The organism is Rathayibacter sp. AY1H2 (assembly GCF_002931985.1).
GTDB lineage: Bacteria > Actinomycetota > Actinomycetes > Actinomycetales > Microbacteriaceae > Rathayibacter.
Genome location: NZ_PSUV01000006.1, coordinates 55332 through 110445 on the forward strand (window position 1 = coordinate 55332; position 55114 = coordinate 110445).

Consider the following 55114-nt stretch of genomic DNA (forward strand, 5'->3'; position numbering starts at 1 on the left):
ACGTCGTTGGCGATGGTGTACCCGAAGACCACGTCCTCGTAGTCCTCCGCGCGGACGTTGCGGGCCACGGCGCCGATCACGATCGCCAGCTCGCCCTCGAACTCCACCAGCTGGCTGTCCTCGGGGAGGACGATCGCCTCGTCCGGGCCGATGACCGACGTGTTCGGCTTGAGGAACACCAGCGGCTCCGCCGGGGCGTCACCGCCCATCTCAGCCGCGTGGTCGGCGTAGTTCTTCCCGATGCCGACGACCTTGGAGCGCGGGATCACCGGCGCGAGGAGCTTCGCCTCCGCGATCGGGATGCGCTCCCCCGTGGTGTCGAACCCGGCGAACATCGGGTCGCCGGCGAGCACGACCAGGTCGTCCTCGTCCACGATCCCGAAGTGGATCGCTCCCCCGTTGTCCCCGTCGCGCTGCGTGGCGAATCGTGCGATCTTCATGCGTCCAGCCTCGTCATCCATCCGTGCGTGTCCTCGCGGCGTCCGTACTGGATGCCGGTCAGCTCCTCGCGGAGCGACATCGTGAGCTCCCCGGCGGGCGCGCCCTCGCGGCCGACGGAGAAGCCCTCGCCCTTGAGCTCGGCGATCGGGGTGATCACGGCGGCGGTCCCGCAGGCGAACACCTCGACCACGTCGCCGGAGGCCACTCCGTCGCGCCACTCGTCGATGCTCACGCGGCGCCGCTCGACGCGGTGGCCGCGGTCCTCGGCGAGCTGCAGGACGCTGTCGCGCGTGATGCCCTCGAGGATCGAGTCCGATTCCGGGGTGACCAGCGTGCCGTCCTTCTTCACCAGCACCACGTTCATGCCGCCGAGCTCCTCGATCCACTGCGACTCCTGCGAGTCGAGGAAGAGGACCTGCGCGCAGCCGTGGCTGTAGGCCTCCTGCTGCGGAAGGAGGGAGGAGGCGTAGTTGCCGCCCGTCTTCGCCGCTCCCGTGCCGCCCTTGCCCGCCCGGGCGTAGGAGGTGGAGAGCCAGATCGACACGGGGGCGACCCCGCCCGAGAAGTAGGCGCCGGCGGGGCTGGCGATCACGTAGTAGCCGACGTCCTCGGCCGCGCGCACGCCGAGGAACGCCTCCTGCGCGAACATGAACGGGCGCAGGTAGAGGCTGGTCTCCGGCTCCGAGGGGACCCAGTCGCCGTCGACCGCGATCAGCTGCCGCAGCGACTCGACGAAGAGGTCCGTCGGGAGCTCCGGCAGCGCGAGACGGCGGGCCGAGCGCTGCAGGCGGCGCGCGTTCGCCTCCGGGCGGAAGGTCCAGACGGAGCCGTCCTCGTGGCGGTAGGCCTTCATCCCCTCGAAGATCTCCTGCGCGTAGTGCAGGACGGCGGCGGCGGGGTCGAGCGCGAGCGGGCCGTAGGGCTCGACGCGGGCGCTGTGCCAGCCGTCCGCGCGGGTCCAGCGGAGGCCGACCATGTGGTCGGTGAAGTGCATGCCGAAGCCGGGGTTCGCGAGGATCCGGGCGCGCTCCTCGGCGGAGCGGGGCGCGGGGGCGGCGGTCACCTCGAACGCGAGGTCGGCGGGGGCGGAGTCGGTGCTCATCGTTGTGGTGTCCTTCTGCGGGGGATCAGCGGAGGCGGGCGACGACGGAGTCGCCGATCGCGGCCGTGGAGCGCGGGGTGCCGTCGCGCGACTCGATGTCGGCGGTCACGGCCGCGGTGACGCGGGCGGCCTCGTCGCTCCGGCCGAGGTGGTCCAGCAGCATCGCGGCCGAGAGGATCGCGGCGGTCGGGTCGGCGAGCTGCCGTCCTGCGATGTCGGGCGCGGATCCGTGGACCGGCTCGAACATGCTGGGGAACGCGCCGTCGGGGTTGATGTTGCCCGAGGCCGCGAGTCCGATGCCGCCGCTGATCGCGCCGGCCAGATCGGTCAGGATGTCGCCGAAGAGGTTGTCGGTGACGATGACGTCGAACCTAGCAGGGTCGGTCACGAGGAAGATCGTGGCGGCGTCCACGTGGAGGTAGTCGACGGCCACGTCCTCGAAGGCGGCCCCCACCTCGTCGACGATCCGCTTCCAGAGCGAGCCGGAGAAGACGAGGACGTTCGTCTTGTGGACGAGCGTCAGCCGGGAGCGGCGCGTGCGGGCGAGCTCGAACGCGTGTCGGACGACGCGCTCGACCCCGTAGGCGGTGTTGACCGACACCTCGTTGGCGACCTCGTGCGGGGTGCCCTGCCGGATCGAGCCGCCGGTACCGACGTAGGGCCCCTCCGTGCCCTCGCGGACGACCACGAAGTCGACCTCGCCGGGAGCCGCGAGCGGCGAGGGGACGCCCGCGTAGAGACGGGTCGGCCGCAGGTTGACGTAGTGGTCGAGCTCGAAGCGCAGCCGCAGGAGCAGCCCGCGCTCGATGTTCGCGTCCCGGAGGCGCGGGTCCCCCGGTGCTCCGCCGACGGCGCCCAGGAGGATCGCGTCGTGCCCCGCGATCGCCGCGAGGTCCTCGTCGGTGAGGACGTCGCCGGTCTCGAGGTAGCGGGCGGCGCCGAGCGAGAAGGTGGTCGTCTCGAGCACCAGGTCGGAGTCGGCGGTGACGGCGTCGAGGACCTTGACGGCCTCGGCGGTCACCTCGGGCCCGATCCCGTCTCCGGGGATGACGGCGAGCTTCACGGTGCGGGGCATGGCGGTCCTCAGGCGTACGGGGTCGGAGTCCCCCCAGCGTACTCGCGGCCCGCCCGCGCCGCGGTCCGGGGCACGCGCCCCCGTCGGGCTGGCGAGGGCCGCCCGGGAGGCGCTGCGCGTCCCGGGCGGCCTCCCTCGGGAGGAGAGGAGGAGCGTCAGCTCCGGCGGAGGCGCCAGGCGCCGACCGCGGCGGCGGCCAGCACGAGGACGACACCGAGCCAGGCCGACCAGCCGACGCCCGAGTCGAACGCCGCGCTCGCCGACGCGACGAGGCTCGCGGCGGAGTCGGCGGGCAGCTCGCCGGCGACCGAGACGGCGCCGCCGAGGGTCTCCCCGGCCCGCTGCGCCTGCGCGGCGTCGAGGCCCTCGGGCAGCACGACTCCCCCGCGGTACACGGCGGTGAGGACCGTGCCGAGCGTCGCGGTGCCGAGGACGGCACCGAGCTCGTAGGCGGTCTCGGAGACGGCGGAGGCCGCACCGGCCTTGTCGGCGGGCGCGTTGGCCAGGATCAGCTCGTTCGACACCGTCTCGGCCGCACCGATGCCCAGGCCGAGGAACGCGAAGGCGACGGCGACGGTGAGCGCGGACGCTCCTCCGGGCGCCCCGCTGCCGAGGGCCAGCAGGATGTACCCGACGGCCGAGACCAGCAGTCCGGCCGGGACGACGAGGCGCGGAGCGACGCGGCGCGCGATCGGCACAACGCCGAGCCCGGCCAGGATCATCACGGCGAGGCCCGGCACGAGCACGAGGCCCGCCTCCAGGGGCGAGAGCCCGACCACGAGCTGCAGGTGCTGCGAGAGGAAGAAGAGCCCGCCGACCAGCGCGGTGACGCTGAGGAGGTTGACCACGATCGCCGCACTGAACGAGCCGCGGCGGAAGAGCGAGAGATCGAGCATCGGCGAGGCCCGGCGCTGCTGGCGGCGGACGAACAGAACTCCCGAGACGACGCCCACGACGAGCGCCGCGACGCCGACCGCGTCGATCCCGTGCTCGGCGAAGGACTTCACCGCGTAGACGACCGGCGCCATGGTCGCCAGCGACAGCAGGATGCTGACCACGTCGACCGGGCCGGGCTGCGGGTCGCGCGACTCCGGCACCAGGATCGGCACCAGGACGACCAGCGGGAGCAGCACGGGCACCGCGAGCAGGAACACCGACCCCCAGGGGAAGTGCTCGAGCAGCACGCCGCCGACCAGCGGGCCGATGCCCGAGCCCACGGCGAAGCCGGTCGCCCAGATCGCGATCGCGAGGCGGCGCTGGTCGCGGTCGGGGAAGACGCTGCGCAGGAGCGAGAGCGTCGAGGGCATCAGCATCGCGCCGAAGAAGCCCAGTGCCGCGCGGGCGCCGATGAGCGCCGCGGCGGTGGGAGCGAACGCGGCCACGACCGAGACGGCGACGAAGCCGACCGCGCCGACCAGCAGGAGGCGCCGCCGCCCGACGCGGTCGCCGAGGCTGCCCATCGCCACCAGCAGGCCCGCGAGCACCAGCGGGTAGGCGTCGACGATCCACAGCAGCTCGGTGCCGGAGGGGCCCAGATCCTCGGCTATCGAGGGGAGCGCGAAGTTCAGCACCGTGTTGTCGACCGAGACCAGCAGCACCGGGAGCATCAGCACCGCGAGCGCCACCCAGGCGCGTCGCCCGACCCTGTCGGCGGCGCCGGCGGTGTCGTGGGTGGAGACGGGAGCGGTGCGCGCGGACACGGGGACGACCTTTCAGAGGAGAACGGAGCGAGTATACCGTCCAGCCGGTACAGTCGCCACTGATCCGCCGTAGGATGGTCGCCGTGCCTCCTGCCCCCGCCCGCGACCGCGTCCTCGACGCGTTCGAGCAGCTCCTCATCGAGCAGGGCGAGCGCGCCGCGACCCTCGACGCCGTCGCCCGCGAGGCCGGAGTCTCCAAGGGCGGGCTGCTCTACCACTTCCCCTCGAAGGACGCCCTCGTCGACGGGCTCCTGCAGCGCCTCGACGCGCGGCGGGAGGCGGACGTCGCGCAGAGCCTCGCTGCTCCCGAGGGCGTGGTCGCCTACCTGCTGCGCACCTCCTTCGCCGCAGACTCGGCCTTCGACCGCACGATCCTCGCCGTGTCGCGCATCGCGCAGGGGCACGACGAGCGCGCCAGCGGCGGCCTCGCGCGGATCCACGACAGCTGGAACGAGGTGGTCGCCGACGCCGTGGGCGACCCGCTCGTCGCCCGGGCGATCGTCCTGATGAGCGACGGGCTCTACTACAACTCCGCCCTGCTCCCCACGGGCTCGCCGTCGCGCGGCGAGGCCGAGGACGTCCTCGCGGTCGTCCAGCGCCTCCTCGGGAGCTGAGCCGCGCCGCCCCGGCGGACCCGCTACAGCTCGACGACCCCGTCGATCAGGGTCACCGTCGCGCCGCCGATCCAGATCGCGCCGTCCGTGCTCTCGACGCGCACGCGCCCGGCTCGGCCCAGCGCCGCCCCCTGGGCGGCCGTGTAGCGCTCGGGCAGCACGCCGCTGCCGATCAGCCACTGGGCGATCCCCGCGTTGAGGCTCCCCGTCACCGGGTCCTCGGACACACCGGCGTCGGGGATGAACGCCCGCACCTCGACCGCGCACTCGCCTCCCGCCGGATGCTCGCCCACGACGCCGACGGGGAGCCCGGCGAGGCGAGCCTGGTCCGGCCGCAGCGCGAGGACCTGCTCCGCCGACGCGAGCCGCACGGCCAGCCAGCCGGGACCGTTGTCGACCCACTCGTGGTCGAGGATCTCCGCGCGCGGGATCCGCAGAGCCGCGGCCACCCGCTCGAGCGTCGCCTCGTCGACCGGTCCGGTCCGCCGGCGGGGAGGGGCGGCGAAGGCGATGCCCTCCTCCGTCACCCGCAGTCGGACGAGACCCGCGGCGCACTCCTGCACGAGCTCCCCCGCCGCGCGGGCCGTCCCTCCGGCCGCGAGCCAGGCGTGCGCGCTCCCGAGGGTCGGGTGCCCGGCGAAGGGCAGCTCCCCGCCCGGCGTGAAGATCCGCAGCCGGTAGTCGGCCGCGGGGTCGCTCGGGCGGAGGAGGAAGGTCGTCTCGGAGAGGTTCGTCCAGCGCGCGAACTCCGCCATCGCGGCGTCGCCCACGCCGTCGCCGTCGACGACGACCGCCACCGGGTTGCCCCGGAACGGCGCGGCGCCGAAGACGTCGACCTGAGCGAACCGCCGGGTGCTCACTGCTCGGTGATGTCGATCTCCTGCATGAGGTCGGCGTCGATCGCGACGCGGACCTTCTCGAGCAGGCCGTCCGGGGCGGGGGAGTCGATGGTGATCACCGAGAGCGCCTTGCCGCCCGCCTCGGTGCGCGCGATCTGCATGCCCGCGATGTTGACCGCGGCGTCGCCGAACTCGCGGCCGTAGACCGCGACGATCCCGGGGCGGTCGACGTAGCTCATGACGACGAGGTGCTTCGCGAGGGGGACCTCGACGTCGTAGCCGTTGATCGCCACGATCTTCTCGACCTGCTTGGTGCCGGTCAGCGTGCCCGAGACCGAGATCTGCGAGCCGTCCGAGAGCGCGCCGCGCAGCGTGATCACGTTGCGGTACTCGTCCGAGACCGGCTCCGTGATCAGGCGCACCTCGATGCCGCGCTGCTCCGCGAGCACCGGCGCGTTGACGTAGGACACCGTCTCCGAGACCACGTTGGTGAACACGCCCTTGAGAGCCGCCAGCTTGAGGACCTTCACGTCGTAGCCGGCCAGCTCGCCGCGCACCTCGACGTCGATGGAGGTGACCGGCGAGTCCGCGAGGCCCGAGAAGACCTGGCCGAGCTTCTCGACCAGCGGGATGCCGGGGCGCACGTACTCGTCGATCACGCCGCCGGCGACGTTCACGGCGTCCGGCACGAGCTCGCCCGAGAGCGCCAGGCGCACCGAGCGGGCGACCGAGACGCCGGCCTTCTCCTGCGCCTCGTCGGTCGAGGCCCCGAGGTGCGGAGTGACGACCACGTTCTCGAGGGCGAGCAGCGGCGATCCGGTCGGCGGCTCCTTGACGAACACGTCGAGTCCGGCGCCGGCGATGGTCTTCGCGACGAGCGCGCGGTGCAGCGCGTCCTCGTCGATGAGGCCGCCGCGGGCCACGTTCACGATGAACGCCGACGGCTTCATCAGCGCCAGCTGATCGTCCGAGATCATGCCCGTCGTCTCGGGGGTCCTCGGCATGTGGATCGTGATGAAGTCGCTCTCGGCCAGCAGCTCCTCCAGGGAGAGGAGCGTGACGCCGAGCTGCTGCGCGCGGGCGCTGGTCACGTAGGGGTCGTAGGCGACGACGTTCACGCCGAAGGCCTGCAGGCGCGCGGTGATCAGCGCGCCGATGCGGCCGAGGCCGATGATGCCGACGGTCTTCTCGTAGAGCTCGACGCCCGTGTACTTCGAGCGCTTCCAGAGGCCCTGCGCGAGCGCGCTGTGAGCGGCGGGGATGTGGCGGGCGAGGCTCAGGATGTGACCGACGGTGAGCTCGGCGGCCGAGATGATGTTCGAGGTCGGCGCGTTCACGACCATGACGCCCGCGGCGGTCGCGGCGGTGATGTCGACGTTGTCCAGGCCCACACCGGCGCGGGCGATCACCTGGAGCGAGGGGGCCGCGGCGATCGCCTCCGCGTCGACCTGCGTCGCGGAGCGCACCAGGATCGCGTGCGCCGTGGCGAGGGCCTCGAGCAGCGCCGGGCGGTCGGTGCCGTCCACGGAGCGGATCTCGAAGTCGGGACCGAGCGCGTCCACGGTGGCGGGCGAGAGTTCTTCGGCGATCAGGACGACCGGCTTTGTCACGAGAGGCGCTTCCTTCGGAGAGGGGACGGAGCGGGCACCGAGGCGGGGGCGTCGGCAGCCCCCCGTCACTGTAGCGGAGGGGTGCGCGCGCCCCGCGCCGTGTGACGCCGCCGGTCAGCTCAGCGAGACCAGGCTCTCGACGCCGAGGACGAGCTGCACGTCGAGCGAGAGCGCCGCCGAGAGGCAGAGGGCCGCCGCGAGCAGTCCGACGCGCGCCGGGAGCCCCCGGCGGCGGCCGAGCAGGACGGCGGCGACGAAGCAGGCGACCGGCAGCACCAGGCCGAGCAGGAGCACCGCCCAGCCCGTCGGATCCAGGTCGGTGCCGAGGGAGGCCGCGTAGCTGCGCAGGCCGATCAGGTTGCCGACCGCCTCCCAGACGTCCCAGGCGAAGAAGAGCGCGAACACCACGGCGACGAGGACGGAGGCGGCCAGGCGCCGGCCGGGCCGGTCGCGCCGGCCGGTCCCGCCGAGGGTGGCCCGGGTCGAGTCGGTCATCAGGCCCCCTTGAGGAACGGCAGCGGAGCGAGGAGGACGAGTCCGGTGACCAGCCAGAGCACGCGGGTGCGCACCCGGGAGTCGCGGGTGGCGAGGAGCACCACGGCGAACCACACCGGCGGCGCCAGGACCGCCAGCCAGAGCCCGAGCGAGTAGAGGGCGCCGCCGAGCGCATCGCCCGCGAAGCCGGCCGCGGCGACCGGCGACTCCCGCGTCGCCGTGATCGCCCAGGCGATGGCGTACAGGAGGTAGAGGCCGGCCGCGATGCCCGCGGCGATCAGCAGAGCGGACGAGGACGCGGCCTCGTCGTCGGGGTCCTCGTCCTCGGAGTCGTCGTCGTCCGAGCCGTCGTCCGCCTGGCCCGCCCCCGCGACCGCGCGGGGCGTCCGGCGCACGCGCGCCGTCCCCGCGGCGAGCGTCGGGTCCGCGCCCTCGCCAGCCCACTCCAGGGCCTCGTCGTCGGCGTCGTCCTCCGGGCCGGCGTCCGGCCCGCGGTCCACCGGCGGGGTCGCCGCGTCGTCGTCCTCCGGGGAGCGGCCCGGTCCACCATCGATCACCGCAACACCCTAGCCGCGCGCACCTCGCAGGAGGCTCGGAGCCCGCCGCCGCCTCCCCGACACCCGGCGGACACCCCGCGTCCTCCCCCGGGGGCGAGGCTGAGCGGATGGACGACCGCCGCCGCCGCTTCGTCGCCCTCGGCGACTCCTTCACGGAGGGGGTCGGCGACCCGCACCCGCGCCTGCCGAACGGAGTGCGCGGCTGGGCCGACCGCGTCGCCGAGCGCCTGGCGAAGGCCGAGCCGGGCTGGGAGTACGCGAACCTCGCCGTCCGCTCGAAGCGCCTCGCCCAGATCACCGAGGACCAGCTCGCGCCCGCCCTCGCGCTCCGCCCCACCCTGATCACGCTGTACGCCGGCGGCAACGACATCCTCGACCTCGGCACCGACACCGTCGATCTGATCACCCGCTACGAGGCGCTCGTCGACGCGCTCGCGACCACCGGCGCCTCCCTCGTGCTCTTCACCGGCGTCGACATCCCGGGACTGCCCGCCCCGCGGATGTTCCTGCGCCGCAACCACCTCTACAACAGCGCCGTCCGCCGGATCGCCCGCGAGCGGGGCGCGATCCTCGTCGACTACTGGGCGATGCGGGAGTTCCACTCCCCCGTGCTCTGGTCGCCCGACCGGATGCACCTCTCCAAGCGCGGCCACCGCGTCCTGGCCGGCCGCGTGCTCGACACGCTCGGCGTGCCGCACACGATCTCGACCGGGCCCTGGGACGCCCCCGAGCCGCTCCGCCTCCGCGCACGGCTGCGCGAGCAGCGCCGCTGGGCCGCCGACTGGGTCCTCCCCCTCGTCGGCCGCAAGCTGCGCCGGGTCACGCTCGGCGACCACCTCTCGCCCCGGTGGCCGGACCCCGTCCTCGTCCCGCCGAAGGGCGGTCTCCGCCGTCTCGTCCGCGAGCTCGAGCGGTAGTCGCGCCCCGGACGCGGAGGAGCCCCGGCCCGGCGAGGGGATCCCGGTGGACGGGTCCCTCGTCGGGCCGGGGCTCCCCCGGTCGACGCGGTGCGACTAGCGCGCGACGCTGCCGTCGGTGTAGTCCTCGTCGGTCTGCTTCCAGGCGAAGAGCTTGCGCAGCTCGCGGCCGGTCTCCTCGATCGGGTGCTTCTCGCCCTTGGCGCGCAGCTCCTGGAACTCGGGTCCGCCCGCGTCCTGGTCGCCGATGAAGCGCTTCGCGAAGGCGCCGCTCTGGATGTCGCCGAGGACGGCCTTCATGTTCTCCTTCACGCGCGGGTCGATGACGCGCGGGCCGGAGACGTAGTCGCCGTACTCGGCGGTGTCGGAGACGCTCCAGCGCTGCTTGGCGATGCCGCCCTCCCACATGAGGTCGACGATGAGCTTGAGCTCGTGCAGCACCTCGAAGTAGGCGATCTCGGGCTGGTAGCCGGCCTCGACGAGGGTCTCGAAGCCGTACTGGACGAGCTGCGAGGTGCCGCCGCAGAGCACGGCCTGCTCGCCGAACAGGTCGGTCTCGGTCTCCTCGGTGAAGGTGGTCTTGATGACGCCGGCGCGGGTGCCGCCGATGGCCTTCGCGTAGGACTTCGCGGTCTCCCAGGCGGTGCCGGTCGCGTCGTTCTCGACGGCGATGATGTCCGGGATGCCGCGGCCGGCGACGAACTCGCGGCGCACGGTGTGGCCGGGGGCCTTCGGCGCGATGAGGATGACGTCGACGCCCGCGGGCGCCTCGATGTAGCCGAAGCGGATGTTGAAGCCGTGCGCGAAGGCGAGGGTCTTGCCCTCGGTCAGCGCGGAGGCGATCTGCTCGCTGTAGATCGCGCGCTGGTGCTGGTCTGGCGCGAGGATCATGATCAGGTCGGCCCAGGCCGCGGCGTCGGCGACGCTCTTGACCTCGAAGCCGTCGTCCTCGGCCTTGGCGGTCGACTTCGACCCCTCCTTCAGCGCGATGACGACCTGGACGCCGGAGTCGCGGAGGTTCTGCGCGTGCGCGTGGCCCTGCGAGCCGTAGCCGACGATCGCGACCTTCTTGGACTGGATGATGGAGAGGTCGGCGTCGGCGTCGTAGATGAGCTCGGTCACGTGGTGAGTCCTTTTCTGTAGTGGAGAGTTCGCGGTCAGTTCTTGAAGACGCGCTCGGTGATCGACTTGGAGCCGCGCCCGATGGCGAGCAGGCCCGACTGCGCGATCTCCTTGATGCCGTAGGGCTCGATCACCCGCAGGAACGCGTTGGTCTTGCCGGTGTCGCCGGTGACCTCGATCACCAGGGCGTCCGTTGCGACGTCGACCACGCGGGCGCGGAAGAGCGTGACGGCCTCGAGCACCTGCGAGCGCGTGACGTTGTCGACGCGGACCTTGACGAGCAGGTGCTCGCGCTGGACCGACTGGTCGGTGTCGAGCTCGACGATCTTGATCACGTTGACGAGCTTGTTGAGCTGCTTCGTGACCTGCTCGAGCGGCAGGTCCTCGACGTCCACGGCGACCGTGATGCGCGAGAGCCCGGCCAGCTCGGTCGGACCGACCGCCAGCGACTCGATGTTGAAGCCGCGGCGGGCGAACAGCCCGGCGACACGGGTGAGCAGTCCCGGCTTGTCCTCGACGAGCAGGGAGAGAACGTGGTGCGTCATGCGGGTCTACTCCTCGTCGTCCCAGGTCGGGCTGTGGTCTCGGGCGTACTGGACGTAGCTGTTGGAGACGCCCTGCGGGACCATCGGCCAGACCATGGAGTCGCGGCTGACGACGAAGTCGATCACCACGGGCCGGTCGTTGGTGGCGATGGCGAGGCGGATGGCGTCGTCGATCTCCTCCGGCTTCGTGACGCGGATGCCGAGCGCGCCGTAGGCGTCGGCGAGCTTCACGAAGTCGGGCACCCGGACGGTGTCGTGCCCCGTGTTGAGGTCGGTGTTGGAGTAGCGGCCCTCGTAGAACAGGGTCTGCCACTGGCGCACCATGCCGAGCGAGGAGTTGTTGATCACCGCGACCTTGATCGGGATGTCGTTGATCGTGCAGGTGGCGAGCTCCTGATTGGTCATCTGGAAGCAGCCGTCGCCGTCGATCGCCCACACGGTGCGCTCGGGCTCGCCGACCTTGGCGCCCATCGCCGCGGGCACGGAGTAGCCCATGGTGCCGGCGCCGCCGGAGTTCAGCCACGAGTTGGGGCGCTCGTACTTGATGAACTGCGCCGCCCACATCTGGTGCTGGCCGACGCCGGAGGCGAAGACGCCCTCGGGGCCGGTGATCTCGCCGATGCGCTTGATGACGTACTGCGGCGAGAGCAGGCCGTCGTTCGGCTCGGTGTAGCCGAGCGGGAACTCCGTCTGCAGGCCCTTGAGGTAGCTCCACCATTCGGAGGTGTCGGCGCGGCCGTCGGCGGAGGCGTTGGCGAACGCGTCGGTGAGGTCCGGGAGGACGTCCTTCAGGTCGCCCACGATCGGCACGTCGGCGGTGCGGATCTTGGAGATCTCGGCCGGATCGATGTCGACGTGCACGACCTTGGCGTGGGGCGCGAAGAGCGCCGCCTTGCCGGTCACGCGGTCGTCGAAGCGCGAGCCCAGCGCGAGGATCAGGTCCGCCTCCTGCAGCGCGAGCACCGCGGGGACGGTGCCGTGCATTCCGGGCATGCCCAGGTGCTGCTCGTGCGAGTCCGGGAACGCTCCGCGCGCCATCAGCGTGGTCACCACGGGAGCGCCGCAGGCCTCGGCGAACGCCTTCAGCTCGGCGGCCGCGCGGGCGCGGATGATGCCGCCGCCCACGTAGAGCACCGGCTTCCGCGACTCGACCAGCAGCTGGGCCGCGGCCTGGATCTGCTTGCCGTGGGCCTTCGTGACCGGACGGTAGCCGGGCAGGTCGATCTTCGGCGGCCAGAGGAACGGCGCCTGGTCCTGCTGCGCGTCCTTCGTGATGTCGACCAGCACGGGGCCGGGGCGGCCGGTGGTGGCGATCAGCGCAGCGGAGGCGAGGGCCGAGGGGATGTCCTCGGGACGCGTCACGAGGATGGAGTGCTTCGTGATCGGCATCGTGATGCCGACGATGTCCGCCTCCTGGAACGCGTCGGTCCCCATGAGCGTCGAGAACACCTGGCCGGTGATCGCGAGCATCGGGACCGAGTCCATGTAGGCGTCCGCGATCGCGGTGACCAGGTTGGTCGCTCCGGGGCCCGAGGTCGCGATGCAGACGCCGAGCCTGCCGGTCGCCGAGGCGTAGCCCTCGGCGGCGTGGCCGGCGCCCTGCTCGTGGCGGACCAGGATGTGCCGGATCTTCGAGGAGTCCATCAGCGGGTCGTAGACCGGGAGGATCGCGCCGCCGGGCAGGCCGAAGACGTCCTCGATCCCGAGCATCTCGAGCGAGCGGACGACCGCCTGCGCTCCGGTGAGGACCTCGGCCGCGGGGGCGGCCCCGGGAGCGTGGGCGGGTCGGGGTGGCTGGGGCGTCGGTGCGGGCTGCACGGCGGACGGATCCGGAGTCATGCGGGTGTCGATTCCTTCAGGAGGTGGTGCGGCGGCGGGCAGAGCCGGAGGCGAGTGCCCGGGAACGCGAGTGCGCGGCCGGCCGGAGCGGGCCGGGTCACCCGGTGACGGCGCCCTCGGCTGCCGAGCGGACGAGCTTGGCGTACTTGGCGAGGACACCGCGGGTGTAGCGCGGAGGGAGAGGGGCCCAGCCTTCTCGGCGGGCGGCGAGCTCGGACTCGTCGACGAGTAGGTCGATCGAGCGAGCGGCGATGTCGACCCGAATCGGGTCTCCGTCGCGAACGAATGCGATGGGACCTGCGTCCACCGATTCGGGAGCTATGTGGCCGATGCACAGGCCGGTTGTGCCGCCTGAGAATCGTCCGTCCGTCAACAGTAGTACATCTTTTCCGAGCCCGGCCCCCTTGATGGCGGCGGTGATGGCGAGCATCTCGCGCATGCCGGGGCCGCCCTTGGGGCCCTCGTAGCGGATGACCACCACGTCGCCCTTCTCGATCCGGCCCTCGGTCAGGGCGTCCATCGCGGCGCGCTCGCGCTCGAACACGCGGGCCGGACCCTCGAAGACGGAGGCGTCGAAGCCGGCGGTCTTGACGACCGCGCCCTCGGGGGCGAGCGAGCCCTTGAGGATGGTGAGCCCGCCGGTCGCGTGGATCGGGTTGTCGAGGGTGCGGATGACCTCGCCGTCCAGCGGCGCGATGTCCATCGCGGCGAGGTTCTCGGCGACCGTTCTCCCGGTGACCGTCAGGCAGTCGCCGTGGAGCAGCCCGGCGTCCAGGAGCGCCTTCATCACGGCCGGGACGCCGCCGTGGCGGTCGACGTCGTTCATGACGTACTTGCCGAAGGGCTTGAGGTCGCCGATGTGCGGGATCGTGTCGCCGATGCGGTTGAAGTCGTCGATCGTGAGGTCGACCTCGGCCTCGTTGGCGATCGCGAGCAGGTGCAGGATGACGTTGGTCGACCCGCCGAAGGCCATCGCCACCGCGATCGCGTTCTCGAACGCCTCCTTGGTGAGGATGTCGCGGGCCGTGGTGCCGTTGCGCAGCAGCTCGACGACGGCCTCGCCGGACTTGCGGGCGAAGTAGTCGCGGCGGCGGTCGGCGGCGGCGGGCGAGGCGGAGCCGGGCAGGCTCATGCCGAGCGCCTCGGCGACGCTGGCCATGGTGTTGGCGGTGTACATGCCGCCGCAGGATCCCTCGCCCGGGGCGAAGGCGCACTCGATGCGCTTGGCGTTCTCCTCGGACATGATCCCGGCCTTGACGCCGCCGACGGCCTCGAAGGAGTCGATGATCGTGATGTCCTTCTCGGTGCCGTCCGAGAGCTTGACCCAGCCCGGGGCGATCGAGCCGGCGTAGACGAACACGGCGGCGAGGTCGAGGCGGGCCGCGGCCATCAGCATGCCGGGCAGCGACTTGTCGCAGCCGGCCAGCATGACGGTGCCGTCCAGGCGCTCGGCCATCATCACGGTCTCGACGGAGTCGGCGATGACCTCGCGGGAGACGAGCGAGAAGTGCATGCCCTCGTGGCCCATCGAGATGCCGTCCGAGACGGAGATGGTGCCGAACTGGAGCGGGTAGCCGCCGCCGGAGTGCACGCCCTCCTTCGCGGAGCGCGCGAGGCGCTCGAGCGAGAGGTTGCAGGGGGTGATCTCGTTCCACGAGGACGCGATGCCGATCTGGGGCTTCTCCCAGTCGTCATCGCCCATCCCGACCGCCCGCAGCATCCCGCGCGACGTCGTGGCCTCGATGCCGTCCGTGACGGTGCGCGAGCGGGGCTTCCAATCGATTTCCGGCATGCGATGAGGCTACCGCCTCGCGCGCGGTGCCCCTGCTCGCCGGGCGGACCCGGACCGGCCCGCGCACCCGTCCCGGCCCCGGCCTCCGGCAGCGGCACCGGATGCGGACGTCCCCGCGGATCTCCGACCCGTCGCGAACGGCTGCTCCCCGCCTCGGCGGACGGCCGTCCTCGGCGAGTCGGCGATCCGGGACCCGCCGGCGCTGACCGCCGGGAGGGAGCTGCTACTCCGCGCGCAGGTCGGCGAGCATCCGGAGTGCGTGCGCGACCTGCTCGGGACCGCGGACCCGGTAGGAGGCCGCGGTGGTGCCCTCGCCGCTCTTGATGCCGACGTCGCCGGAGCCGAGGACCGCGAAGGCGTCCTCGTCCGTCACGTCGTCGCCCGCGTAGAGCACGGCGGTCGCGCCGGTGTAGCGGCGGAGGTGCTGCACGGCCTCGCCCTTGGTGGTCGAGCGGACCGAGAACTCCAGGACGTTCTTGCCCTCGCGGACGGTGACCCCCTGCACCTCGGCGCGCGCCTCGGAGAGGGCGACGACGTGGGCGACGCGGCTGTGGCGCTCGGTCGCGAGGCGGGTGTGCAGGGCGAAGCCGGCGGGCTTGACCTCGATCCAGACGTTGTCGATCCCGCGGGCGATGCCCTTCAGGACGTCCTCGAGCACTCCCACCTTCTCGAGCTCGTCGTCGTCGAGCCGGACCGCGTCCTCCTCGGGGTCGAGGCGGATCTCGATGCCGTGGGAGCCGACCAGCAGCGCCTCGTCCGGCAGCTGCGAGACCTCCTCCAGGCTCCCGAGCGCCCGGCCGGAGACCAGCGCGACCCGGGTGCCGGGGAGGGCGAGGAGCCGCAGCACGGCCTCGCGCGCCTCGGGGAGCGCCCGCGCGCGGGCGGGGTCGTCGACCTCGGGCGCGAGGGTGCCGTCGAAGTCGAGGGCCACCAGGAGCCGTTCGGTCGCGGCGAGCTCCCGCAGCGCCGCCGCGAGCCGCTCGGGCACTCCCTCGCTCATCGCGCGCCGCCGTCGAGCTCGCGGTCGTCGGTGGCCTCCCGCTCGAGCTCGGCCGCCTGTCCGTGGGCCGCGTCGTCGCGGTGCTCGGCCTCCTGGCCGTGCGGCGCCTCCTGCCCGCGGGCGGCGGGCCGCACGTCGAGCTGCTGGCCGGCCGCGTGCTCCGCGAGAGCGGAGAGGAACGACTCGGACCAGCGCGCCACGTCGTTCTCGAGCACGCGGCGACGGAGCGCGCGCATGCGCCGGGTGCGCTCGACGCGCGGCATCCGCGCCGAGGCCTCCATCGCGTCCTTCAGCCCCGAGATGTCGTGCGGGTTCACCTGCACGGCCTGCTTGAGCTCGTCGGCCGCTCCGGCGAACTCGCTCAGCACGAGCACGCCGTCGTTGTCGAAGCGGGACGCGACGTACTCCTTCGCGACGAGGTTCATCCCGTCGCGCAGGGCCGTCACGAGCATGACGTCGGCGGCGAGGTAGAGCGCCACCATCTCCTCGCGCGGGTAGCCGTGATGGAGGTAGCTGATCGCCGGGTGCCCGAGCGTGCTGTAGTCGCCGTTGATCCGGCCGACCTGCAGCTCGATGTCGTCGCGCAGCTGCCGGTAGGTGTCCACGCGCTCGCGGCTCGGGCTCGCGACCTGCACCAGCACCGCGTCCTCGGAGGTGAGGCGGCCGTCCGCCAGGAGCTCGCCGAAGGCCTTCAGGCGGTGGCCGATCCCCTTGGTGTAGTCGAGCCGGTCGACGCCGAGCATGATCGTCGCGGGGTTGCCCAGCTCGGCGCGGATCTCGGCGGCGCGGGCCTGGATCTCGGGGGTGCGCGCCATCGCCTCGAACGACGCGGAGTCGATCGAGATCGGGAAGTGCCGGGCGACGACCGGGCGCACGCTCGCCCCGCGCCGCGAGCGGTTGACGCGGCGGGTGCCGCCGACGGCCTCCTCCTCGACCGGGACCTCGACGACCGTGCTGCGGGTGTCGTAGCCGAGCAGGCGCCGGACCGCGCGGAGGAAGCTGCCCGCGTCTCCCTGGCGCTGGAAGCCGATCACGTCGGCGCCGAGCAGGCCCTCGACGATCTGCCGGCGCCACGGGAGCTGCGCGAAGATCCCGTAGGGCGGGAACGGGATGTGGTTGAAGAAGCCGATCGTGACGTCGGGCCGGAGCTCCCGCAGCATCTTGGGCACGAGCTGGAGCTGGTAGTCCTGCACCCAGACCACGCCGTCCTCCTCCGTCACGGCCGCGGCCGCCTCGGCGAAGCGCTGGTTGACCCGCACGTAGGCGTCCCACCAGTCGCGGTGGTAGGTCGGGGGCGCGATCACGTCGTGGTAGAGCGGCCACAGCGTGTCGTTCGAGAAGCCCTCGTAGTAGTCCTCGAGCTCCTGCGCGCTGAGGGCGACGGGGACGATCTGCACGCCGTTGTCGACGAACGGGGCGACCTCCTCGTCGGCCACGCCGGGCCAGCCGACCCAGGCGCCCTCGTTCGCGCGCATCACGGGCTCGAGCGCGGTGACCAGCCCGCCGGGCGAGGTCTTCCAGGAGGCGGTGCCGTCCTCGGCCACGACGCGGTCCACGGGGAGGCGGTTCGAGACGACCACGAACGCGTTGCGCTCGGTCCCTCCCGAGGTCCCGGCGTCGGTCCTGTCAGCGGCGGAGGAGGCGGAGGCGGAGTGCGGAGGAATGGTGGTCCCTTTTCGTCGGTCGAGCCGTCGTCGTGCCCGTCGAGGCTATCAGCCGGCCCCGCTCGGGGGACGGGGGGTCAGCCCTGCACGAGGGCGAGGGCGAGCGTCGCTCCGCCCACCGTCGGGACGACCGCGACGAGTCCGAGGAGCGCGTACTGGCGCCACGAGACGTGCACGCCCAGCGCGGTCAGCCTCTGGTGCCAGAGCAGGGTGGCGAGCGAGGCCCACGGGGTGATCAGCGGCCCGGCGTTCACGCCGATCAGCAGGGCGACCAGGCGGAGCGGATCCGCCGCGACGGGCTCGAGGGCGAGGTAGGCGGGCAGGTTGTCGACCAGGTTGGAGGCGACCGCGCCGGAGCCGGCGAGGCGCAGCAGGTCGAGCGTCCCGCTCCCCTCCCCCGCGACCACGGCGAGCGCCGCGCCCAGCCCGAGCTGGTGCGCCGCCTCCATCGCCACGAAGAGGCCCGACGCGAACACGACGAGCTGCCACGGCAGGAGGGCGGGCGTGAGCGCCGCGGGACGGCGCACCGCGAAGAGGACGATCAGCGCGACCGCGGCGACCGTCGCCGGGATCCACACCTCGAGGCCCGAGACGAGCGCCGGCAGGAGCAGCGCCACGACGGTCCCCGCGCCGACGAGCAGCACCCGGTCCTCCACCGGCGTCCGCTCCCCCGGGGTGTAGCGCCCGGCCAGCTCGCGCCGGTAGCGGATCGCGAGGATCAGCACGGGCACGACGGCCGCGACGAGCGCGGGCACCGCGGTCAGCGCGGCGAAGGCGAAGGGGCCCTCGACCCCCAGGCGCCGCTGCGCGAGCAGGTTGGTGAGGTTCGAGACGGGGAGGAGGAGGGAGGCGCAGTTCGCCAGCCAGACCGTGGCCATCGCGAACGGCAGGGGCGGGACGCGCACGTGCGCCGCGAGCAGGACCACGACCGGGGTCAGGAGCACGGCGGTCGTGTCGAGCGAGAGGAACACCGTGCTGACGACGGCCATCGCCACCACCAGCAGCCAGAGCACCGCGGTCCGCCCGCGGCCCCACTCGGCGGAGCGCTCGGCGACCACGGTGAAGACGCCGGCCTCGGAGGCCAGCTCGGCGACCACGGTCACCGCGACCACGAAGCCGAGGATCGGCGCCGTCCGCTCGACCAGCTCGCCCAGCGCGTCCATCGGGAGGACCCCCGTGACGACGGCCACCGCCCCGACGACGAGCAGCACCGCCCCGATCACAGCCGTGCGCATGTCGTTCCCGTTCTCCTCGGCGTGCCCCGGCTCGAGGATTCGGGTCCCGGCGGCGGTCCACCGTAGCGGGACAACCCCTCGGTGCTGTCAAGCGTTCCTCTGAGAGCTTTCGCACCCGCTAGCGTCGGGGTGAACACGGGAGGCACACGCATGCGCAAGTTCATCCTCAACTCCAGCGTCATCAGCGCGATCGTCGGCGGCTGGTCGATCCTGCAGACCACGCGCAAGGGCCCGCGCGACTGGCGCCTGGCCCTCCAGTGGGTCAGCTGGGCCATCTCGGTCACCGTCGCCCTGGGCTCCGTGTCCTACGACTCGAAGGAGATCGTCAAGGAGGAGCGCGGCAAGAAGCGCGACCGCTAGGCCCTCCTGATGCGCCGCCTCCCCGCGGGGCGGCGTGTCAGCCGGTCTCCCGACCCGATGGCGGCGACACTGTTCCCAGTCGCTGCCGGCACGGGAAACGGGGTTCGTCATGAGGTTTCGTCTGAGGCGTCGCAAGCCGGCCCCCGATGTCGTCGAGGAGGCCCCCGTCCTCACGCAGGACGAGCTCTTCGCCGTCGTCCACGAGCGCCTCGCGGCCTTCGTCGGATCCGAGGGCGCCTGGGTCGTCACGCGCCGCAGCCACGACGACCGCGACCCGATCTTCCACGGGATGCTCGCGCGCTCCCTCGCCCACGAGCTCTCCGCCGCCATCCAGGAGGAGCAGCTCCGCGCCGGCGCCGAGCGGACGTCGTCCCCGGTCACCGAGGCGATCCCCGTGATGCGCGCCTCGACTCCCCCGGTGGAGCCGGCCGCCCTCACCTGGGAGCCGAAGCCGATCGCCGTCTGGGCGGAGCCGGCCCCCGCCGACGTCGCCGCCGACGCCCCCGTCGCGACCCGCTCCTGACCCGAGCGGTCGGCCGGCGGGCTCGCCCTCCGGCCGACCCGACGAGCGACGTCGCCCTTCCCGCTGATCGAGGAGGCGGCACCGCCGCCGTCCCGAGATCCCCCGTAGCCGACCCTCCCCCGGCCGCCCGTCAGAGCGTCGGCCAGCTCCCGGGTCCCTCGCTGCCCGCCGGGTACTCGTCGAGCGGCACCCGGTCCGCGTGCCAGGCGTCGATCGCGGGCTGCACGATGCGCCAGCACTCCTCGGCGGCGTCCCCGCGGACCGAGAGCGACGGGTCGTCGTCGAGGATCCCCGAGATGACCTCGCCGTACGCCAGCAGCTCGCCCGCGCCGAAGGTCGCCTCCAGCGAGGCGCGCTCGAGCGTGTACGGGTCGCCGGGGCCGTTGATGTTCAGCTCGAGCGACATCTGGTCGGGCGCGAGGAACAGCCGCAGCACGGACGGCGCCTCGGTGCCCACGAAGCCGCGGGGCAGGTGCGGCACCGGCTTGAAGCGGATGACCACTTCGCGCCGCCGCTCCCCGAGCGCCTTGCCGGAGCGGAGGGTGAACGGCACGCCGGCCCAGCGCCAGGTGTCGATCTCGACGACCAGCTCGGCCAGCGTCTCGGTCCGGCGAGCGGGGTCCACGCCCTTCTCGTCCGCGTAGGCGGGCAGCTCGCGCCCGTCGATCGTCCCCGCCGTGTAGCGGGCGCGGCGCGAGCTCGCGGCGGGGTCGTCGCCGTGCAGGCGGGTGGCGCGCAGGACGATCGACTTCGCGTCCCGGAGGTCGGCCGCGTCGAGCGAGGACGGCGGCTCCATCGCGATCACCGCGAGGACCTGCAGCAGGTGGCTCTGGATCATGTCGGTCAGCGCGCCCGCGCCGTCGTAGTAGCTCGCCCGCCCCTCGAGGGCCAGCTGCTCGTCGTAGACGATCTCGACGCTCTCGATGTGCTCGGCCGACCACAGCGGCTCGAGGATCCGGTTCGCGAAGCGCAGGCCGAGCACGTTCATCACGGTCGCGCGGCCGAGGAAGTGGTCGACGCGGTGGATGCGGTCCTCGGGGACCAGCGCGGCGAGACGCTGGTTGAGGGCGTGCGCGCTCGCCTCGTCGGTCCCGAACGGCTTCTCCAACGCCAGCACGGTGCCCTCCGGCAGGTCGTGGGCGGCGAGCGCCTCGCAGGCCTTCGCCGCGATCGCCGGCGGGAGGGCGAAGTAGACCGCCACCGGACCGGCGCAGCTCGCGAGCAGTGCGGCGAGCGCCTCCGGATCGGTGACGTCGACCTGCTGGTAGCGCGTGCCGGAGGTGAGCGCGTCCACGCCCTCGCCCTGCGCCTCGACGGTGGCGAAGGAGGCGGTCAGCACCTCGTGCCAGTGCTCCTGGGTCCAGTCCTCGCGTCCCGCGCCGACGAGGTGGACCCGCCGGTCGGTCTCGCGGGTCAGCAGCTGGCCGACGGCGGGGAGGAGGAGCCGCGAGGACAGGTCCCCCGTCGCTCCGAGGATGAGCAGGGTCGAGACGGTCTGTGCCATGCGGCTCACCCTACGGCGGCGCTGAAGAGCCCCGCTCCGCCTTGACTGGGAGGCCACAGCCGCACCTGAGAGGATCGCCGCATGGTCTCCCCGATCGAGGACTACGCCGTCCTCTCCGACTGCCGCACGGCCGCTCTCGTCTCCCGCGACGGGGGGATCGACTGGCTGTGCCTGCCGCGCTTCGACTCCGCCTCCGTCTTCGGCGCCCTCCTCGGCGGCGACGACCAGGGGCGCTGGTCGCTCCGGCCGGTGGACGGGGAGGCGACGAGCGAGCGCCACTACCTCGGCGACACGCTCGCGCTGGTCACCCGGTGGACGACGCCCACCGGCGTCGTCGAGGTGGTCGACGTGATGCCGCTGCGCGACGAGCGCGCCGAGCTGGTGCGCCGGGTGCGCGGAGTGTCGGGGACCGTCCGGATGCGGCAGGAGCTGCGCATCCGCTTCGACTACGCCCGCACCATGCCGTGGGTGCGGCAGGAGGGGACGGACGAGGATCCGCTGCTCGTCGCCGTCGCCGGGCCCGACGCGGTCGTGGTGCGCGGAGTGCGGTTGAAGGCCGTCGACCACGCCCACGCGGCGGAGTTCGACGTCGACGCGGACGCGGTCGTCGACCTCTCGATGGCGTGGTTCCCCTCGCACCAGCGGGCGCCGAAGCGCCTCGACGTCGACCGCGCGCTGGAGCGCACGCTCTCCTGGTGGTCCGAGTGGGCGTCGGCGATCGACTACGACGGGCCGCACCGCGACGCCGTCGTCCGCTCGCTGCTGACCCTCCGCGCCCTGACCGACGACGAGACCGGCGGCATCGTCGCGGCGGCGACCACCTCGCTCCCGGAGCAGTTCGGCGGCGCCCGCAACTGGGACTACCGCTACGTCTGGCTCCGCGACGCCTCGCTCACCCTGCAGGCCCTGCTCGCGCACGGGTTCGAGCAGGAGGCGCAGAAGTGGCGGGCCTGGCTGCTCCGCGCGGTCGCGGGCGCGCCGGAGGACGTGCAGATCATGTACGGCCTCGCCGGCGAGCGCGACCTGCCCGAGCGGGAGATGCCGAGCCTACCCGGCTACGACGGCGCCTCCCCCGTGCGGATCGGGAACGCCGCCGTCGACCAGTACCAGGCGGACGTGATCGGCGAGGTGATGGTCGCTCTGCACGAGGCCCGCGTGGCCGGAGTGGACGAGACGGAGTTCTCCTGGCCGCTCCAGCGCGCGCTCCTGGGCTTCGTCGAGACCAACTGGCAGCGGCCGGACAACGGCATCTGGGAGATCCGGGGCGAGCCGCGGCACTTCACGCACTCGCGGGTCATGATCTGGGCCGCGCTCGATCGGGGCGTCCGCGCCGTGCGCGAGAACGGCCTGCCCGGTCCGGTCGAGACCTGGGAGCGCCTCCGCGACGAGGTGCGCGCCGAGATCGAGGCCCAGGGCTTCGACGCCGAGCGCGGCCACTTCGTGCAGTCCTACGGCTCGCCCGAGGTCGACGCGTCGCTCCTCGTGCTGCCGATGGTCGGCTTCGTCCCCGCCGACGACCCGCGGATGCTGGGCACCGTCGCCGAGCTGGAGCGCGTGCTCCTGCAGGACGGCCTGCTGCACCGCTACCGGACCGAGTCCTCGGTCGACGGCCTCGCCGGCGGCGAGCACCCGTTCCTCGCCTGCTCCTTCTGGCTCGTCCGGCAGTACGCCGACTCCGGCCGGATCGACGACGCGCGGACCCTGATGGACCGGCTCGTCGGGCTCTGCAACGACGTGGGCCTCCTCTCGGAGGAGTACGACGTCGAGGGCCGCCGGCACGCGGGGAACACTCCCCAGGCCCTCTCCCACCTCGCCCTGGTGCAGGCGGCCGACGCGATCGCGGCAGCCCGATGAGGCGCCGCCGCGTCGTTCTCGCGAGCATCGGCGGAGTCCTCGGAGTCGCGGTCCTCGGCTTCCTCACCTGGAGCTCGATCGTCAGCGGCCCCGACGAGGACGCCCTCGCCCGCGTGCGCGCCGATCCGGCGATCGCGGTCGAGCGCACGGACGACGCGCTCGTGATGACGCCGACCTCGACCGGTGAGCTGGCCGGCACGGGCCTGGTCTTCATCCCCGGAGCGAAGGTCGACGCCTCCTCCTACGAGGCGACCCTGGCTCCGCTGGTCGAGGCCGGGGCGACCGTCGTGATCACGCGGCCGATCCTGCACCTGGCCTTCTTCGATCTCCGCTCGCTCGAGACCTTCACCAGCCAGGCCGAGGGCGTCGACCGCTGGCTCGTCGGCGGCCACTCCCTCGGCGGCGTGAAGGCCTGCCAGTGGGCCGAGGACCCGGCGGTGGCGGGCCTGGTGCTGCTCGGCAGCTACTGCGCGAACGACCTCTCGGGCTCCGGGCTCCCCGTCCTCAGTGTCAGCGGATCGGAGGACGGGCTCAGCACGCCGGAGAAGGTCGCCGACGCGAGCGTCCGGCTGCCCTCCTCCGCCGACCTCGTCGAGATCGACGGCGCCAACCACGCCGACTTCGGCTGGTACGGGCCGCAGGCGGGCGACGGCGAGGCGACCATCAGCCACGAGGAGGCGGACGCCCGCATCGCCGAGGCCCTCCTGGGCTTCAGCCGCGAGGTCGGCTGAGTCGCCCGCTCCCGCTTGACCTCGAGCGCACTCGAAGTCGTAGGTTGACGCCATGTCCACCGCCACCGCCGCCCCGGCCGAGCCGGAGGTGCTGTCGATCTCGCAGGTCGCCGCCGTCACCGGTCTCACCGTGCACACCCTGCGCTACTACGAGCGCGCCGGGCTCATGCTCGACCCGGTCGAGCGCGCCTCGTCGCAGCACCGCCGCTACCGGCCGGCCGACGTCGGCTGGGTCGACTTCCTCACCAAGCTCCGCGCGACCGGGATGCCGATCGCGAGGATCCGCGAGTACGCCCGGCTCCTCCGGATCGGGCCCGCCACGGAGCCGGAGCGCCTCGCGCTGCTCCGGACGCACCGCGAGGAGGTCGAGGCGCAGCTCGCCCGGACACACGCCAGCCTCGCCGCGATCGACATCAAGATCGCGGCGTACCAGGAGAGGACCACCCACTGATGAAGACGATCACCCTCGGATCCGACGTCGCCGCTCTCGAGGTCTCGCGCCTCGGTCTCGGCGCGATGGGCATGTCGGCGTTCTACACCGGCGCCGGCACCGACGACGCGGAGTCGATCCGCACCGTGCACCGCGCCCTCGAGCTCGGCGTCACGTTCCTCGACACCGCCGAGATCTACGGCCCGTACACCAACGAGGAGCTGCTCGGCCGCGCGCTGGCAGGCCGCCGCGACGAGGTGGTGCTGGCGAGCAAGTTCGGCATGATCCGCCACCGCGGCGACGGGGGCCGCGGACTCGACGGCTCCCCGGAGAACCTGCGGCTCGCCGTCGAGGGCTCGCTCGCGCGCCTCGGCACCGACCGCATCGACCTCTACTACCAGCACCGCATGGACCCGGGCGTCCCGGTCGAGGAGACCGCCGGGGCCTTCGCGGAGCTGATCCAGGAGGGCAAGCTCCGCGGCTACGGCCTCTCGGAGGCGGCGCCAGCGACGATCCGGCGCGCTCACGCCGTGCACCCGGTCACCGCTGTGCAGTCCGAGTACTCGCTCTGGACCCGCGACCCCGAGGCGGAGGTGCTGCCGGTCCTCCGCGAGCTCGGCATCGGCTTCGTCCCGTACTCGCCGCTGGGCCGCGGCTTCCTCACGGGCAGCATCCGCTCGGTCGCCGAGCTGGGCAGCGACGACTTCCGCCGCGACAACCCCCGCTTCGCCGACGGAGCGCTGGAGGCGAACCTCCGCATCGTGGAGGCCGTCGACCGGGTGGCGGCAGAGGCGGACGCGACCGCCGCACAGGTGGCGCTCGCCTGGCTGCTCGCCCAGGGCGAGGACATCGCTCCGATCCCGGGCACCAAGCGCGTCTCGCGCATCGAGGAGAACGCCGCCGCGGACGCCCTCGTGCTGACCGCGGAGCAGCTCGACGTCCTCGGCTCGCTCGAGGCCCCCGTCGGCGACCGCTACGCCGACATGAGCTCCGTGAACCGCTGACCGCCCTGCGGGACGCCGCTCGCCGCGCGCACCCCGGGTGCGGCCGTGCGAGCGGCGTCCTCGCAGGAGTCAGTCCCGCGGCGGCAGCTCCCGCTTCGGGGTGTCCCGCTTCGGGGTGTCCCGCAGGTCGATGAGACCCGTGAACATCGCCCCCCGCTCGTTCGAGCGCTCGTCGCCCGAGAACAGGTTGTCCGGGGCGGAGGACCCGTGCCGGCGCGGGGTCGCGGCGGGAGCGGGCTCCCGCTCCATCTCGACGCGCTGACGCGGCAGGGCGACGAGGTCGTTCTCGTGCAGCCACGAGACGAGCCGCTCGCGCACGTAGCAGCGCAGGTCGAAGAGCGTCGGCGCGTCCTTCGCAGTGACGAGCACCCGGATCCGGACGAAGCCGCCCGTCGCGTCGGTCACCTGCAGCACGCTGGTGCGCCGATCCCAGAGGTCGGTCTCCTCGAGCATGCGGTGCAGCTCCTCGCGCATCTGCTCGGGGCTGACCCGCCAGTCCAGGTCGAGCTCGACGGCGCCGAGCAGCTCGGACCCGGTGCGGGTCCAGTTCTGGAACGGCTGGGTCGTGAAGTAGTTCGTGGGCAGCACCAGGCGGCGGTCGTCCCAGAGGTGGACGACGACGTAGGTCAGCGTGATCTCCTCGATCCGCCCCCACTCGGTCTCGACGATCACCACGTCGTCCAGGCGGATGGCGTCGCTGAAGGCGAGCTGCATCCCGGCGAAGATGTTCGTGAGGCTCGACTGCGCGGCCAGGCCCGCCACGATCGAGAGCACGCCGGCCGAGGCCAGGAGGCTCGCACCGGCCGTGCGGGCCTCGGGGAAGGTCAGCAGCGAGGCGCCGATCGCGATGACCACGACGGCAGCCACGGCGACCCTCCGGATGATCGTCATCTGCGTGCGGAGGCGGCGTGCCCGGCGGTTGTCGGCCGTGTCGGTCCGGTAGCGCTCGGCGCCCAGGTCCTCGAGGAACACGAACAGGGATCCGATCACCCACGCCGCCGCGCCGATCGTGGCGATCTGGAACACCCGCTGCACGAGACCCGGCCAGGGGTCGCCCGACACGGTGGCGGCGAGCGCGGCCCAGACCGCGATGGTCATCAGCAGCACGCGGAACGGGATGCGCAGACGCCGGATCAGCAGGCGCGCCCAGGTCTTGCGCTTGCCGACCGAGCGCAGCACGAGGGCGACGACGGCGGTCGCGACCACGGCGATCACGACCGCGATCACCACGGCGAGCGCGATCGAGCCGATCACGGGGAGGACGTCTTCGGGCACATCGGTCCTTTCTGGAGGGGAAACGGAAGCGAACGGAGATCCTGCCACGCGAACGGGGGTCGGTCCGCATTCTGCGCCGGACACCGTGCGGATGCTCAGGCGCCTGTTGGCGTCGGCGGACGGAGACGTCGACCCGGCCTGGAGCACCGTCGCCCGGGCCTTCACGCGGACGGGCATCACCCTGAGCCTGACCGCCGCCGCCGCCGATCAGGCCCGGGCCTCGGACGCGCTCGACATCGGGATCGGCTCCACGAGCGTCGGCTTCCGCGGAGTCCTGCCGCCTTTCGACCCGTCGACCGCCGCACCCTCCAGCGAGTGAGCACGGGCCGGCGCTCCCCCTGCGGGCGCTCGGAGGAGGTCGGGAACGGACACGGACCGGGAACGACGAAGCCCCGCACCTCACGAGGAGGTGCGGGGCTGGTGGTGCACCCCCTCGGACTTGAACCGAGAACCCACTGATTAAGAGTCAGTTGCTCTGCCGATTGAGCTAGAGGTGCGTTCCGGCCGGCTGATCGTGCGTGCCGAACCGAGGGATCACACTACCAGCGTCTCCCCCCGTCTCGTCAAATCGAGTGCGACGGAAAGCCCGCGGCAGCGATCGGAGGCTCCGCGGGACCCACCGGTATCGTGGTCGCGTGACCCCGCAGAGCAGTGACCAGAGCTTCGACGACGACCTCCGACTCGCCCTCCGCCTGGCGGACGCGGCCGATGCGATCTCGCGGGAGCGGTTCGGCGCGCTCGACCTCGTCGTGGACACGAAGCTCGACCGCACCCCGGTCACCGACGCCGACCGCGCCGTCGAGGAGGCGATCCGCGCGCTGCTCGCCGCCGAGCGTCCGGACGACGCGATCCTCGGCGAGGAGTTCGGCACCTCGGGCGAGGCCTCGCGGCAGTGGATCCTCGACCCGATCGACGGCACCGCCCACTTCCTCCGCGGCGTCCCGATCTGGGCGACCCTGATCGCGCTCGCGGTCGACGGCGTCCCCGTCGTCGGAGTCGTCTCCGCTCCCGCTCTCGGCACGCGCTGGTGGGCGGCCGAGGGCTCCGGCGCCTGGGCCGTCGAGCTGGAGGCCGGGGCCGAGCCGCGACCGCTGCGCGTCTCGGGGATCGACACGCTCGCCTCGGCGACCTTCAGCTACAACAGCATTCAGCAGTGGGAGGGCGCGGGCCGTCTCCCGCAGCTGCTCGAGCTCGCCGGCGCCGTCTGGCGCGACCGGGCGTACGGGGACGCGTGGCCCTACATGCTCGTCGCCGAGGGTCTCCTCGACGGTGCGGGCGAGTTCGACGTGAAGCCCTACGACCTGGCGGCCCTGGTGCCGATCGTGCAGGAGGCGGGCGGCCGCTTCACCTCCGCCGACGGGGAGGACGGGCCGTGGCACGGCAGCGCCGTCGCCACCAACGGCCTGCTGCACGACGAGGTGCTCGCGATCGTGGCGCCGCGATGAGGAGCCGGACGGCCGCGCTCGCCTCGGCGGCGCTCCTCCTGCTCCTCTCGGGCTGCTCCTCCGTCGTCGGGCCGGACGGCCCGGAGGCCGTGCGTGACGAGGGCGGCACGGTGGCGACCGCCGGCGTCACCGACGTGTTCTCGCTGCGGCGCGGCGACTGCCTGGCCGACCCGGGCGACGACCGCATCGCCGACGTGGACGTCGTCCCGTGCGCCGAGGAGCACGCACTGGAGGTCTTCCACACGTTCGCGCAGCCCGGAGACCGCTACTCCAGCCGCAACACGCTGCTCGCCCAGGCCGAGGCGGGCTGCGAGCCGGAGTTCGGCGCCGTGATGGGGATCGCCTACGGCGACTCCGCCCTCGAGTACCGCTCGCTCGTCCCCTCCGAGGTCGGCTGGCGCCACGGGGACCGCACGATCGTCTGCGCGGTCCTCGATCCGGCCGACGACTCCACCACCGGCAGCCTCTTCGGCTCCGCTCGCTGACCACGGCTCCGATCGACCCCCGTTCGGCTCATTGACACGCGCTCCGTCGGAGCGCAGGGTGAAGGGACGAACGGCAGGCGCGAGGGGGCGCGGAGACCGGCGGCTCAGGAGTCGACATGCAGGACCGGCACGACCAGGAACCCCCCGAGCGCTCGCGCACGGCCGAGCAGCACTGGGGACCGGCGGACAGCCTGTTCCCGAGGCTCCACCGGCAGAGCTCCCTGCTCGCCGCGGCGGAGGCGGTCGCGCAGGTCGACGGGCCCGGCCCGGGCGACGTCTGGTCGCGGCTCCTGCACGACTACGCCCACGCCTCCGACCGCGTCGTCTCGGTGGACGGCGACGCCGAGGCCGCCACGCTCGGCTGGCTGAAGCCGCGTGGTGTGGTCTCGCTGCTGGTCACCGAGCGGTGCGACGACGACGCCGCCGCCGAGCACCTGGTGGCCGCGCTCGCCGCGATGAACGCCGTGACCCTCTCCGTGCACGAGGCGCGAGCAGTACGCCTCCGTCCTCTGCTGGAGGTGCTGCACCGGCTCCTGCCCGATGCGTTCGCCGAGCTGCCGGTGGACCGCAGCGCCCACTACCCGGCCGGCACCGCCGTCGCCGTGCTGGCGCCCGGCATGCTCTACCGGGACTGGGCCCCGCCGCAGGCTCTCGCCGGCCCGGCGCACGACGACGACCGGCTGGCGATGCTCACCCTCTACGGGCGGATCAGACAGCTCGACGTGCGACCGTCGTGAGGGCGGCGGAGCGGAGCTCCCAGTGTGCGACGACGACCGGTGGTGGAGATGGGGGGAATCGAACCCCCGTCCATCGCTGTGATTCTGCGCCTTCTACGGGTGTAGCCGATGAGAGCGTTCTGCTCGGCCCCGACCGTTACCATCGGCGCATCGGTCGACGGGCCCAGCCCGAGTGCAAGTCCCGCGTCGCCCTCAGGCGTAACGACGCAGCAAGTCCTCTAGATGACGCCAGGATCCGGGGCGAGGACGCACCCACGGGCTGACGGACTATCTACTCTGGCTTAGGCAGCGAGAGCGAAGTCGGTGCGCTTCTGTTCGGCACCTGTGTTTTCCAGGGATCGTTGACGAGATGACCCTGGATCCTCGACCCGCTTCTCGCAGTTTCGCAGGCAATGTCGAAACCGATCATCCCCGCGAGCACTCGACGGCCCGGAGGCCGCTGGAGTGGGTCGTTCGTCGCACACTGTGGAGTTACGGGTCCTAGTCTACCTCAGCTCCGCGGGCGGTCACCCGGCGGCGGCGCAGATCGAGCAGACCCAGCACGAGCGCGAGCGCGATCAGCCCGAGGGTGACGAAGTAGCCGTTGCGGAAGGCGTCGTGGTACCGGTCCAGCCCCTCCGCCATCCCCTGCTCGCTCGCCAGGGTCGCGAAGAAGACGGCGGAGGCGCAGGCGGTGCCGACCGCGGTGCCCACGCGCTGGCCGAGCTGGCCCACGGAGCCCGCCACGCCGCCCTGCGCCGGCGGGATCTCGGCGAGGGTGAGCGTCTGGTTCGGCGACACGACGAAGCCGCCTCCGGCCCCGGCGACGAGCATCGCGGCACCCATGCCGTAGGCGGCGGTCTCGGCCGGGAGGAGCTCGGCGGCGAGCAGCACGAGCGTGAAGCCGATGACCACGAGCACGATGCCGAGCACCACCAGTGCGCGGCCGTAGCGCTGCACGAGCTTGCCGCCGTACCAGGCTGTCACCGCCGAGGTCAGCGCGAACGGGATGCTCACCATGCCGGCGAACACCGGCTCGAGGCCGAGCCCCTGCTGGAGGAAGAGCGTGGTGAGGAGGAAGGTCGCCGGGATCGCGGCGAAGTAGGAGGTCGCGACCAGGATGCCGTTGCGGTAGGAGCTGGTCCGGAAGATGCGGAAGTCGATGACGGGCGTCCGCCCCGACGCGGCGTAGTGCGCCTCCCAGCGCACGAAGACGGCGGCGGCGGCCGCGGCGAGGACCAGCCAGAACCAGCGGTAGGGCGAGTCCGAGGAGGAGCCCGTGGTCAGCAGGAACGGCAGCATGAACGCGAAGATCGCGACCGCCAGCAGGAGCAGGCCGACCGGGTCGAGGGACCGGTCTCCCTCGGGCCGCGAGCGCTTCTTCGGGATGAGCTTCCAGGCGAAGACCAGCGCGGCGACGCCCAGCGGGATGTTCATCCAGAACAGCAGGCGCCAGCCGTCCTGCTCGCCGCCGATCGCGATCAGGAGGCCGCCGAGGGTCGGGCCGAAGGCGGTCGACAGGCCGATGGTCGCGCCGAAGACCCCGAAGGCCCGGGCCCGCTCGGCGCCGGTGAACATCTGCTGCACCAGCCCGAGGACCTGGGGCATCTGGATGCCCGCGGCGACGCCCTGCAGGAAGCGCGCGACGACGAGCAGCTCGATCGACGGCGCGAGCGCGCAGAGCAGGCTCGTCACCGTGAACGCGGTCAGCCCGATGAGGAACAGCAGGCGGCGCGAGCGGATGTCGCCCAGCCGACCGGCCGGCACGAGCGCCAGTCCGAAGGCGAGCGCGTAGCCCGCGACGATCAGCTGCAGCTGGCTCGCGTCCGCTCCGAGCGAGCGCTCGATCGACGGCAGGCCGACGTTGACCTTGGAGAGGTCGAGGATCGTGATGGCCGCGACTCCGACGCTCACCGCGAAGGCGCGCCACCGCGTCTTCTCGTCGGCGGCGCTCAGGGCGGCGGGGGCGCTGTTCTCGGGGGAGGTCACGCGCCCCAGTCTCCCAAAGCACGGGGCGCGAAGAAGAGGCTTGCGCGGCACCCGTCGGACAGTGCCCGCCGGGGCCTACTCGCCGAGGCGGCGGCGGGTCGACATCGCACGGTCCGCCTCGCGGCGGTCCTGGCGCTCTCGGAGGACCTGGCGCTTGTCGTAGTCCTTCTTGCCCTTGGCCACGGCCAGCTCGACCTTGGCCTTGCCGTCGCTGAAGTACAGCGAGAGCGGGATCAGTGTGTACCCGCCCTCCTTCACCTTGTTGTGGATCTTGAGGATCTGCGCCTTGTGCAGCAGCAGCTTGCGCTTGCGGCGCGGCGGGTGGTTCGTCCAGGTGCCCTGCGCCCACTCGTTGATGTGGACGGCGTCGAGCCACGCCTCTCCCCCGTCGACGAAGGCGTAGCCGTCGACCAGCGAGGCTCGGCCGGCCCGGAGGGACTTCACCTCGGTGCCGGTGAGCACGAGGCCCGCCTCGTAGGTGTCCTCGATGAGGTAGTCGTGGCGCGCCTTGCGGTTGGTCGCGACGACCTTCTGTCCCTGTTCTCTGGGCACGGCTGCTCCTCGGGTCGCGAGCGGATGAAGGGGGCGGGCATCGTCGGGGCGATGCACCGGTGGGCCGCCCCGAACGGGACAGCCCACCAGTATACGTCCGGTCCGGGATCAGACCCGCAGGTACCGCGCGATCGCGACGTTCGCCGAGACGGCGGCCAGGACGATGCCGACCACGATCAGGATCGGCACGACGATCAGAGCGTCGTCGAGTCCCACGAAGGAGGTCAGCGGGATCCGGTACGCCAGGAACCCCTGCACGAAGACCTGCACGATGGCGACCACCGCGACTCCCGCGAGGATCGAGCCGACCAGCGCGGCGAAGACCCCCTCGAGGATGAACGGGGTCTGGATGAACCGGCTCGAGGCCCCCACGAGCCGCATGATGCCCAGCTCCCGTCTCCGCGAGAACGCCGAGAGGCGGATCGTGGTGGCGATGAGCAGCACGGCCGCGACGAGCATCAGGACGGCGATGCCGATCGCTGTGTAGCTCGCCGCGTTGAGGATCGAGAAGATCTGGTCGAGGTACTGCCGCTGGTCGGTGACGCTCTCGACTCCCGAGACGCTCGACAGGCTCTCCACGATGACGTCCGACTGGGTCGGGTCCTTCAGATTGATCCAGAAGGTCTGGTTGAGCAGGTCGGGAGTGACGTACTCGGCGACCGGGTTGCCCGCGAACTGCTCCTGGAAGTTCGCGTAGGCCTGGTCGTGGTCCTCGAAGTAGGAGCGGTCGATGTACGGCGCGAGCGTGGCGCCCTCGAGCTGGCCCTGCACCGCGTCGATCTGCTCGGCGGTGGCGTCGGAGCCGCTGCAGTTCGAGCCGCCGGAGGTGGCGGTGCACATGTACACCGCGACCTGCGCCTTGTCGTACCAGAAGTTCTTCATCTGGCCGATCTGCATCTGGAGCAGGATCGCCGTGCCGACGAAGGTGAGGGAGATGAAGGTCACCAGGATCACCGAGACGACCATGGAGACGTTGCGCCGGAGGCCGCTGGCGACCTCCGACCAGATCAGTGCGAATCTCACTTGACGGGTCCTACGTTCTGCTGGTCGTCGCCGGTCTCGTCGCCCTCGCCCGCGTGGGCGCGGAGGCCGAGGCGCGCGGCGAGCGACTCCTCGGGCAGGGCGCCGGTGTCGGCGGGGAGGAAGATCGGACCGGTCTGGCTCTGCAGCTCGACGACGCGCGGGGCGGCGGCGGGCTCCGGCTCGCGCTCCGGCTCGACGGCGGCGGAGCGGCGGCCCTCGGGGACGCGGGGCTGGGCGGCGGTCTGCGAGAGGCGGGCCGGCTCGGGCGGCGGGGCCGGGGCCTCCTGGCGCAGGTCGATCTCGGGGACCTCGGCGGGCGCGAGCTCGCTGTCGATGATCGCCGGGGGCGCGGGCTGCTCGGCGACCGCGTGGTCGTCGGCCGCCACGACCACGACGCCGTCGTGGACGACGGTGATGCTCTCGGTCTGGCCGTAGCCGCCCTGGCTCTCGTCGCGGACGATGCTGCCGGCCGAGAGCTCGATGACGCGGCGCTTCATCTGGTCGACGATGCCGGCCTCGTGGGTCGCCATGATCACGGTCGTGCCGCCCGCGTTGATCCGCTCGAGCAGCGCCATGATGCCGGCGCTCGTGGTCGGGTCGAGGTTGCCCGTGGGCTCGTCGGCCAGCAGGACGGCCGGCTTGTTGACCACGGCGCGGGCGATCGCCACGCGCTGCTGCTCGCCGCCGGAGAGCTCGTGGGGCAGGCGCGAAGCCTTGCCCGCGAGGCCCACCATCTTGAGCGTGTCCGGGACGGCCTCCTGGATGTAGCCCTTCGACTTGCCGATCACCTGGAGGCTGAACGCGACGTTGTCGAAGACCGACTTGTTCGGCAGCAGCCGGAAGTCCTGGAACACGACGCCCATGTTGCGGCGGAAGTACGGGACCTTGCGGCTCGAGATCTTGCCGAGGTTCTGCCCGAGCACGTGGATCGACCCGGAGGAGGGGCGCTCCTCCTTGAGGATCAGGCGGAGGCAGCTCGACTTGCCGGAGCCGGAGGCGCCGACGAGGAAGACGAACTCGCCCCGGAGGATCTCGAGATCGATGGCGTTGAGGGCGGGTCTCGTGCCGCCCCGATACTGCTTGGAGACGTTGTCGAAGCGAATCATGTCGGTACGAGGGTAAGCGACGATCCCGAAGAGTCCGCCGAGGGGGCGCGCGGCGCGTCGGTGGGGACGCGCCCGAGCCGCGCTAGGAGGACTTCCGCCAGCGGATCCCGGCGGCGATGAAGCCGTCCAGATCGCCGTCGAACACGTGCGAGGGGTTGCCGACCTCGTGGTCGGTGCGCAGGTCCTTCACCATCTGGTACGGAGCGAGGACGTAGCTGCGCATCTGGTCGCCCCAGCTCGCGGTGATGGTGCCGGCGAGCTCCTTCTTGGTGGCCGCCTCCTGCTCCTTCTGCAGCAGCAGGAGCCGCGACTGGAGCACGCGCATCGCCGCGGCGCGGTTCTGGATCTGGCTCTTCTCGTTCTGCATCGACACGACGGTGCCGGTGGGCAGGTGGGTGAGGCGCACCGCGGAGTCGGTGGTGTTCACCGACTGGCCGCCGGGGCCGGAGGAGCGGAAGACGTCCACGCGGATGTCGTTGTCCGGGATCTCGATCGCCCCGGCCTCCTCCATCAGCGGGATGACCTCGACCGCGGCGAAGGAGGTCTGGCGCTTGCCCGCGGCGCCGAAGGGGCTCATCCGCACGAGGCGGTGGGTTCCGGCCTCGACCGAGAGCGTGCCGAAGGCGTAAGGGGCGTCGATCTGGAAGGTGGCCGACTTGATGCCCGCCTCCTCCGCGTAGCTGGCGTCCATGACGGTCGCCGCGTACTTGTGCTTCTCGGCCCAGCGGAGGTACATGCGCATGAGCATCTCGGCGAAGTCGGAGGCGTCGACGCCGCCCGCTCCCGCGCGGATGGTGACCACGGCGGGGCGGTCGTCGTACTCGCCGTCGAGCAGGGTCTGCACCTCGAGCTCGCCCATGACCTTCTGGAGGGAGGAGAGCTCGGCGATCGCCTCCTGCTCGGACTCGGCGTCCTCGGCCTCGTTCGCCATCTCGACGAGCACCTCGAGGTCGTCCAGGCGCCGGTCGATCGCGGTGATCCGCGCGAGCTCGGACTGGCGGTGGCTGAGGGCGCTGGTCACCTTCTGCGCGTTGGCCGTGTCGTCCCACAGGTCGGGGGCGCCGGCCTGCTCGCTGAGCTCGGCGATCTTCGAGCGGAGGCCGTCCACGTCGATGACGGCGCGGATGTCGGCGAAGGTGGAGCGGAGAGCAGTGATCTGCTCGGTGAAGTCGTTGTCCAGCATGGTGCGTCCAGACTACCGGGGGCCGGGGGCCGCCCTCCGGCCCGGGCGTACCCTGGGGACGGTGACCAGCACCGCTCCGCGCCCCTTCCCCGTCGGGCCGCTGCTGCTGTCGACCTTCCTCCCCACCCTCCTCTTCTCCATCGGCGAGGGGGCGATCATCCCCCTCCTGCCGGCAGCGGCCGGCGACCTCGGCGCGACGCTGGCCCTGGCGGGCCTCGTGGCGGGGATGATCATGATCGGCGAGCTGGCGGGCGACATCCCCAGCGGCTGGATCGTCTCGCGGATCGGCGAGCGCGGCGCGATGCTCGGAGCCTCGGCCGCGTCGATCCTCGGGCTCGTGGTGTGCCTGCTCTCGACGTCATGGGTCGGGCTGACGATCGGCGTCTTCGTGATCGGCCTCGCGACCGCGGTCTTCGCGCTGGCGCGGCACGCGTTCATGACGTCGTTCGTCCCGATCACGCACCGCGCCCGCGCGCTCAGCGCCCTCGCCGGGGCGTTCCGCGCCGGCTGGCTGATCGGCCCGTTCCTGGCGGCCGGGGTGGTGCACCTCACCGGCTCCGTCGAGTCCGTCTTCTGGGTGCACATCGTCTGCTGCGTGGCGGCGGTCGTGGTCCTGCTGCTCGTGCCCGACCCCGCGACGGTGCTGCGGCGGGCGCAGGCCGCGGCCGACCGCGCCGCTCCGGGGGACGTGGTCGCCGCGGAGGCGTCGGCGACCGTCCCGGAGTCGCCGCAGTCGCTGCTCGGGACGCTGCGCGAGCACCGCGGGGTCCTCGCTCGGATGGGGACCGGCGCCGCCGTGATCGGGGCGCTGCGGGCGAGCCGGACGCTGATCCTCCCCCTCTGGGCGGTGAGCATCGGGCTCGCCGAGACCGACACCGCGATCATCATCGGCATCGCCGGCGCGCTCGACTTCGCCCTCTTCTACGCCGGCGGCCAGCTGATGGACCGCTTCGGCCGGGGCGCCACCGCGATCCCCTCGATGATCGGCCTCGGGCTCGGCCACCTCGCCCTCGCCGCCTCGGTGCTCGCCCTCGATCCGGTGCCCTGGTTCGTCGCCGTGGCCTGCGTGCTCGCGGCCGCGAACGGCATCGGCTCCGGGATCCTGATGACCATCGGCGCCGATCTCGCGCCCCCCGCCGATCCGGCCCCGTTCCTCGGCGCGTTCCGCTTCACCGGCGACGCGGGCAACGCCGCCGCCCCGATCGTCGTGTCGGCGCTCACCGCCCTGATCTCCCTCCCCTTCGCCGCCGTCGTGATGGGGGTGCTCGGTCTGGGCGGAGCGGGGGCGCTCGCCCGCTGGATCCCGCGGTACCTCCCCCGGGCGGCCTCCCGCGGCTGAGGCGCGGGGCCCTCCTCCTACACTGGAGCCCGCACGCGGGAGTGGTGGAATGGCAGACACGCAGGATTTAGGTTCCTGTGCCGAGAGGCGTGAGGGTTCGAGTCCCTCCTTCCGCACGGGATCGGCCGGTACGCTGAGCGCGCTCGCGTGACCGCCGACCGGCCACCGGCCCCCGTCGACTGGAGATCCGTTGAATCACGCCGCCCTCGTCCCCTGGCTCGATCCGGAGACGATCCTGACCTCGTTCGGCCCCTGGGGCGTGCTCGTGGTCTGCCTCATCGTGTTCGCCGAGACCGGACTGCTGATCGGCTTCCTCTTCCCGGGCGACACGCTGCTGATCATCACGGGCCTGCTGGCGCACGAGAACGCGTCGAACGGCGGCCTCGGCGTCCCGATCTGGGTCATCTGCCTGGCCGTCGGGTTCTCGGCCTTCGTCGGCGGCGAGGTCGGCTACCTGATCGGGCACAAGGCCGGCCCGCGCATCTTCGAGCGCAAGGAGTCCGGCTTCTTCAGCATCGAGAACGTGAAGCGGACCAACGCGTTCTTCGAGCGCTTCGGCGGCCTCGCCGTGATCCTCGCGCGCTTCGTGCCGATCGTCCGCACCTTCGCGCCGATCGCGGCCGGCGTGGCTCACATGAACTACCGCAAGTACAGCCTCTACAACCTCATCGGCGCCCTGATCTGGGGCAGCGGGGTCACCCTGATCGGATGGCTGCTCGCCTTCATCCCGCCGGTCGCCGACTTCGTCTCGCACTACATCGACGTGATCCTGATCGGCGCGGTCGTGCTCGCGCTGGTGCCGACGCTGTTCCACTTCTTCCAGCAGCAGCGCAAGGCGAAGCTCGCCGCCGACCCCGAGACCGACTCGACCGAGTCGGCCGCCTACGTGCTCGACGCCGACACCCTGGACGACAAGCACCCGAAGTCCTGACTTCCGCCTCCGGGGGACGCCACTCCGGCACGCGGCACGCCGACAGGCGTGCACCGGAGCGGCATCCCGCGGTGGGAACCCGCCGGGGTCAGAGCCGGGCGGACAGGGCGGCGAGCTCGGCGCGCAGCGCGGTGAAGGCGCGGGCGCGGTGGCTCCGGGCGTTCTTCTGCTCGGGAGCGAGCTCGGCCGCCGTGAGCGCCCCGGCCTCGGGGACGAACACCGGGTCGTAGCCGTGGCCGTTCGCGCCGCGCGGGGCCGTCGCGATCGCGCCGTCCCAGCGGCCCTCGACCACCGTCTCCTGACCGCCGGGGAGCACGGAGTCCGGCACCACGAGGGCGATGGTGCAGCTGAAGTGCGCACCGCGGTGCTCCGCCTTCACGTCGTGCAGCTGCGCCAGGAGGAGCTCGAGGTTGGCCGTCGCGTCGTGCGCGCGTCCCGACCAGCGGGCCGAGAAGATGCCCGGCGCGCCGCCGAGGACGTCGACGCAGATCCCGGAGTCGTCCGCGAGCGCCACGAGGCCGGTGTGCGCCGCCGCCGCGCGCGCCTTGATCAGCGCGTTCTCGGCGAAGCTCACGCCGTCCTCGACGGGCTCGGGTCCGTCGTAGCCGCGGACGCCGACTCCGGGGAGCGTGCCGGCCAGCATGGCGCGGAACTCCTCCACCTTGCCCGCGTTGTGCGTGGCGAGGACGAGGTCCAGGCTCACGCTCCGGGCTCCGCGGCGAGCGCTTCGGCCTGGATGCGGGCGAGGTCGGAGGCACCGGCGACCGCGAGGTCGAGCAGGGCGTCGAGCTCGCGGCGGTCGAACGGGGCCCCCTCGGCGGTGCCCTGCACCTCGACGAACAGGCCGCGTCCCGTGACGACGACGTTCATGTCGGTCTCGGCGCGCGCGTCCTCGACGTAGGCCAGGTCGAGCATCGGCACGCCGTCGATGATGCCGACGGACACCGCCGAGAGGCTGTCGATCAGCGGCTGCGCCTTCTGCCCCACGTACTTCTTGCCCCGCGCCCACTCGATCGCGTCGGCCATCGCCACGTAGGCGCCGGTGATCGCCGCGGTGCGGGTGCCGCCGTCGGCCTGGAGGACGTCGCAGTCGATGACGAGGGTGTTCTCGCCGAGCGCCTTCGTGTCGACCACCGCGCGCAGGCTCCGGCCGATCAGCCGGGAGATCTCGTGCGTGCGCCCGCCGACCTTCCCCTTGACCGACTCGCGGTCCATGCGGGAGTTGGTGGAGCGGGGCAGCATCGCGTACTCGGCGGTGACCCAGCCCTTGCCCTTGCCCTGCAGCCAGCGCGGCACGCCGTTCGTGAAGGAGGCGGTGCAGAGCACCCTGGTGTTCCCGAACGAGACGAGCGCGGAGCCCTCGGCCTGGGTGCTCCAGCCGCGCTCGATCGTCACGGTGCGCAGCTCGTCGGGCGCCCGCCCGTCCTTGCGCGCGGCCTTCGATGCGGTGCTGTCGGTCACTCGGGTCTCCCTCGATCGTGCGGGAGCGCGGCCCGGTCGAGCTCGCGCAGGTTGATGGTGCCGGTCTCGACGAGGTCGACGCTCGAGACCTCCGGACCGAGGAAGCGGCGGGCGAGGCGGACGAAGTCGCTCGAGCCCGTCTCCTCCCACCGGTAGGTCGGAGGAGCGGCGGAGGTGCGCTGCAGGCCGTGCGCCACGAGGGTCCGGTAGACGTCGAGCGCGGTCTCCTCGGCGCTCGAGACGAGGCGGACGTCCGGCCCCATCACGTAGGCGATGGCACCGCGCAGCAGCGGGTAGTGCGTGCAGCCGAGGACGAGCGTGTCGACCCCCGCGGCCTTGAGCGGCGCGAGGTACTCCTCCGCCACCGCGAGCAGCTCGTCGCTCCAGGTGACGCCCGCCTCGACGAACTCGACGAAGCGCGGGCAGGCGGCGGTGAACAGCTGCAGGTCGGGCGCGGCGACGAAGGCGTCGTCGTAGGCGCGGGAGCGGATCGTCCCGACCGTGCCGATCACGCCGACGCGGCGGTTGCGGGTGTCGCGGACAGCGCTGCGGACGGCGGGCTGGATGACCTCGATCACCGGGATGCCGCGGCCGAGCGTGTAGCGCTCGCGGGCGTCGCGCATCATCGCGGCCGAGGCGGTGTTGCAGGCGATGACGAGCAGCTTGGCGCCCTGGTCGACCAGCGTGTCGAGGGTGTCGAGGGCGTAGGCGCGGACGTCGGCGAGCTGCTTGGGCCCGTAGGGCGAGTGCGCGGTGTCGCCGAGGTAGACGATCGACTCGTTCTGCAGCTGGTCGATCACGGAGCGGGCGACGGTGAGCCCGCCGACTCCGGAGTCGAAGATGCCCAGCGGTGCGTCCGTCACGGAGGAACAGCCTACCCGCGCCCTGCGGCCCGGTCCCGGCCGCACGCCGTTCCCGGGCCCGGCGGCGTGCGCAAGCCCCGGCACCCGCGCCTGGGCCGCGCGGGGGCGGCCGTGGAACACTGAGCGGATGGACTCCACGGCCTTCCTCACCGACCGGTACGAGCTCACGATGGTCGAGGGCGCCCTCGGCAGCGGCACCGCCGACCGCCGCTGCATGTTCGAGGTGTTCGCCCGGAGCCTCCCGCCCGGACGCCGCTACGGCGTGCTCGCGGGCACCGGCCGGCTCCTCGAGCTGATCTCGCGCTTCCGCTTCGGCGACGACGAGCTGTCCTGGCTCCGCGAGAACCGCGTCGTCGACTCCCGCACGCTGGACTGGCTCGCCGACTACCGCTTCCGGGGCGACGTCTGGGGCTACCGCGAGGGCGAGGTCTACCTCCCGGGCTCCCCCGTGCTCATCGTCGAGGCGCCCTTCGCCGACGGCGTGCTGCTGGAGACCCTGGTGCTCAGCGTCCTCAACCACGACAGCGCCGTGGCGAGCGCCGCCGCGCGGATGGTCTCGGCCGCCGACGGGCGACCGGTCGCCGAGATGGGCTCGCGCCGCGCCGGTGAGCGGTCCGCCGTCGCCGCGGCTCGCGCCGCCTACATCGCCGGATTCGGCGCCTCCTCGAACCTGGAGGCGGGCCGCAGCTTCGGCGTGCCCACGATGGGCACCTCCGCGCACTCCTTCACGCTCCTCCACGACTCGGAGGAGGAGGCCTTCCGCGCGCAGGTCGCCGCGCTCGGCCCCGGCACGACCCTCCTGGTGGACACCTACGACGTGACGGCCGCCGTCGACCTGGCGGTCCGCGTCGCCGGCACCGGCCTCGGCGCTGTGCGCATCGACTCCGGCGACCTCCCCCAGCAGGTGGCCGCCGTCCGGCAGCAGCTGGACGCGCTCGGCGCGACCGGCACGCGCATCACCGTCACCAACGACCTCGACGAGTACGGGATCGCCGCGCTCGCGGCCTCACCGGTCGACTCCTACGGCGTCGGCACCTCGGTGGCGACGGGCTCGGGCCACCCGACGGCGGGCATGGTCTACAAGCTGGTCGCGCACGAGGACGACGCGGGCGAGTGGGTCGCGGTGGCGAAGAAGTCGGTCTCGAAGGCGTCGATCGGCGGACGGAAGGCCGCCGGCCGTCTGCTCTCCGACGACGGGATCGCCGAGGCCGAGGTCGTGCACGTGGGCGCCGGCCCCGAGGGCGCCGTCGGCGAGGGCGAGCGGGCGCTGCTCGTCCCCCTGATCGAGGACGGGACGATCCGTCCCGAGCACCTCGGCATCGAGGGAGTGGCGGCCGCCCGCGCGCACCACGCGAACGCGGTCCTCGAGCTGCCGATCGACGCGCTCCGGCTCGGCCGCGGCGAGCCCGTCATCCCGACCCGCTACGAGTGAGCGGGGCGGGAGCTCACTTCATCTTCGCGTAGATCTCCTTGCAGGCCGGGCACACCGGGAACTTCTCCGGGTCGCGGCCCGGGAGCCACTTCTTGCCGCAGAGCGCGCGGACCGGCTTGCCGGTGATGGCGCTCTCGAGGATCTTGTCCTTCGGCACGTAGTGGGAGAAGCGCTCGTGGTCGCCCGGCTCGATGGACTCCTGGTTGAGGAGCTCCTCGAGCTCGCGGTCGAGCGTGGCGGTTCCTCCGCCTCCCTCGAGGGGGTCGGTGCTGCTGTTCTGGACGCGCGGAATCATGCCGACGATCCTACGCGCGGAGCCCGGGCCCGCGGCCGTGCGCTCCGGATCGGGCGGCGCTAGTAGCGGCTGGTGAACGCGACCAGCTCGGTCGCGCGGCGCTCGAACAGCCGGCCGCCGAGGAGCACGCCGAGGGCGAAGACGACCACGGCGCTGCCGAAGCCGACGAGCACGGCGTCGCCCGCCGCCTCCGGGTCGACGAACAGGGCCCGGACGCCGAGCACCACGGCCGGAGCCGAGAGGAGCAGCCCCAGGCCGAACGCGAGGGACTGCGGACCGGCGCCGCTGGCTCCGGGGGCCTGGGGCTGCGTGAACGCGCTGTCGCCCGGGCGCGGAGCCGGATAGGCGAGCCGTGCCGAGACGGCGCAGGCGACGCCGGCGGGGACGAGCAGGAGGCAGGTGTTCACCGCGAGCACGACAGGCAGCGCATCGGGGAGCCCCGAGGTCGCGCTGCTGATCAGCGAGCCGAGCACGACGACCGGCACGCCGAGCAGGAGGGTCGGGAAGGCTCGGCCGAGCCGGTCCGACCAGCCGCGGACGCCCGCGGCCACGTGGAGCCAGAACGCCGAGCCGTCGTAGGCGACGTCGTTGTGCAGGAACCAGCCGAGGAACAGCGCGATCAGCGGGACCGGGAGCAGCGAGAGCAGCGGGAAGGGGACGCCGACGACCGCGAGCAGCAGCAGGGCCGCGACCGGCAGCACCGGCACGGCGACGAGCGACGCCTGGTAGCGCGGATCCCGGAGCCAGTAGGTGATGCTGCGCGCCGCGATCGCGCCGGTCCGGGTCGAGCCGAGGACGTCGAACCAGCCCAGCCGGAGGCCGCGCGGCGGCCGGTGCGTGCGCTCGGGGCGCTCCGTCAGCAGGCGGACGACGAGCCACCAGAGCGCGCCCGCCGCGACGAGCGTCGCCAGGGCCAGCAGGAGCGGGCCGAGCGCGTCGCCGGTCCGGGCGGCCGGGGCGATCATCCACGCCGCGCCGAACGGAGTGGCCCCCATCGCCGCGCCCCAGCGCTCGAGCACCGGGGTGTCCCCCGTGTCGACCAGCGCGGCGGCGCCGAGGGCTGCGGGACCGCCCAGCATCAGCACCAGGCCGAGGACGGCCAGCAGCTCGCGGGCGGTCCGGGAGGGGACGAGGGCGGCGGAGGCGGCGAGGCCGATCCGCGCGAACAGCGAGGCCGTCGCCACCGCGAGGAGCGGGCCGACCACGGCGAAGGCGCCTGCGCCCGGGACGAGCGGCGCGCTCGCGAGCCCGACCACCAGCAGGGCGAGCGTGGGGACCGAGACGAGGCCGGCCAGGGCGAGCGCCCCGGCGAGGCGGAGCGGCGGAAGGCCGAAGAGGCGGAACGCGCGCGGATCCATCGGGTCGAGCGGGCCGAGCAGGAAGGGCAGCACCAGGAAGCCGACGGAGACGAGGCCGCCGGCGGTCACGAGTACGCCCGCCGCCGCGTCCGAGGAGCGCAGAGCGCCGATCGCCGCGATCAGCAGGGCCGTCACCGCGACGACCACGAGCACGCCCAGGACCGCGCCGGCCGAGCGCGCGGGCCCGGAGCGGAACGCGCCCAGGAGGACGTCGATCCTCAGCCGGAGAAGTCGTGCAGCCACTGCAGCCCCTCGGCGATCTGCTTGCCGCCCGCGAGCTCGAGGAAGCGCTCCTCCAGCGTCGCGGTGCCGGCGACCTCCGCGACCGTCCCGGAGGCGAGCACGCGCCCGCCGACGATCACGGCCACGTCGTCGCAGACGCGCTCGATGAAGTCGAGCCCGTGGCTGGAGAGGACGACGGTGCCGCCGCCCTCGACGAAGCGGCGCAGCACGGTGATCACGGCGGCCGAGGAGACCGGGTCCACCGACTCGAACGGCTCGTCGAGGACCAGCACGCGCGGGGCGTGGATCATCGCCGCCGCGAGGGCGACCTTCTTCGCCATCCCCGCGGAGTAGTCCGAGATCAGGCGCTCCAGCGCGTCGGAGAGGCCGAGCGCCTCGGCCAGCTCGACCGTGCGCTGCTTCGCCGTGGCGAGGTCGATGCCGCGCAGCGCGGCGGAGTAGGCGAGGAACTGGGCGCCGGTGAGCCGGTCGAACAGCCGGAGGCGGTCGGGCAGGACCCCGATCAGCGGCTTCGCGGCCGACGGGTCCTTCCAGACGTCGACGCCGTGCACGAGGACGCGGCCGGTGTCGGGTCGCAGAAGGCCCGTCATCATCGAGAGCGTGGTGGTCTTGCCCGCGCCGTTCGGGCCGATGATCCCGTAGAAGGTCCCCGCGCGGACGGCCAGGTCGATGCGGTCGACCGCCACCGTCCTCCCGAAGGTCCGGGTCAGCTGGTGCAGCTCGAAGACGACGGGCGAGGCGCCGTCCGGATCCGCGGCACCCTCAGCGGGCTCGGCGTTCGTCACGGACGTCATCCGGCTACGGTACCAACTCGCCCGCGGGCCCCCGGCGCCCGCGCCGACACCCGGCGACACGGCGAGAGGTCAACCACCCTGGCCCCGGGGGGCGTGAACTGTACACTAGGTCTCTACCCGAGGAGTCGATCAGATCGAGACGCAGCGGTTAATTCGAGGAGAACACACGATGATGCACACAGGTTCGACGAGCAGCAGCCCCGCCACCGTCGTCATCCTCGCCGCAGGGATGGGCAGCCGGCTCGGCCGCTCCCTCCCCAAGCCGCTCACGCCGCTCAGCGACGGGCGCACGATCATGCAGCAGCAGTTCGACAACATCCACCACGCCTTCGGCACGAAGGTCCCGGTGAGCATCGTCGTCGGCTACAAGCTCGAGCACATCATCGAGGCCTTCCCCTCGGCGACGTTCGTCTACAACGAGCAGTACGACCAGACCAACACCTCCAAGAGCCTCCTCCGCGCGCTGCAGGCGAGCGGGCAGGGCGGCGTGCTCTGGATGAACGGCGACGTCGTCTTCGACCCGCGCATCCTCGACCGCGCGGCCGCGCTGATCGCGAAGGACGTCTCCTTCGTCACCGTCAACACCTCGAAGGTGTCGGACGAGGAGGTCAAGTACACGACGAGCGCCGAAGGTTTCATCCAGGAGCTCTCCAAGACGGTGCGCGGCGGCCTCGGCGAGGCGGTCGGGATCAACTACGTGTCCGCCTCCGACAAGGCCGCGCTGGTGCGCCAGCTCGCCCGGGTCGACGCCCAGGACTACTTCGAGCGTGGCATAGAGTTGGCGATCGAGCAGGACCGCCTGCTCGTCGAGCCGATGGACATCTCCGACCTCTACGCCGTCGAGGTGGACTTCGCCGAGGACCTCGAGCGCGCGAACCTCTTCGTCTGACGCTCCCGGCTCCTCCCCCGGCTCGAGCGGAGCCGACGGGAGGAGTCGCGCAGTGAGCACGGCCGACACCCTCGCGACCGAGACGGCGCTGCGCCACCGGCGCTCCCGGGCCTGGCGCTACCGCCACTCCCTCTGGCTGCTCACCAGGCGCGACCTCACCGTCCGGTACGCCACGAGCGCGCTCGGCTACGTCTGGTCGGTGCTCGACCCGCTCGTCATGTCGGGCATCTACTTCTTCGTCTTCACCGTCGTCTTCCAGCGGACCGTCGGCGAGGACCCGTACATCGTCTTCCTGCTCGCGGGCCTGCTGCCGTGGATGTGGTTCAACCAGGCGACCTCCGACGCGACCCGCGCGTTCCTCCGCGAGGCGAAGCTGGTGCGGTCGACGTCGATCCCGCGGACCATCTGGGTCGGGCGGATCGTGCTCTCGAAGGGCATCGAGTTCGTGGCGAGCCTGCCGGTGCTGGTGCTCTTCGCCGTGATCGCCGGCGCGCACCTGACCTGGGCGGCGCTGCTGTTCCCCGTGGCGATCCTGCTGCAGGCGGTGCTCACGCTCGGCGTGGGTCTGCTGGTGGCCCCCCTCGTGGTGTTCTTCCGCGATCTGGAGCGGGCCGTGAAGCTCGTCCTCCGGTTCCTCTTCTACGCGTCGCCGATCATCTACTCCACGGCCAACCTGCCGGAGCAGATCCGGCCGCTCGCGGCGCTCAACCCGCTCAGCGGGATCTTCGCCCTCTACCGCTCCGCGTTCTTCGAGAGCGAGCTCGACGTCCCGCTCATCCTCGCCTCCGCGGGCATCTCGGTGCTCGTGCTGGCGCTGGGCCTCGTCGTCTTCCGCCGCTCCGAGCGCGCGGTGCTGAAGGAGCTGTGATGGCCGACGCCCCGGTGGTCATCGAGTGCCGCGGCCTCGGGATCCGCTTCCGCCGCAACCGGCGGGGCCGCCGCTCCTTCAAGGACCTCTTCGCCGGCCGGTCCCGCCGCTCGCGGCCCGGCGAGTTCTGGGCGCTCCGCGGGCTCGACGTGCAGGTGCGGGCGGGCGAGGCCATCGGTGTCGTCGGCCGGAACGGTCAGGGCAAGTCGACGCTGCTCAAGCTCGTCGCCGGCGTGGTGCTGCCGGACGAGGGCGCGGTGGAGGTGCGCGGGGGCGTCGCTCCGCTCATCGAGATCACCGGCGGCTTCGTGGCCGACCTGAGCGTCCGCGAGAACGTCTACCTGACCGCGGGTCTCCACGGGATGTCCAAGCGCGAGGTCGACGCGCGCTTCGACTCGATCATCGAGTTCGCCGAGATCGGCGACTTCCTCGACACCCCCTACAAGCACCTCTCGAGCGGGATGAAGGTGCGCATCGCCTTCTCCGTCGTGTCGCGGCTCGAGGAGCCGATCATCCTGGTGGACGAGGTGCTCGCGGTCGGCGACAGGGCGTTCCGCGAGAAGTGCTACGCGCGGATCGAGGAGCTGCTCGCCTCCGGCCGCACCCTCTTCTTCGTCTCGCACAACGAGCGCGACCTCCGCCGCTTCTGCACGCGCGGGCTCTACCTGGACAAGGGCCGCCTGGTGCTGGACGCGCCGATCGAGGAGGTGCTCGCGCGTTACGCTGAGGACTACGCGCCGACACCGCGGAGCAGCACGGCGCCGGCCGAGGGCCCGCCCGTCCAGGGCACCGTCTCCGACGGCTGACCCCTCTCGCACGCGGCACCCGAGGACGCAGGAGTGCACGACATGGCCCAGAAGGACCGCAAGCGCGAGCGCGCCGTGGAGAGGGCCGGCGAGGTGGAGCAGGCCGACGGCTCCGAGAACGCGCAGCTGGCGAAGCTGCTCGACCGGCTCCTCGCGGTGCAGCGCCCGGCCGTGCTGGCGAACATCCGCCTGCTGCGGCGCCGGCGTCCCGGGGCGACTCCGGAGCAGATCATCACGTCGCTCGAGCGGCAGTACCTCTCGAGCGTGGCCGCGGGAGGCGCGGCGATCGGGGCGACCGCCGTCGTCCCCGGCATCGGCACGGCCGCCTCGGTGGCTCTCTCCGGCGCGGGAGCCGCAGGGTTCCTGGAGGCGAGCGCGCTCTTCGCGCAGTCGGTGACGGAGGTGCACGGGATCCCGCTCGAGGACCCGGACCGCGCGCGGGCCCTCGTGCTCACGCTGATGATGGGCTCCTCCGGCAGCGAGATGGTACGCCAGGTGGCCGGGCAGGCCGTCGGCGGGGGCAGCGGCCTCAACCAGTACTGGGGCTCCGTGGTCACGAAGGGCCTGCCGTCCTTCCTCGTGGGCGAGCTGGCGGACCGCGCCAAGAAGTCCTTCGCCAAGCACTTCCTCGCCCAGCAGGGCGCGGGCCTGGTCGGCCGGGCGATGCCGTTCGGGATCGGAGCGGCACTGGGCGGCGTCGGCAACGCGATGCTCGGCCGCAAGGTGATCCAAAGCGCGCGCGATGCGTTCGGGCCGGCACCGCAGGCGTTCGGCAACACCCTCGTGCTCGAGCCGACCCGCGCCGAGCGGAAGGCGCTGGCCGCCGCGCCGGCCGAGCCGCTGGCGCTGTTCGTCCGCGACTACGGCGGAACGGGCGAGCGGACGGCGCTCCTCCTCCACGGCCTCGGCTCCGACTCCCGGATCTGGTACGCCCTGGTCCCGACGCTGCACGAGCACGGCTACCGCGTGGTGGCCCCCGATCTCGCCGGTCACGGCGGCTCGCCGGCGTCGCCCGTGTACTCGCCGGAGCGCTGGGCGTCGGACGTCCGCGCCTCGGTGCTGCAGACCCCCGACCTTGTCATCGGCCACGGCCTCGGCGCCGTCGTCGCCGCCCGGCTCGCCCCCGAGTACGGCGCCGACCGGCTCGTCCTGCTCGACCCCGCGTTCTCGGACGCCCGGGGACTGGCGGGCGCGCTCCACCGCGGCGGCTCGGTCGCGCACGTCGAGAAGGGCGACGCCGACTCCCTCCGCCACCGCCACCCGATCTGGACGGACGAGCAGATCGAGCTCGACGTGTCGGCCCACGCGCTCTGGGAGCAGGACTCCGCCGTCGGGCTGACGGCACGGGGTGCGGCCGAGGCCCCCGAGACGTTCCCCGTGGCGACGCTCGCCGTGATGCCGGAGGACCCGCTGGGCCACGGCTCGCTGGGCGGCGTCCTCGCCGGCCGCGGCGTCGAGGTGCGGACCGTGCCGGGGGGCGGGGCCTCGATCCTCCGCGAGGACCGCGCGGCGCTGATCGCGGCGCTGGAGGACCGGATCTAGCTCAGGATCTGCTCCAGCTCAGGGCCTGCTCCGCGCGCGATGGTCCGGAGCCGTCGGAGGCGTTCGGTCAGCGTTCCCGAGGCCGGCGCCCGGGCGCGACGAGCGGCATCCCGAGCACGGTGCGGACGAGTCCGCCGCCGTCGCGGTCCTCGGCGATCACGCGGAGGCCGGTCTTCTCGGCGACGCGCCTCGAGGCGGCGTTGTCCGGGTGCACGAGCGCCACGAGTCGTCCCGCGAGGCGGTGGGCGAGCGCGAGGTCGCGGCAGGCCGCAGCCGCCTCGGTGGCGTAGCCGCGGCCGTGCAGACCGGCCCGCACGTGGTAGCCGACCTCGAGCTCGATCCCGCCGTCGACGCGCTGCCAGGTCAACCCGCAGTCGCCGACGAACTCGCCGTCGAGGGTCTCGACGATCCACAGCCCGAAGCCGTGCTCGCGGTAGTTGCGCCGGTTCCACTCGATCCAGGCGGCTGCCTGCTCGCGGTCCTTCGGCGCGGGGTAGTACCGCATCACGACCGGGTCGCCGAGCAGGTCCGCCATGTCGGGGAGGTCCTCGGCGGTCATCTCACGGAAGCGCAGCCGGGCGGTGGCGGCGGGGATCATCGGGTCGGGCTGCTCGGCCTGCGACTGCGGAGACGGCGACCGGGACCGTCGTCGAGCGCTCGATCCATCCGGCCGCCGCCCCCGGCCCTACTTCTCCGCCTTGGCGGCGGCCTTCGCGGCCTGCTTGGTGGCGCGGACCTTCGTCAGCGACTCCGGAGAGACGATGTCGGCGACCGAGCGGAAGGCGCCCTCCTCTCCGTAGGCGCCCGCGGCCGAGCGCCAGCCCTCCCCCGAGAATCCGCGCTGCTTGCCGAGCAGGGCGAGGAAGATCCGCGCCTTCTGCTCGCCGAAGCCGGGCAGCGCCTTCAGACGCGCGAGGACCGTGCGGCCGTCGGGCTCGTCGCGCGTCCAGACCGCCGCGGCGTCGCCGTCCCAGTCGTCGACCAGAGCGCGGCAGAGGACCTGCACGCGCCCCGCCATGCTCGCCGGGTAGCGGTGGATCGCGGGCGGAGTCCGGCAGAGCTCCGAGAACGCGTCCTCGTCGAAGCCCGCGATCGACGCGGCGTCGAAGGAGGCGCCCTCCGCCTCGAGGCGCTCCTCGATCTTGCGGGGCCCGGAGAAGGCCGTCTCCATCGCGACCTGCTGGTCGAGGAGCATCCCGATCAGCAGCGCCAGCGGGTCGCGGCTGAGCAGCGCGTCGGCGTCGGGATCGTCGGTGATGTGCAGGGCGGAGTCGCGGGTCATCCTCCAGGGATACCACGGACGGCCCCGGCGGCGAGCGCGCGGACGGTCCGGTCGACGAGGTCCAGGGCCGCAGCGAGCTCGAGGTCGCCGACATGGCCGTAGCCGAGGACCAGCGCCTCGGTCGCAGCCCGTCCCGACAGGGCGTACTCGTGCAGAGTGGCGACGAGCAGTCCCTCCCGGAGCAGCGCGGCCGCGACGGCGTGCGCGTCCAGAGGCGCGGGCAGGGAGAGGACGACGTGCAGACCCCCGTCGAGTCCGCTTGCGCGCCCCCACGGCACCGACTCCCCGAATGCGTGGACCAGCTCACGGCGGTGGGCGTAGCGCCGTCTCGAGCGCGTGAGATGCCTCCGGAACGCCCCGCTCGCCATGAACTGCGCGAGCGCCGCCTGCGTCGGACCCGAGGCGGAGGCGTCCTTCTCGTCGTCGAGGCCGGCCAGCGCCGCGCGGAGCCAGGACGCCGGCGGAACGGCCAGGTAGGCGATGCGGAGCCACGGCGAGACGGTCTTCGAGAACGACCCGACATGGGCGACTCCGCCGCCGGAGTCGAGCGAGGCGAGCGCGGGCAGCGGGGCGCCGACGTAGCGGAACTCGCTGTCGTAGTCGTCCTCCACCACGAGCAGGGGGCCGGCCGACGCGCGGCGCACCAGCTCCAGGCGCTCGGCGAGGGCGAGCCTGCCTCCGGTCGGGTACTGGTGCGACGGAGTCACGACGACCACGTCCGCGCCGGAGCTCGCGAGAGCGTCGAGGTCGATGCCGTCGCCGCGCACCGGGACGCCGACGACCTCGTGCCCGTCGGCGCGCAGGCGGCGCCGGACGGCCGGGTAGCCGGGGTCCTCGACGGCGACGCGCACCTCGCGTCCGAGCGAGGCCGAGGCGGCGCGGGCCAGGAGCGCGACGGCGCCCGCGGTGCCGCTGGTCACCACCACGTCCGACGCCTGCACGTCGACGCCGCGGGACCGGCGCAGCTGCTCGGCGATCTGCTCCCGCAGGGCCGGGTCCCCGGAACCCCGAGGAGGCGCCGAGGGCGGCGAGGCGAGCGCCAGGCGCCAGGCGGCCCGCCACTCCGGGGTGTCGAGGGCGCGGGTGTCCGGCCGGCCCGGCCTCAGGTCCGCCGCGGCGGGCGGGACGACGGTCTCCCGGGACTCCGGCCGCGGCTCCTGCGGCGCCGTCGCCAGCAGTCCGTCGGAGGCGACCGTCACCGCTGCGCGCGGGTGGGCGACGAGGTAGCCCTCCCCCACCAGCTGATCCACCGCGGCGACGACGGAGCCCCGCGAGACGCCGAGCCGCTCGGCGAGCACGCGGCTCGACGGGATCGGATCGCCCGCCCGGTAGCGCCCGTCCAGCACCGCCTGGCGCAGCGCCTCGGCGAGCCCGGCGCGGACCGAGCCGCGCGGCGACGGCCCGAGGAGGAGCGGGATCTCCAGATCGCCCGACGCCATCGACCGCTCCGCTCTGGACCACTCCGATCGCGGCCCAGTGGCATCCTGGCAGATCCAGTCGGCGCGGGACGATTCCGACATGGACAGCCTCCCCGTCACCGACCGCACCCGCGTCTCCCGTCTCCGCGACCGCCAGCGCACCGATCCCGCCGAGCTGCACGCCCTGCTCGACGAGGCGCTCGTCGCCCACGTCGCCGTCGTGCGGGACGGCGCCGCGATCGTGCTGCCGATCCTCTTCGCCCGCGACGGCGACTCCCTCCTGCTGCACGGGTCGAGCGGCGGAGGACTGCTGCGGGAGGCGGCGCGGCACTCGCTCCTCACCGCCTCGGTCACGCTGGTCGACGGACTGGTCGTCGCCCGCTCCACCTTCGACAGCTCGATGAACTACCGCTCGGCGATGGTGATCGGCCGGGCCGAGGCGCTGGAGGGCGAGGAGAAGGCGCGGGCCCTCGATCTGCTGGTGGCACGCCTCCTCCCGGGGCGCGACGAGGAGGTGCGAGCGAGCACCGCCCGCGAGATCGCGGCCACGCTGGTGCTGCGCCTCCCCCTGGCCGAGGCGAGCCTGAAGGTGCGCGCGCACGGAGCCGGCGACGAGCCGGAGGCCGGGGTCTGGGCGGGCGTCGTGCCGCTGGTCACCCGCACACTCGCGCCGGTGCCGGCTGAGGAGGGCGTCGCGGTCCCGGAGTCGGTCCGCCGCTTCAACGCTGCGGTCGACGGCGCGGTGCCGCCCTGGCGCTGAGCGGACCGGCCGTCGCGGTGCGGTCCGCTACTTGGCGTCCTGACGGGGGAAGACGACCTTCTGCACGACGATGATCACCGAGGCCGCGACCGGGATCGCGACCAGGGCGCCGAGCACGCCCGCGATGGTGCCGCCCGCCACCGCCGCGATCACGACGACCGCACCGGGGACCGAGACGGCCTTGTTCATGATGCGGGGGCTGAGGAGGTACGCCTCGACCTGCATGTAGACGAGGTAGTAGATCGCGGCGACCAGCGCGGTCAGCGGCGAGGCCAGGAGGCAGGCGAGCGAGATGATCACGGCGCCCGAGAGCGTGCCGACCAGCGGGATCAGGGAGCCGAGGAACGCGACGCAGGCCAGCAGCGCCGGCACCGGGGCGCCGATCGAGAGCAGCAGGATGAACGTGAGCACGCCGTTCACGCCGGCGAGCGAGACCTGGCCGACCACGTAGCGGCCCACGGCGCCGGTGATCTCGTCGCCCACCTCGTGCGCCTTCGCGCGGTGCGAGGCGGGGGCGAAGCGGTAGGCGACGGCCTTCATCGAGCGCAGCGACGCGAGGAAGTACAGCGTCAGGATCAGCACGATGACGGCGCCGGTCACGCCGCTGGCGATCCCGGTCCCGACCGCGATCAGTCCGCCGCCGAGCGAGAGCAGGTTGTTGGGGTTGCCGATGAAGCTCTGGACGCTCTCGATCAGCTCGTCGATGTCGATCACGCCGCGCAGCTGCTGCTCGAGGTCGAGCACCCACTGCTGCGAGGCGATGTCGGTGACGATCTGCGGGGCGCTCGTGACGAACATCGTCAGCTGCTCGACCAGGATCGGGATGATGTAGACCAGCAGGCCGGCGAAGATCAGCACCACCGCGGCGAAGACCGCCGTGATCGCGAGCGGCCTCGGCAGGCGCTTGCTCTCGAGCCAGGAGACCAGCGGATCGAGGCCGAGCGCGAAGAACAGCGCCACGAAGATGTAGGTCAGCACCGTGCCCAGCTGCACGACGAGGCCGCCCAGGACGAGCGCCACCAGCACGCCGAGCGCGCCGAACAGGCCGATGCGGAAGGAACGGATCGTGAAGACCGGCTTCTCCGGGTCGGCGGAGACCACGATGTCCGGCTCGACCGCGGGCTGGGCGGGTGCCGACCGGCGCCGGCGGGAGCGGGCGAAGGCGCGCGGGGTCATCATGGGACGAGCGTAGCGGGGCGCCGGGAGGCCACCCGGCGACCGGCCCACCCTTGACGCGGCCGCTCGAGCGGTGCTCCCGCCCGCTCAGCCCTCCGGATCGTGGTCGTCGACCGCGCCGTCGCCCCGGTGCAGAGCGGCGTGCCGCTCCCACTCGGTGAGCAGGTGCTCGATCGCCTCGTGGAAGCGCCGCGTGGCCGCTCCGGGCGACGTGTCGCCGAAGTAGCGGTGCACCCAGCGCTCCAGCCGCTCGACCGACTCCGGATCGTGCTCGGCGCTGTCGATCCGCGCGATGATCGCGGAGGCGTCCTCGGCGTGCAGCCACTCCGCGTCGCCGAGGTAGCCGCTCTCGTCGACCTCGGCCTCGGCGCTGACGGGCCGGGTGACCAGCAGCGGGCGCCCCGTGGCCAGACGGTCGTAGACCATCGCCGACACGTCGAGGATCGCGAGGTCGGCGGCGGCGAGCTGCCAGCCGAGCTCGGCACCGGTGTCGTGCACGTGACCGGCGCGCGGATCGGCCGCGTTGGCGGCGGCGATCATCGCGACGATCGCCCGGTCGGCCGCGGCGTAGTCGGAGTCGACTGCGCCGCTGCGGGGATGCGGGCGGTAGACGAGCCGGAACCGCGGGTCGGCCAGGAGCCCGCGCACCAGGGCCGTGCCGTGGCTCCGGATCGAGCCGTAGCCCGCGGCGGGGCGGTCGCCCTCCCAGGTCGGCGCGTAGAGCACCACGCGGCGCTCGTCGGGCGTGAACGGCACGGCGCCGGCGAAGTGGTCCGCCTGAGGACGGCCGATGGCGAGGGCGCGCCTGTCGAAGTCGTAGTCCCAGAGCACGCGGCGCAGCCGGGCGAGGGCGGCGTCCCCGGCGATCATGCTGTAGTCGTACGCCTTGAACTGGTTCGTCGTCATGTACATCTTGTCGCTCTCGCCGTGATTGACGAAGACGTGCCAGCGGCGCCCGTAGCGCATCATCTGGAAGTTGCGGGCGTTCTGGTTGACGTAGAGCACGATCCGCAGCGGCTGGCTCGCGATGGTGCCCTCGAGGTCGGCGACGGAGCGGACGTAGGCGACGGGGACCGGGCTCTCGCGCAGCAGCACCTCCGCGGCGCCGGCGTTGCGGCTGAGCAGCACGACCGGGTGCGTCTCCGCCAGCTCGGCCAGCGGCCGGTACCACTGCCGCAGCTGGTACAGGTTGATGTCGCCGTCGGCGAAGTAGACGCCGATCTCGAACCGGCCCTCGGGCAGCGGCCCGCGCTCCGCGAGCAGCCGGGTCACCGCGTGGCGGGCCCGGCGAGCCGCGAGCAGCTCGCCGCCCACCTTGCGCGCGAGTCGCGCGTCGGTGCGGAGGCGGGCGATCAGGGCACGGGGAGCGGGAGTCATCCGCCCCAGGGTACCGGCGACGGCCCCCGCGCCGGGGGCGTCGCGCGGGCCGATCAGGCCGGGGTCACCCTCAGCCAGACGAACTGCAGCGGAGCGAGACGGAAGCCCTCGCGCAGGTCGACCGCGATCTCGGTGACCAGGTCGACCGCCTCCGCGGCGAACCCGACGAACCGCTCGGCCGCGACCTCCTGGACCTCGTCCGACACGTTCGCGAGCACGAGCACCGACTCCCCGTCGCCGGGGCGCTGGTAGCCGAGCACATGGTCGTTGACCGGGTCGAAGACGCTCAGCTCGGTGCCCGCGAACATCGGCACGGCCTTGCGCACGGCGATGAGGTGCAGCAGCCCGCCGAAGACCTCGCTCGCGGCCGTCCCCGGGACCTCGCGCTCGTCGTAGCGCTCCGCGGGGCGGCGCGGCCGGTTCACCCAGCGCGAGTCGCCGGCCGTCGTCGGGTCGTCGAGGTAGCCGTGGTCGTTGAGCTGGCCGACCTCGTCGCCGAGGTAGAGCAGCGGCAGCCCGCCGGTGCTCAGGGCGATCGAGTGCGCGAGCAGCACGCGGTCGATCCCGTAGGCGTCGCCCGCCTCCACTCCGGCGAGGGACGCGGTGGTGCCCGAGACGCGGCGGTCGCCGGTGCGCGGATTCTCCTGGAACGGCACTCCGCGGGCGAACGTGCCGTCGAACCGGTCCGTGTAGAAGTCGTTGAGGAACCGGCGGTGGCCGGCCGCGTCGATCCCGAGCTCGGCGGCGTCCTCGTCGGCGAAGGTCCAGCCGATGTCGTCGTGCCCGCGCACGTAGTTGACCCAGGCCGTGCCCTCGGGGAGGGCGTGCCGGCGCTCGAGGGCCTGCGAGAGGAGACGGACGTCGCGGGTGGCGAGCGCCTCCCAGGTGAGCGCCATCTGCAGCGGGTTGTACGAGAGCTGGCACTCCTCGACGTCGATGTACTCGATCACCTCGTCGGGGTGCACGATCGCCTCGGACTTGAACAGCAGCGCCGGAGCGGCCAGGCGGCAGACCTCGTTGAACGCGCGCAGCAGCAGGTGCGCCTGCGGCTGCGACTCGCAGGTGGTGCCGAGCTCCTTCCAGATGAACGCGACCGCGTCCATCCTCAGGGCGTCGACGCCCTGATTGGCGAGGAAGAGCATCTCTCCCGCCATCGCCCGGAACACCTCGGGGTTGGAGTAGTTGAGGTCCCACTGGTAGCGGTGGAACGTGGCCCAGACCCAGCGCCCGTCCTCCAGCTGCACGAAGGAGCCGGGATGGTCGTCCGGGAAGATCTCGCGGGTCGTGCGCTCGAAGGCGTCGGGCTGCTCCCGGTCCGGGTAGATCCAGTAGTAGTCCTCGAAGCGCTGCTCGCCGGCGAGCGCGCGCTGCGCCCACTCGTGCTCGTTCGAGGTGTGGTTGAAGACGAAGTCGACCACGAGTGCGATGCCCTGCTCGCGCAGCTCGGAGGCCAGCCCGCGGAGCTGCTCCATGTCGCCGAGGCCCGGTCGCACGCGCCGGTAGCTCGAGACCGCGTAGCCCCCGTCCGACTCGCCCTCGGGCGCATCGAAGAG

54 protein-coding genes, 2 tRNA genes and 1 other RNA gene (2 of these 57 only partly in view) are annotated in these 55114 nt (G+C 72.8%); 21 read left to right on the top strand and 36 right to left on the bottom strand.

Going from position 1 to position 55114, the window contains the following annotated elements; all coding sequences use genetic code 11:
- The 4 genes from C5C29_RS06410 to C5C29_RS06425 form a co-directional block, all read right to left on the bottom strand.
- Positions 1-440 carry the 5' portion of a fumarylacetoacetate hydrolase family protein gene (locus C5C29_RS06410; RefSeq protein ID WP_104223531.1) on the bottom strand. Its footprint begins 346 nt before the window's first position, so only the first 440 of its 786 coding nucleotides appear in the window; its start codon is at positions 438-440; its stop codon lies off the left edge, out of view.
- Positions 437-1543, bottom strand: coding sequence for a branched-chain amino acid aminotransferase (locus C5C29_RS06415; protein ID WP_104239273.1), 1107 nt, complete (start codon positions 1541-1543; stop codon positions 437-439). The genes C5C29_RS06410 and C5C29_RS06415 overlap by 4 nt, the downstream gene beginning before the upstream one ends.
- Positions 1544-1568: 25 nt before the next feature.
- Positions 1569-2618 (bottom strand): 3-isopropylmalate dehydrogenase, encoded by a 1050-nt coding sequence (locus C5C29_RS06420; RefSeq protein WP_104223533.1) that lies wholly within the window; start codon positions 2616-2618, stop codon positions 1569-1571.
- A gap of 155 nt (positions 2619-2773) precedes the next feature.
- Positions 2774-4318 (bottom strand): MFS transporter, encoded by a 1545-nt coding sequence (locus C5C29_RS06425; RefSeq protein WP_258062258.1) that lies wholly within the window; start codon positions 4316-4318, stop codon positions 2774-2776.
- 74 nt (positions 4319-4392) lie between these two features.
- On the opposite strand from C5C29_RS06425, the gene C5C29_RS06430 reads away from it, so the two are divergent.
- A complete protein-coding gene (locus C5C29_RS06430) occupies positions 4393-4932 on the top strand; it encodes a TetR/AcrR family transcriptional regulator (RefSeq protein ID WP_104239274.1) in 540 nt (179 codons plus the stop codon).
- Positions 4933-4955: 23 nt separating this feature from the next.
- Here C5C29_RS06430 and C5C29_RS06435 read toward each other — a convergent pair whose 3' ends face one another.
- The 4 genes from C5C29_RS06435 to C5C29_RS06450 all read right to left on the bottom strand — a co-directional run bounded on the left by C5C29_RS06435 (position 4956) and on the right by C5C29_RS06450 (position 8433).
- The gene (locus C5C29_RS06435) at positions 4956-5792 is read right to left on the bottom strand and encodes a PhzF family phenazine biosynthesis protein (RefSeq protein WP_104223534.1); all 837 of its coding nucleotides are present in this window, start codon (positions 5790-5792) and stop codon (positions 4956-4958) included.
- Positions 5789-7381 carry a phosphoglycerate dehydrogenase gene (serA, locus tag C5C29_RS06440; RefSeq protein ID WP_104223535.1) on the bottom strand — a complete coding sequence of 531 codons (1593 nt, stop codon included), beginning with the start codon at positions 7379-7381 and terminating at the stop codon, positions 5789-5791. Before serA ends, C5C29_RS06435 begins: the two co-directional genes overlap by 4 nt.
- 114 nt (positions 7382-7495) lie before the next feature.
- Positions 7496-7876 (bottom strand): hypothetical protein, encoded by a 381-nt coding sequence (locus C5C29_RS06445; protein ID WP_104223536.1) that lies wholly within the window; start codon positions 7874-7876, stop codon positions 7496-7498.
- Positions 7876-8433, bottom strand: a complete 558-nt coding sequence (locus tag C5C29_RS06450) for a hypothetical protein (RefSeq protein ID WP_104223537.1) — start codon at positions 8431-8433, stop codon at positions 7876-7878. The genes C5C29_RS06445 and C5C29_RS06450 overlap by 1 nt, the downstream gene beginning before the upstream one ends.
- A gap of 107 nt (positions 8434-8540) precedes the next feature.
- Between C5C29_RS06450 and C5C29_RS06455 the strand changes: the two genes are divergently transcribed.
- Positions 8541-9350, top strand: a complete 810-nt coding sequence (locus C5C29_RS06455) for an SGNH/GDSL hydrolase family protein (protein WP_104223538.1) — start codon at positions 8541-8543, stop codon at positions 9348-9350.
- A gap of 96 nt (positions 9351-9446) precedes the next feature.
- Here the strand turns inward: C5C29_RS06455 and ilvC are convergent, their stop codons facing one another.
- The 7 genes from ilvC to C5C29_RS06490 form a co-directional block, all read right to left on the bottom strand.
- The gene (ilvC, locus tag C5C29_RS06460) at positions 9447-10472 is read right to left on the bottom strand and encodes a ketol-acid reductoisomerase (RefSeq protein ID WP_104223539.1); all 1026 of its coding nucleotides are present in this window, start codon (positions 10470-10472) and stop codon (positions 9447-9449) included.
- Positions 10473-10507: 35 nt separating this feature from the next.
- Positions 10508-11017, bottom strand: a complete 510-nt coding sequence (gene ilvN, locus C5C29_RS06465) for an acetolactate synthase small subunit (protein ID WP_104223540.1) — start codon at positions 11015-11017, stop codon at positions 10508-10510.
- A 6-nt stretch (positions 11018-11023) separates the two neighbouring features.
- Entirely contained in the window at positions 11024-12856 is a 1833-nt protein-coding gene (locus tag C5C29_RS06470) for an acetolactate synthase large subunit (protein ID WP_104223541.1), read from the bottom strand.
- Between the two features lie 97 nt (positions 12857-12953).
- Positions 12954-14648, bottom strand: coding sequence for a dihydroxy-acid dehydratase (gene ilvD / locus C5C29_RS06475; RefSeq protein WP_104223542.1), 1695 nt, complete (start codon positions 14646-14648; stop codon positions 12954-12956).
- A 223-nt stretch (positions 14649-14871) separates the two neighbouring features.
- A complete protein-coding gene (otsB, locus tag C5C29_RS06480; protein ID WP_104223543.1) occupies positions 14872-15648 on the bottom strand; it encodes a trehalose-phosphatase in 777 nt (258 codons plus the stop codon).
- Entirely contained in the window at positions 15645-17228 is a 1584-nt protein-coding gene (locus tag C5C29_RS06485; RefSeq protein ID WP_104223544.1) for a trehalose-6-phosphate synthase, read from the bottom strand. Before C5C29_RS06485 ends, otsB begins: the two co-directional genes overlap by 4 nt.
- A gap of 161 nt (positions 17229-17389) precedes the next feature.
- Positions 17390-18547, bottom strand: a complete 1158-nt coding sequence (locus C5C29_RS06490; RefSeq protein ID WP_104223545.1) for an SLC13 family permease — start codon at positions 18545-18547, stop codon at positions 17390-17392.
- A 150-nt stretch (positions 18548-18697) separates the two neighbouring features.
- On the opposite strand from C5C29_RS06490, the gene C5C29_RS06495 reads away from it, so the two are divergent.
- Both C5C29_RS06495 and C5C29_RS06500 read left to right on the top strand, forming a co-directional pair.
- Positions 18698-18907, top strand: a complete 210-nt coding sequence (locus C5C29_RS06495) for a hypothetical protein (RefSeq protein WP_104223546.1) — start codon at positions 18698-18700, stop codon at positions 18905-18907.
- A gap of 109 nt (positions 18908-19016) precedes the next feature.
- Entirely contained in the window at positions 19017-19430 is a 414-nt protein-coding gene (locus C5C29_RS06500) for a hypothetical protein (RefSeq protein WP_104223547.1), read from the top strand.
- A gap of 130 nt (positions 19431-19560) precedes the next feature.
- Here C5C29_RS06500 and C5C29_RS06505 read toward each other — a convergent pair whose 3' ends face one another.
- On the bottom strand, positions 19561-20934 hold the full coding sequence (locus C5C29_RS06505; RefSeq protein ID WP_181065465.1) for a glucose-6-phosphate dehydrogenase: 1374 nt from the start codon (positions 20932-20934) through the stop codon (positions 19561-19563).
- A gap of 81 nt (positions 20935-21015) precedes the next feature.
- Here C5C29_RS06505 and C5C29_RS06510 point away from each other — a divergent pair, with 81 nt between their 5' ends.
- Genes C5C29_RS06510 through C5C29_RS06525 form a run of 4 tightly spaced genes read left to right on the top strand, consistent with a single transcriptional unit; the run spans position 21016 to position 24953 of the window.
- Complete coding sequence (locus tag C5C29_RS06510; RefSeq protein ID WP_104223549.1) at positions 21016-22788, top strand: glycoside hydrolase family 15 protein; 1773 nt, start codon at positions 21016-21018, stop codon at positions 22786-22788.
- Positions 22785-23519 carry an alpha/beta hydrolase gene (locus C5C29_RS06515; RefSeq protein WP_104223550.1) on the top strand — a complete coding sequence of 245 codons (735 nt, stop codon included), beginning with the start codon at positions 22785-22787 and terminating at the stop codon, positions 23517-23519. The genes C5C29_RS06510 and C5C29_RS06515 overlap by 4 nt, the downstream gene beginning before the upstream one ends.
- Positions 23520-23571: 52 nt before the next feature.
- Positions 23572-23970: a MerR family transcriptional regulator gene (locus tag C5C29_RS06520; protein WP_104223551.1), complete on the top strand. Its 399-nt coding sequence runs from the start codon at positions 23572-23574 to the stop codon at positions 23968-23970.
- Positions 23970-24953, top strand: a complete 984-nt coding sequence (locus C5C29_RS06525; RefSeq protein WP_104223552.1) for an aldo/keto reductase — start codon at positions 23970-23972, stop codon at positions 24951-24953. Before C5C29_RS06520 ends, C5C29_RS06525 begins: the two co-directional genes overlap by 1 nt.
- A gap of 69 nt (positions 24954-25022) precedes the next feature.
- On the opposite strand, the gene C5C29_RS06530 is transcribed toward C5C29_RS06525, so the two are convergent.
- Complete coding sequence (locus tag C5C29_RS06530) at positions 25023-26228, bottom strand: mechanosensitive ion channel family protein (protein WP_258062259.1); 1206 nt, start codon at positions 26226-26228, stop codon at positions 25023-25025.
- Positions 26229-26319: 91 nt separating this feature from the next.
- Here C5C29_RS06530 and C5C29_RS17085 point away from each other — a divergent pair, with 91 nt between their 5' ends.
- Complete coding sequence (locus C5C29_RS17085; RefSeq protein WP_181074937.1) at positions 26320-26547, top strand: hypothetical protein; 228 nt, start codon at positions 26320-26322, stop codon at positions 26545-26547.
- A gap of 102 nt (positions 26548-26649) precedes the next feature.
- On the opposite strand, the gene C5C29_RS06535 is transcribed toward C5C29_RS17085, so the two are convergent.
- Positions 26650-26725 (bottom strand) — tRNA-Lys (locus C5C29_RS06535).
- A 138-nt stretch (positions 26726-26863) separates the two neighbouring features.
- Here C5C29_RS06535 and C5C29_RS06540 point away from each other — a divergent pair.
- The 3 genes from C5C29_RS06540 to C5C29_RS06550 all read left to right on the top strand — a co-directional run bounded on the left by C5C29_RS06540 (position 26864) and on the right by C5C29_RS06550 (position 28895).
- Positions 26864-27673 carry an inositol monophosphatase family protein gene (locus C5C29_RS06540; RefSeq protein WP_104223554.1) on the top strand — a complete coding sequence of 270 codons (810 nt, stop codon included), beginning with the start codon at positions 26864-26866 and terminating at the stop codon, positions 27671-27673.
- Positions 27670-28158, top strand: coding sequence for a septum formation family protein (locus C5C29_RS06545; RefSeq protein WP_104223555.1), 489 nt, complete (start codon positions 27670-27672; stop codon positions 28156-28158). Before C5C29_RS06540 ends, C5C29_RS06545 begins: the two co-directional genes overlap by 4 nt.
- Before the next feature lie 116 nt (positions 28159-28274).
- On the top strand, positions 28275-28895 hold the full coding sequence (locus C5C29_RS06550; protein WP_104223556.1) for a hypothetical protein: 621 nt from the start codon (positions 28275-28277) through the stop codon (positions 28893-28895).
- Between the two features lie 40 nt (positions 28896-28935).
- Here the strand turns inward: C5C29_RS06550 and ssrA are convergent.
- The 6 genes from ssrA to prfB form a co-directional block, all read right to left on the bottom strand.
- Positions 28936-29308, bottom strand: a transfer-messenger RNA (tmRNA) gene (gene ssrA, locus C5C29_RS06555).
- A gap of 67 nt (positions 29309-29375) precedes the next feature.
- Positions 29376-30863, bottom strand: a complete 1488-nt coding sequence (locus C5C29_RS06560; RefSeq protein ID WP_104223557.1) for an MFS transporter — start codon at positions 30861-30863, stop codon at positions 29376-29378.
- A gap of 75 nt (positions 30864-30938) precedes the next feature.
- Entirely contained in the window at positions 30939-31415 is a 477-nt protein-coding gene (smpB, locus tag C5C29_RS06565) for an SsrA-binding protein SmpB (protein ID WP_104223558.1), read from the bottom strand.
- A 108-nt stretch (positions 31416-31523) separates the two neighbouring features.
- Positions 31524-32438 carry a permease-like cell division protein FtsX gene (ftsX, locus tag C5C29_RS06570; RefSeq protein ID WP_104308134.1) on the bottom strand — a complete coding sequence of 305 codons (915 nt, stop codon included), beginning with the start codon at positions 32436-32438 and terminating at the stop codon, positions 31524-31526.
- Positions 32435-33544: a cell division ATP-binding protein FtsE gene (gene ftsE / locus C5C29_RS06575; protein WP_104223560.1), complete on the bottom strand. Its 1110-nt coding sequence runs from the start codon at positions 33542-33544 to the stop codon at positions 32435-32437. Before ftsE ends, ftsX begins: the two co-directional genes overlap by 4 nt.
- Before the next feature lie 82 nt (positions 33545-33626).
- Complete coding sequence (gene prfB / locus C5C29_RS06580; RefSeq protein WP_104226967.1) at positions 33627-34727, bottom strand: peptide chain release factor 2; 1101 nt, start codon at positions 34725-34727, stop codon at positions 33627-33629.
- A 61-nt stretch (positions 34728-34788) separates the two neighbouring features.
- Between prfB and C5C29_RS06585 the strand changes: the two genes are divergently transcribed.
- The 3 genes from C5C29_RS06585 (at position 34789) to C5C29_RS06595 (ending at position 36997) form a co-directional block, all read left to right on the top strand.
- Positions 34789-36066, top strand: a complete 1278-nt coding sequence (locus C5C29_RS06585) for an MFS transporter (protein ID WP_258069469.1) — start codon at positions 34789-34791, stop codon at positions 36064-36066.
- A 35-nt stretch (positions 36067-36101) separates the two neighbouring features.
- Positions 36102-36182 (top strand) — tRNA-Leu (locus tag C5C29_RS06590).
- A gap of 74 nt (positions 36183-36256) precedes the next feature.
- A complete protein-coding gene (locus tag C5C29_RS06595) occupies positions 36257-36997 on the top strand; it encodes a DedA family protein (RefSeq protein WP_104223563.1) in 741 nt (246 codons plus the stop codon).
- Between the two features lie 88 nt (positions 36998-37085).
- On the opposite strand, the gene rdgB is transcribed toward C5C29_RS06595, so the two are convergent.
- Genes rdgB through murI form a run of 3 tightly spaced genes read right to left on the bottom strand, consistent with a single transcriptional unit; the run spans position 37086 to position 39321 of the window.
- Positions 37086-37700: an RdgB/HAM1 family non-canonical purine NTP pyrophosphatase gene (gene rdgB / locus C5C29_RS06600; RefSeq protein ID WP_104308136.1), complete on the bottom strand. Its 615-nt coding sequence runs from the start codon at positions 37698-37700 to the stop codon at positions 37086-37088.
- Complete coding sequence (gene rph, locus C5C29_RS06605) at positions 37697-38458, bottom strand: ribonuclease PH (RefSeq protein WP_104308137.1); 762 nt, start codon at positions 38456-38458, stop codon at positions 37697-37699. The genes rdgB and rph overlap by 4 nt, the downstream gene beginning before the upstream one ends.
- The gene (murI, locus tag C5C29_RS06610; RefSeq protein WP_104308138.1) at positions 38455-39321 is read right to left on the bottom strand and encodes a glutamate racemase; all 867 of its coding nucleotides are present in this window, start codon (positions 39319-39321) and stop codon (positions 38455-38457) included. Before murI ends, rph begins: the two co-directional genes overlap by 4 nt.
- A gap of 127 nt (positions 39322-39448) precedes the next feature.
- Between murI and C5C29_RS06615 the strand changes: the two genes are divergently transcribed.
- Positions 39449-40753, top strand: a complete 1305-nt coding sequence (locus C5C29_RS06615) for a nicotinate phosphoribosyltransferase (RefSeq protein WP_104308139.1) — start codon at positions 39449-39451, stop codon at positions 40751-40753.
- 13 nt (positions 40754-40766) lie between these two features.
- Here C5C29_RS06615 and C5C29_RS06620 read toward each other — a convergent pair whose 3' ends face one another.
- Genes C5C29_RS06620 through C5C29_RS06630 form a run of 3 tightly spaced genes read right to left on the bottom strand, consistent with a single transcriptional unit; the run spans position 40767 to position 43443 of the window.
- On the bottom strand, positions 40767-41048 hold the full coding sequence (locus C5C29_RS06620; protein WP_104223568.1) for a DUF3039 domain-containing protein: 282 nt from the start codon (positions 41046-41048) through the stop codon (positions 40767-40769).
- A 59-nt stretch (positions 41049-41107) separates the two neighbouring features.
- Positions 41108-42649, bottom strand: coding sequence for an ABC transporter permease (locus C5C29_RS06625; protein WP_104308140.1), 1542 nt, complete (start codon positions 42647-42649; stop codon positions 41108-41110).
- Positions 42625-43443 (bottom strand): ABC transporter ATP-binding protein, encoded by an 819-nt coding sequence (locus tag C5C29_RS06630; protein WP_104223570.1) that lies wholly within the window; start codon positions 43441-43443, stop codon positions 42625-42627. The genes C5C29_RS06625 and C5C29_RS06630 overlap by 25 nt, the downstream gene beginning before the upstream one ends.
- 172 nt (positions 43444-43615) lie before the next feature.
- Between C5C29_RS06630 and C5C29_RS06635 the strand changes: the two genes are divergently transcribed.
- From C5C29_RS06635 to C5C29_RS06650, 4 genes are read left to right on the top strand one after another with little or no spacing between them, the layout of a single operon-like run.
- A complete protein-coding gene (locus tag C5C29_RS06635; protein WP_104226983.1) occupies positions 43616-44332 on the top strand; it encodes an NTP transferase domain-containing protein in 717 nt (238 codons plus the stop codon).
- Positions 44333-44384: 52 nt separating this feature from the next.
- Positions 44385-45200, top strand: coding sequence for an ABC transporter permease (locus C5C29_RS06640; RefSeq protein WP_374953048.1), 816 nt, complete (start codon positions 44385-44387; stop codon positions 45198-45200).
- Entirely contained in the window at positions 45200-46006 is an 807-nt protein-coding gene (locus C5C29_RS06645; RefSeq protein ID WP_104226963.1) for an ABC transporter ATP-binding protein, read from the top strand. Before C5C29_RS06640 ends, C5C29_RS06645 begins: the two co-directional genes overlap by 1 nt.
- 42 nt (positions 46007-46048) lie before the next feature.
- On the top strand, positions 46049-47548 hold the full coding sequence (locus tag C5C29_RS06650) for an alpha/beta fold hydrolase (protein WP_104308141.1): 1500 nt from the start codon (positions 46049-46051) through the stop codon (positions 47546-47548).
- 67 nt (positions 47549-47615) lie between these two features.
- Here C5C29_RS06650 and C5C29_RS06655 read toward each other — a convergent pair whose 3' ends face one another.
- From C5C29_RS06655 to C5C29_RS06665, 3 genes are all read right to left on the bottom strand, one after another.
- Positions 47616-48146 carry a GNAT family N-acetyltransferase gene (locus tag C5C29_RS06655; protein ID WP_104247834.1) on the bottom strand — a complete coding sequence of 177 codons (531 nt, stop codon included), beginning with the start codon at positions 48144-48146 and terminating at the stop codon, positions 47616-47618.
- 87 nt (positions 48147-48233) lie between these two features.
- Positions 48234-48830, bottom strand: coding sequence for an HhH-GPD-type base excision DNA repair protein (locus C5C29_RS06660; RefSeq protein ID WP_104223574.1), 597 nt, complete (start codon positions 48828-48830; stop codon positions 48234-48236).
- On the bottom strand, positions 48827-50269 hold the full coding sequence (locus tag C5C29_RS06665) for a PLP-dependent aminotransferase family protein (RefSeq protein ID WP_181074935.1): 1443 nt from the start codon (positions 50267-50269) through the stop codon (positions 48827-48829). Before C5C29_RS06665 ends, C5C29_RS06660 begins: the two co-directional genes overlap by 4 nt.
- A gap of 79 nt (positions 50270-50348) precedes the next feature.
- On the opposite strand from C5C29_RS06665, the gene C5C29_RS06670 reads away from it, so the two are divergent.
- A complete protein-coding gene (locus C5C29_RS06670) occupies positions 50349-51008 on the top strand; it encodes a pyridoxamine 5'-phosphate oxidase family protein (RefSeq protein ID WP_104223576.1) in 660 nt (219 codons plus the stop codon).
- Positions 51009-51035: 27 nt separating this feature from the next.
- Here C5C29_RS06670 and C5C29_RS06675 read toward each other — a convergent pair whose 3' ends face one another.
- From C5C29_RS06675 to C5C29_RS06685, 3 genes are all read right to left on the bottom strand, one after another.
- Positions 51036-52187 (bottom strand): AI-2E family transporter, encoded by a 1152-nt coding sequence (locus C5C29_RS06675; protein ID WP_244229611.1) that lies wholly within the window; start codon positions 52185-52187, stop codon positions 51036-51038.
- An 84-nt stretch (positions 52188-52271) separates the two neighbouring features.
- The gene (locus tag C5C29_RS06680) at positions 52272-53561 is read right to left on the bottom strand and encodes a hypothetical protein (protein ID WP_258062262.1); all 1290 of its coding nucleotides are present in this window, start codon (positions 53559-53561) and stop codon (positions 52272-52274) included.
- A 53-nt stretch (positions 53562-53614) separates the two neighbouring features.
- Positions 53615-55114, bottom strand: the 3' portion of a protein-coding gene (locus C5C29_RS06685; RefSeq protein WP_374953990.1) for an amylosucrase. The gene runs 423 nt beyond the window's last position; the window shows 1500 of its 1923 coding nt (coding positions 424-1923); its start codon lies beyond the right edge, outside the window — the gene reads right to left on this strand; the stop codon is at positions 53615-53617.

What these genes read in the sequence shown, in the direction of transcription:
- C5C29_RS06415 (WP_104239273.1), bottom strand. Translation starts at nt 1,543, where the DNA reads ATGAGCACCGACTCCGCCCCCGCCGACCTCGCGTTCGAGGTGACCGCC.
- C5C29_RS06420 (WP_104223533.1), bottom strand. Translation starts at nt 2,618, where the DNA reads ATGCCCCGCACCGTGAAGCTCGCCGTCATCCCCGGAGACGGGATCGGG.
- C5C29_RS06430 (WP_104239274.1), top strand. Translation starts at nt 4,393, where the DNA reads ATGGTCGCCGTGCCTCCTGCCCCCGCCCGCGACCGCGTCCTCGACGCG.
- C5C29_RS06445 (WP_104223536.1), bottom strand. Translation starts at nt 7,876, where the DNA reads ATGACCGACTCGACCCGGGCCACCCTCGGCGGGACCGGCCGGCGCGAC.
- C5C29_RS06455 (WP_104223538.1), top strand. Translation starts at nt 8,541, where the DNA reads ATGGACGACCGCCGCCGCCGCTTCGTCGCCCTCGGCGACTCCTTCACG.
- ilvN (WP_104223540.1), bottom strand. Translation starts at nt 11,017, where the DNA reads ATGACGCACCACGTTCTCTCCCTGCTCGTCGAGGACAAGCCGGGACTG.
- C5C29_RS06470 (WP_104223541.1), bottom strand. Translation starts at nt 12,856, where the DNA reads ATGACTCCGGATCCGTCCGCCGTGCAGCCCGCACCGACGCCCCAGCCA.
- ilvD (WP_104223542.1), bottom strand. Translation starts at nt 14,648, where the DNA reads ATGCCGGAAATCGATTGGAAGCCCCGCTCGCGCACCGTCACGGACGGC.
- otsB (WP_104223543.1), bottom strand. Translation starts at nt 15,648, where the DNA reads ATGAGCGAGGGAGTGCCCGAGCGGCTCGCGGCGGCGCTGCGGGAGCTC.
- C5C29_RS06490 (WP_104223545.1), bottom strand. Translation starts at nt 18,547, where the DNA reads ATGCGCACGGCTGTGATCGGGGCGGTGCTGCTCGTCGTCGGGGCGGTG.
- C5C29_RS06495 (WP_104223546.1), top strand. Translation starts at nt 18,698, where the DNA reads ATGCGCAAGTTCATCCTCAACTCCAGCGTCATCAGCGCGATCGTCGGC.
- C5C29_RS06500 (WP_104223547.1), top strand. Translation starts at nt 19,017, where the DNA reads ATGAGGTTTCGTCTGAGGCGTCGCAAGCCGGCCCCCGATGTCGTCGAG.
- C5C29_RS06505 (WP_181065465.1), bottom strand. Translation starts at nt 20,934, where the DNA reads ATGGCACAGACCGTCTCGACCCTGCTCATCCTCGGAGCGACGGGGGAC.
- C5C29_RS06510 (WP_104223549.1), top strand. Translation starts at nt 21,016, where the DNA reads ATGGTCTCCCCGATCGAGGACTACGCCGTCCTCTCCGACTGCCGCACG.
- C5C29_RS06515 (WP_104223550.1), top strand. Translation starts at nt 22,785, where the DNA reads ATGAGGCGCCGCCGCGTCGTTCTCGCGAGCATCGGCGGAGTCCTCGGA.
- C5C29_RS06520 (WP_104223551.1), top strand. Translation starts at nt 23,572, where the DNA reads ATGTCCACCGCCACCGCCGCCCCGGCCGAGCCGGAGGTGCTGTCGATC.
- C5C29_RS06525 (WP_104223552.1), top strand. Translation starts at nt 23,970, where the DNA reads ATGAAGACGATCACCCTCGGATCCGACGTCGCCGCTCTCGAGGTCTCG.
- C5C29_RS17085 (WP_181074937.1), top strand. Translation starts at nt 26,320, where the DNA reads ATGCTCAGGCGCCTGTTGGCGTCGGCGGACGGAGACGTCGACCCGGCC.
- C5C29_RS06545 (WP_104223555.1), top strand. Translation starts at nt 27,670, where the DNA reads ATGAGGAGCCGGACGGCCGCGCTCGCCTCGGCGGCGCTCCTCCTGCTC.
- C5C29_RS06550 (WP_104223556.1), top strand. Translation starts at nt 28,275, where the DNA reads ATGCAGGACCGGCACGACCAGGAACCCCCCGAGCGCTCGCGCACGGCC.
- ftsE (WP_104223560.1), bottom strand. Translation starts at nt 33,544, where the DNA reads ATGATTCGCTTCGACAACGTCTCCAAGCAGTATCGGGGCGGCACGAGA.
- prfB (WP_104226967.1), bottom strand. Translation starts at nt 34,727, where the DNA reads ATGCTGGACAACGACTTCACCGAGCAGATCACTGCTCTCCGCTCCACC.
- C5C29_RS06615 (WP_104308139.1), top strand. Translation starts at nt 39,449, where the DNA reads ATGGACTCCACGGCCTTCCTCACCGACCGGTACGAGCTCACGATGGTC.
- C5C29_RS06620 (WP_104223568.1), bottom strand. Translation starts at nt 41,048, where the DNA reads ATGATTCCGCGCGTCCAGAACAGCAGCACCGACCCCCTCGAGGGAGGC.
- C5C29_RS06630 (WP_104223570.1), bottom strand. Translation starts at nt 43,443, where the DNA reads ATGACGTCCGTGACGAACGCCGAGCCCGCTGAGGGTGCCGCGGATCCG.
- C5C29_RS06635 (WP_104226983.1), top strand. Translation starts at nt 43,616, where the DNA reads ATGCACACAGGTTCGACGAGCAGCAGCCCCGCCACCGTCGTCATCCTC.
- C5C29_RS06645 (WP_104226963.1), top strand. Translation starts at nt 45,200, where the DNA reads ATGGCCGACGCCCCGGTGGTCATCGAGTGCCGCGGCCTCGGGATCCGC.
- C5C29_RS06650 (WP_104308141.1), top strand. Translation starts at nt 46,049, where the DNA reads ATGGCCCAGAAGGACCGCAAGCGCGAGCGCGCCGTGGAGAGGGCCGGC.
- C5C29_RS06655 (WP_104247834.1), bottom strand. Translation starts at nt 48,146, where the DNA reads ATGATCCCCGCCGCCACCGCCCGGCTGCGCTTCCGTGAGATGACCGCC.
- C5C29_RS06660 (WP_104223574.1), bottom strand. Translation starts at nt 48,830, where the DNA reads ATGACCCGCGACTCCGCCCTGCACATCACCGACGATCCCGACGCCGAC.
- C5C29_RS06665 (WP_181074935.1), bottom strand. Translation starts at nt 50,269, where the DNA reads ATGGCGTCGGGCGATCTGGAGATCCCGCTCCTCCTCGGGCCGTCGCCG.
- C5C29_RS06670 (WP_104223576.1), top strand. Translation starts at nt 50,349, where the DNA reads ATGGACAGCCTCCCCGTCACCGACCGCACCCGCGTCTCCCGTCTCCGC.
- C5C29_RS06675 (WP_244229611.1), bottom strand. Translation starts at nt 52,187, where the DNA reads ATGATGACCCCGCGCGCCTTCGCCCGCTCCCGCCGGCGCCGGTCGGCA.
- C5C29_RS06680 (WP_258062262.1), bottom strand. Translation starts at nt 53,561, where the DNA reads ATGACTCCCGCTCCCCGTGCCCTGATCGCCCGCCTCCGCACCGACGCG.